Below are 57,391 nucleotides of genomic sequence, written 5' to 3'. Positions count from 1 at the left end.
GGTGAAGACCGCGCCGGCGGCGAGGGCCTTGGCGGGCTTGATCCGCAGCTTGCCGTCGCGGTGCGCGTAGTGCGCGGCCCGGCCGTCGACCAGCACCTTGCCGATCCGGAACGCCCCCAGGTCGAGGGTGAACTCGCGCAGCGGCTCGGGGCCCGCTATGGCGGCGATCCGGGCCGAGGCGGCCAGCCGGTTGGGGCCGGGCCGGTAGTCGAGGGCCAGTTCGTAGCGGTGGGCGCGGTACCGCGGGTCCCCGTTGCGGGGGAAGTAGGGATCGCCGCTCACCGGTGCTGCTCCTCCTCGCCGGGCTGCCAGGCTTCGATCGGGTTGCCGAGCCAGCGGGTGTCGGCGGGGACCGTCTCGGCGCGCATCACCAGGGAGGCCGGGCCGAGGGTGGTGCGTTCGCCGACGGTGCTGCCGGGCAGCACGATCCCGCCCGGGCCCAGGGTGGAACCCGCGCGGAGCTCCACAGTATCCAGCCGCATGATCCGGTCGTGGAAGAGGTGCGTCTGCAGCACGCAGCCCCGGTTGACGCTCACCCCGTCGCCGAGGGTGACCAGGTCGGCCTCGGGCAGCCAGTAGCTCTCGCACCACACGCCGCGCCCGATCCGGGCGCCGATCGACCGCAGCCACAGCGTCATCACGGGCGTGCCGGCCGCCCGGCCGACCAGCCAGGGGACGGCCAGCACCTCGGTGAAGGTGTCGGCCAGCTCGTTGCGCCACACGGCCCCGGACCACAGCGGGTGCTCGACCGCCCGGAACCGGCCCACCAGCAGCCACTTCGCGGCGGCGGACACCACGCAGGCGACGATGCCGGACGCCAGCAGCACCAGCCCCGACAGCAGCGGCTGCCCGACGGCGCACAGCGCGGCGGCCGTCAGCACGGCCAGCGCCGCGGAGGCGAGCACCGGGACGATCCGGGCCAGCTCGGTCAGCCCGCGCGCCCAGCGCAGCCGGGCCGGCGGCTCGTAAGTGAGCGCCAGGTCCGCGGTGTCGGCGGCCCGGGGCAGCTTGACCGGCGGCATGCCCAGGTAGGAGCTGCCGCGCTTGGCCTTCTTCGGCGTCGCCGACAGCACCCCGACCAGCCCCCGGTCCGGAACGGCCCGGCCGGGCGCGGTCATCCCCGAGTTGCCGAGGAACGCCCGCTCGCCGATCTCGGCCCGTCCGATCCGCACCCAGCCGCCGCCCAGCTCGTACGGGGCGATCAGGGTGTCGTCGGCGAGGAACGCCCCGTCGCCGACCGTGGTCAGGCTGGGCAGCGCCAGCACCGTGGACACCTCGGCGCCCCTGCCGACCCGCATGCCCAGCAGCCGCAGCCACACCGGCGTGATCAGCCCGGCGTACAGCGGGAACAGCGTCTCCCGGGCCAGGTCCATCAGCTGGGTGACCGTCCACGCCTGCCAGCCGACCCGGCCGTGCAGCGGGTGGTACCCGGTGCGCAGCCCGCGCGACAGCAGCCGCACCCCAACCAGCACCTTCGCCGCGTAGGCCAGCCCGTACGCCAGCGTGGCGGGGACGAGGGCGATCAGCGCGCCCCGGAGCGCCGCCGCCAGGCCGTCGCCGGGGTGGACGAACTGCGCGGCGATCAGCAGCGCGGGCAGTGCGGAGAGCAGCGGCAGCACGGACAGCACGAACCCGGTGGCACCGTACACGGCCGCCCAGCGGGCGGTGCGCCGCGGGCGCTCCTTGGGCCAGCCGCGCTCCGCCTTGCCGGTCTTCACGGCGGGCGCGCCGGCCCAGCGCTGACCGGTCGGGACGGGCCCGGTGACGCCGGAGCCGGGCGCGACCTCGGCCCGCTTGCCGATCTTCGCGCCGGGCAGCAGCGTCGAACGGGTGCCGACCACCGCGCCCGCGCCGATCCGCAGCGCGCCGATCTCCAGCCGGTCGCCGTCCAGCCAGTAGCCGGACAGGTCCACCTCGTTCTCGATCGCGCAGCCCTTGCCGAGCCGCAGCAGGCCCGTCACCGGCGGCAGCGCGTGCAGGTCCACATCGGCGGCGACCCGGCAGCCCAGCGCCCGCGCGTACCGGACCAGCCACGACCCGGACAGCTGCACCGCCCCCGACGCCTCCGCCAGCCGCTCCGCCGTCCACAGCCGCAGGTGCACACTGCCGCCGCGCGGGTACCGGCCGGGGCCGACCCCGCGCAGCAGCAGCCGGGCGCCGCCGGCGGCGATCGCCAGCCGGCCGGGCGCCGAGTACAGCAGCACCGCGCCGGCCGCCAGCAGCCACCACGGCGCGGACGGGGCCCACGGGTAGTCGCCGACCAGGTGCAGCGCCGTGCCGAGCACGCCCAGCAGCAGCGACCAGCGCAGACCGGTCAGGGTGATCAGCGGCAGCATCAGCAGCAGCTGGAGCAGCTGGGCGCGGCGCGGCACCGGTTCGACGGTGCGCGCCGGGCCCTCGGACTGCGCGGACCGCTCCAGCAGCCGGGCCAGCTTGCGCAGCGTCGGCTGCTGGTAGATGTCGAGCACCGACACGGACGGGTAGCGGCCGCGCAGCAGCGTGGTCAGCTGGGCCGCCGCGAGCGAGCCGCCGCCGATCGCGAAGAAGTCGTCGCCGGCGCCGCGCACCCGGGTGCCGAGGATCTGCACCCACTGCTCGGCCAGCCACGCCTCGGTGCCGTACAGCTGCTCGGCGGGGCCGGACGTCTCCAGGTCGGGCAGCGGCCACGGCAGCGCGTCCCGGTCGACCTTGCCGGACGTCCGGGTCGGCAGGTGCTCGACGGTGGTCAGCAGCGGCACCAGCGCGGCGGGCAGCTCGGCCCGCAGCCGCGCCACCGCCGCGTCGCGGTCGAAGCCGTCCTGGGCCACCAGGTACCCGACCAGCAGCTGGTTGCCGCCCCGGGCCGTCCGCACCGCCGCGGCCGCGCCGGACACCGCGGGCAGCGCCTGCAGCGCCGCGTCCACCTCGCCCAGCTCGATCCGCCGGCCGCCCAGTTTGATCTGCTCGTCGGCCCGCCCGAGGAACACCAGCCCCTCGGCCTCGGCCCGCACCAGGTCGCCGCTGCGGTACGCCCGCTCCCAGCCCAGCGATTCGAGCGGCGCGTACTTCTCCGCGTCCTTCACCGGGTCCAGGTACCGCGCCAGGCCGACCCCGCCGATCACCAGCTGCCCGCTGCCGCCCATCGGCACCGGCGCACCCGCCTCGTCGACGACCGCCAACTCCCAGCCGTCCAGCGGCAGCCCGATCCGGATCGGGGCCCGTCCCGTCAGCAGCGCGCCGCACGCCACCACCGTCGCCTCGGTCGGGCCGTACGTGTTCCACACCTCGCGGCCCTCGGTGACCAGCCGCTCCGCCAGCTCCGGCGGGCACGCCTCGCCGCCGAAGATCAGCAGCCGCACCTCGTTCAGCGCCTCGGCCGGCCACAGCGCGGCCAGCGTCGGCACCGTGGAGATCACCGTGATCTCCTGCTCGGCCAGCCACGGCCCCAGGTCCGCGCCGCTGCGCACCTGCGCCCGCGGCACCGGCACCAGGCAGGCGCCGTGCCGCCACGCCAGCCACATCTCCTCGCACGACGCGTCGAACGCCACCGACAGCCCGGCCATCACCCGGTCCCCGGGCCCGATCGGCTCGTCCTGGAGGAACATCGCCGCCTCGGCGTCCACGAACGCCGCCGCGCTGCGGTGCGTCACCGCCACGCCCTTGGGCCTGCCGGTCGAACCGGACGTGAAGATGATCCACGCGTCGTGCTCCGGGCCCGGCGCCTGCGCCTCGTGACCCGACGGCTTCACCTTCTCCAGCCGCCCGCCCGCCCCGATCACCGCATTGACGTCCGCCTCGCCGAACACCAGCTCCGCGCGCTCGTCCGGGTCCTCGAAGTCCACCGGCACGTACGCGGCCCCCGCCGCGAGCGCCCCCAGGATCGCCACGTACAGCTCGTTCCCGCCCGACGGCACCCGGATCCCGACCCGGTCCCCCAGCCCGACCCCGGCCTCCGCCAACTGCCGCCGCACCCGCTCCACTTCGCCCGTCAGCGCGGCGTAGCTCAAGGTCTGCCGCCCGTCGTCCAACGCGGGCTCCTGCGGGTACGCGGCCGCCGTCGCCGCCAGCACATCCACCAGCGTTCGCGGCGGGGACGCAGGCCGGGCACGGAACAACGCGGTGTCGGAATCGGTGATCACAGCGATACGGTCCTCGTCCTGGGTTCCCCGGCGGTCAACCGAAGGCAACTGAAACGTGACAACCCGGACAAGTCTAGGTGAACGGGGGTGCACGGCCGGGGACAGGGAACCGGAGCGGCGGCGTCACCCCGCCCCCGGCGGGTCCAGCGCGACGAGTTCGACCTCGAAGCCGTCGGAGTTCTCCAGATACGCCGCGTACGTCTGCGCACCTCCCGCGTGCGGATGCCGGTCCGGGAACATCAGGCTCCACCCGTGCCGCGACGCCTCCTCGACCAGCGCGTCCACTCGTCCCGCGTCCTCCACGTGGAACGCCAGATGGTTCAGCCCCGGCCGGCACCTGTCGTGCTCACCGCCCGTCAGAGCGGGCGACTGCTCCACCACCAGGTACGTCGCCCCCAGCCGCCAGCTCCGCCCACTGCCCCACTCCTGGAACCCCGCGTACCCCAGCGCCCCCAACAACCACCCGAACGACGCCTCGGCCCGCCCCAGATCCGGCACCCAGATCTCCACATGGTGCAACATCCCACCCACCGGCCGAACTCCGCCCTGCCCCACCACCGACCCACCCTCCTCCCGGCCCTGCCCGCTGCCCCCGGCATCCTAGGTCGCCCCCGCCCGCGCTCACCGGCCACCGCACCGCTCGATGCCCCCGTCGGTGGCTTTGACTGCGCTGGGGGCTCGGGCACGCATTTGGATGGTGATCAATCTGCGGGTTCCCGTCTCGCAGCGGATCCTGGTCTTGGTGGACCGTTCTTCGTAACGCGAGCACAACTGAAGGATGCGGAGAGGGAGTTCATCGATCCGTACCTGCCGATCGGCGAGTACGACCCGTACCCGGAACGGCTGCGGCGGCAGTTCGAGGGCGTGATCCGGCGGTTCCGGACAGGCGCGCAGTGGCGAGAGGTATCGGGCGCGAGTTCAGGGGCCTGGTCGACCTTGCACAATCGCTTCCGGCAGTAGCGGAACGCGGGCCGAAAGAAGCTCCGGGTCCGCGGGCCGGCCGACCGCCCCGCACCTGCCCCGACGCGGTCGTCGGGCTGCAGTTCGGTGCGCGCACAGCTCGACCGTGTGCTTCTTGACCCCCAAGGCCCACTACGGCCTTCCGATGCCACCGAACTTCCATCCGAAGCCCGCCACACTATGACTCTAAATGCCCGTCAGATTGCCATCTTTGATCGATCTCTGATATTCTGTGCACGGCCTGGCTGGATATGTCGATCAAATCCCCAAGCTGATGCCGTTCGGCAGCTCGATGTCAGTGGCTTGCAGCAGCATGGTCAGCATGGCCCATTATTCGCTGACCGGCCTTGGAGCCCAGCGTTTCGAGCAAATGTCACAAGCCCTTGCCATCGGTGCTCTAGGGGCATCTGTGGAGATCTTCGGCGAGGGGCCTGATGGCGGACGTGAGGCGACCTTCCAGGGGCTGACGAAATTTCCGAACCCTGATACACCGTGGACCGGCCATGGCATCCTTCAAGCGAAGTTCCGTAGTCGGCCTGAGGGCACAGGCAAGGACGCAGACTGGCTGATCAGCCATATCAAGGCGGAGCTGGATTCATGGGGCAACCCTGGGTCCAATCGGGTCCGAAAGGGACGCCTCCCGGATTATCTGTTGATCACCACAAACGTCGTCCTGTCTGCCGTTCCGGGCAGCGGTGGTATCGCCCGCGTAGATGCGGCAGTGCGCGAGCACGTGCGTCAGCTGGACCTCCCGCTCGAGGCGTGGGAGGTCTGGCACTACGACAAGATCTGCCGACTCCTCGACAACAACGAGGATGTGCGTCATGCCTATGCTGACGCGATCCTTCCCGGCGACGTCCTGGCCCGCCTCCACGCGCTGCTTCAGGAGTTGGACGCATCCCGAACACTGTCCCGTTCTGCCAACTACGGACTGCCACGAGAACTGAGGCCCCTGATCGGGCGCGAGGAGGAGATCGGGGACGCACTCGCCGTTCTTCAGGTTCCGAATCCTGCCGAAAGGCGTTCGGTCCTGATCACCGGCGGGCCGGGCATCGGGAAGAGTTCATTGGCCCTGAAGCTGGCGCGCCTGGTTGAGGATGAGCACCCCCATGGGCAGTACCACCTGGATCTGGCCCTTGCTGCCAAGGAGGGGGTCGAGGTCGATCTCGTGTCAATGCTCCTTCAGGTTCTGCGCCCTGCCGGCGATCCGCTCCCAGAGGGACGCAGCCAACGATCCGCACTCCTGCGCGCGATTCTGGCCGACCGCAAGGCCCTCCTGCTGGTGGACGACATCCACTCGGAGGAAACCTTGCTGGAGGTACTGCAGATGGACGGCCCATTCGCATTGGTGTGCACAAGCAGGAATAGGCTAAGTGGCCTCGCTGGGCTACTCCACTGTGTTGAACTCGGCCCCTTGCCTGCCAAACACGGCGAGGCCCTCGTAAAGGGCGTGTCCGGTTGCGCACGCCTGAGCAGCACACAAACGGCTGCTCTCGTCCAAGCCTGCGGCGGACATCCCCTCGCGCTCCAGATTTCGGCTGCCCACCTGGCACGGCGCCCAAAGACTGATGCAGATCGGTTCATCCAGGACATTTCGAACCCCGACCACGGCCTGAGAGTCTTGCGGGCCGGCCAAACCTCTATCGAGCCCGCCATCGAGCGAAGCTTCGCTGCTCTCGGACCGGAGCAGGCACACCTCTTCACAGTGCTCGGGCTCCTGCCGTACATGTCCATCACCGTCGATGTCGCCGCCGCCGCACGTGCCACGGCAGAGGATCTTGCGGATGTCCGCCTCGACGTGGTGGCGGAACTCCTCGATGAGCTATTCGAGCTGAGCCTCATCGAGCAAGTTGACGAAGATCGCTACGTCTTCCACGAGATCTTGCATCGATTCGCCCGTCTCAAGTCGGCCTCGGCCACGCAGGAGCGCCGCGAGACGGCGATTCGGCACGCGTGTCTCATGACTGCCGCCCGGGCAGAGTCGGCCACGGAATCGATTGGTTTCACCGACAAGGACGCCATCGTCCCGGCACCGAGCAACCCAGAGGCCCTGCAGCAACTGAACGCGGACAGGCCAGGTGCGGTGGCGCTTGTCGAACTAGCCCGTGACCACCAGCTCTGGGAACCGCTTGTCACACTCACGGCCGACTACACAGCTGCTTTGTGGCATGGCAGCCACTGGGGCGAAATTCAACGCGTATACGAGTGCGTCCTGGAAGCCGGCACCCAGTCCGACAACCCCGAGTGGGCAGTAAGCGCCCTGAACAACATCGCCCTAACAGCAGCTCACCTCGGTGACAGCCTGCGCGCCGCCGACCTGTACCACCAGGCAGCCCAAACCGCCTTTGATGCCGACGATCCGCACCTGATGCACACTTCGGAGCTGGCAATGGGTTCCCTGCTCATCAATCTCGGGCGCGCCCGAGACGCCATCCCTTATCTGCGTCACGGCCTGCCGTATTGGCGTAGTACCGAATCTCGGGATGTCTTGGCTCAGGCCCTTGGCACACTGGGCCAGGCATACCTCGCCATTGGCCAGGTGCGGCGGGCCGAGCACTATCTGCGCAGTAGCCGCAACCTCTTGAAGACGGGCACCGCTGCGGATTTGTCGAACCGTAGCTCTCTTGGCGCCCTGCTCCGTTCTGGCGGCCGCATGACCGAGGCTGCACAGCAAGCCGTTCAGGACATCGAACGGGCTCGTGCGGTGGGAAGCCGGGCTTGGGAGGCCACGGCCCTGATGGCACTCGCCGAGACACCTCCGCAGGATCGGCCGAAATGTGCTCCTGCAAACCCGCTTGAGGCTGCGCTTGCCATCTACCGGGACACTGGAGACATCCAAGGCCAGGTGCGAGCGCTGCACCGTCTTGGCAGTCAGGCCGCAGAGCGCGCGGAGTTCGACACTGCGACTGCGCACCTCGGCCAATGCGCGGACTTGGCGTCAGGTATCGGCGACTACGGCCACGCCGCCCAATCAGTGGCCTACCTGGCGTCCTTCCGTGGAGGCATCGGTCATCTTGAGGATGCGGAGGCCCTCTTCCGCCAGGCCCTGGACATGGCACGCCTCACCGGCAATCCCGTTTCCACGGCGCAGGTGTTGCAGAAGAATGCCGAGTTCGTATGGCGCACAGGCCGGATCGGTCAAGCCGTCACACTACTGACCGAAGCTTTCGGTCTGCTGGAAGGCACGGAAAACAATCAGGCGAGAGCGCAGGTCAGAGCCGCTCTTGGGGAGGCCCTGGTAGTTTCAGGGCAATGGCAGAAAGGTGCCCGCATGCTGAAGCAGGTCGCCTCCAACACCTCAGACGAGGTCCTCTCACACACCAAGGCCCAAGCGAGCCGGGCGCTTGCCATCCTCTACTCACGTCGCGGCCTTCACACAGAAGCCAAGACCGTGATCACCAGGGCGCTTGATGTGTCCGAACGCGCCGGCGATTCTGGGGCAATTCTGCACACCAGAATGGCACTTGCAAACGTACACGCCCGAGACCAAGAGTGGTCGGAAGCGCTCACCGAGTACCGGAAGGCCCAGGAACTCGCAAAATCACAGAAGGACCTTCACATTCTGATCGTGGCGAAGGCACAGGCAGCCCTGTGTCTCCTGCAGGGGGAAGCCCCGGATCAGGCCGTCGCAGATCTCGACCACCTGCTGCCCCTGGCGCAACAATTGGGACTGCACTCCCTGGAGGCGTCCATCCACGTCAACCTCGGTGCCCACCATGCCGAGTCGGGCGACAACACCTCCGCCCTCGAACGGTTCACTCAGGCCCTGAGCTTGGTCAGGGATCTCGGCGACGAAACTTTGCTGGCCCCCTGTCTGATGAACCTGGCTCAGTGTTACAAAGCTCTCGGCGAGATCGACACCGCCCGGCGTCATGCACGCGAGGCCTTCGGCGCCCACCAGAGCATCGGTGGCTGGACCGAGGCTGGAGAGGCGCTCCTCGAGCTCGCCCGTCTGCACGCCCTCGGCGACCCGGACGCTACTGAGCCTACGATCGATGACCTGCTCGGCACGCAGAAGCTCCAGGACCGCAGAGTTCTGGAATCCATTCGGGCCCGCTTGCAGCCGTCCGACCTACGCCTCCCCTCTCCCAAAGATGGTGATCTTCGGCAAGTGACGGCGGCACCGAACGGGAGGCGCATCAGTATCGCGGTGCCGGTCCAGCGCGAACTGGCTGGTCAGGACAGCACATTGTTGCTTGCCCGGCTCGCCAATTCTCGGCAGACCTGCGAAGCATGCGGGCTACTGATCGACGAAACAGGCGATGCCGAACTTCTACTGCTGCGGCACCCGGAGATCGACCACATGATCGTGCGTCTGGCCCACCCGCATTGCGTTTCCTCCCAGGTACTGCAGCTCAGCGGGAAAGCCCCAAAGGCACCCAAGGAAATCGCCGAGGTCGAGTGCATCCTGTTTACGGGCGATAAGGCAGGCATCATTCTCGACTGCTATGGCGGCCTCGGCTCGGTGAACGGCGGCCCCTTCCAGGACTTGGTTCTGAACGGTCTCCTCGCTGCCGGATTCACCGACCTCCGGACTCTTCTCGACGGGCTGGAGGCCGGTGACGTGCTGGACTTTAGGACCATCCCGCCAGTTCACGACAGCGATGTGCAGGCCCGCCTCGAGGACAACAAGCTCTACGTCACAGGCCTGTCGAGGGGGTTGCTGAGCGGCACTCCACTGAACTTCTTCCCCCACTGGTACCGGGCCGCTCATGAGGGAGCGTTGATCATCGTGGTCGGACGGAACCTCCAGGGGATGGCCGCAGATGACCCGTCCTACCTGTTGCAGGCAATGGAATCCGGCCAGGCTGTTGGCGCCACCGTTCCGCTGACCGTGGCACGCCCACGGAGGAATTCGCCCTGCCCGTGCATGATGCGCACTGGACGCAAGTTCAAGCATTGCTGTGGCGCGACCGCGAGATCGTCGGGGTGATCGGCTGGGACTGCATCCGGGTCCGACCGTTCGGCGAGGGCATCGCCTGCACCTCCGCCGTGCAGTTCGGCGGTGAGAACGGCCCGGGCCTACGGGCGGGCCACTCCGTGTTCCAGGTAGACCGTCTCGGAGCGTATTCGGGCCGCGCAGGCGGCGTGGACGCGGCGGACGAGGCGCGGGATCAGGAGTGCGTCGAGCCGGTCTGTGGCGTGGAAGGCGTACTCGCCGATCTCCATCTGGTCGACGGTGATGTTGTCGAGCTCGTCGGCGGGGAGGACGCCGCCGTCAAAGACGAAGAGGAGCTTGTCGCCCTCGGTTGGGTGGGGTGCCCAGTCGGCGACGAGCAGGTGGCCGATCGGCGGGGCGATGCCGAGTTCCTCCTTGACCTCCCGGGCCGCGCCCTCGCTCGGCGTCTCGCCGGCGTGGAGGTAGCCGCCAGGGATCTCCCAGCCGGGCTTGTACGTCGGCTTCACGAGGAGGACGCGGTCGGCCTCGTCGAAGAAGAGCACGCCGGTGGCGGTACGGGGCTGGGCCACGACCTCGTGGGGCGGGGGGTCGCTCATGGCGACGACTGTAGCCGCCGCCCGTGTCATGCAACGATCCGGACCCACTGGGCAACGCCTGCGAGCAAGTGGTTGGGTTTGCCGCGCTGTTGGCGGACCCAGTTAGTCACTCGCCCCCTTGGCGGCTTCCGCAATGACGCCCCCAGCAGGGCCTCGAACACGCCCTCGGACTGCCGCCGCAGCCGCTCGGAGTACGGGCCGTACTCGCCGATCGGCAGGTACGGCCCGATGAACTCCTTAGCGGCCTTCGCCGCGGCGGGCGGCGCCCGGGGCGCGGACGGAGGGGCGGTTGGCGCGGCGGTTGGCGGAGGTGAGTTGCCAGGGGACCGATATGACCATCACGCCGGGAGTGAAGAGGAGGCGGCTCTTCAGCCAGAGGGCGGACTGGTTGTGCAGCAGGTTCTCCCACCAGCGGCCGACCACGTACTCGGGGATGAACACCGCCACCGCGTCGCCGGGCGAGGCGGCCTTCAGTGCGCGGACGTGGGCGACTACCGGCTTGGTGATCTCCCGGAAGGGGGACGCGAGCACCCGCAGGGGCACGTCCAGGCCGCTGCCGTCCCAGGCTGCCCGCAGGTCGGCCGTCGCCTCCGGCTCGACGTCCACCGTGACGGCCTCGACGGTGTCCGGGCGGAAGGCCTCCGCGTAGCCGAGGGCGCGCAGGGTGGGCTTGTGGAGCTTGGAGACCAGGACCACGGCGTGGACCTGCCGGGGGCGGGAGCTCTCCGCGGCGACGTCCTCGACCGCGAGTTCCGCTGCGACGTGGTCGTAGTGCCGCCGGATGCCGCGCATGGTGAGCCAGAGCAGCAGCGCGGCGACCACGGCCAGCCACGCGCCCTGGGTGAACTTGGTGATCAGGACGATGACCAGCACCAGCGCGGTGGTGACGGCGCCCAGCCCGTTGATCAGCCGGGAGCGCTGCGCGGCGGCTCGCACCGCCGGGTCGCTCTCGGTCGCCAGCGCCCGGTTCCAGTGCCGGACCATGCCGATCTGGGAGAGCGTGAAGGAGGTGAACACGCCGAGGATGTACAGGTGGATCAGGCTGGTGACGTCCGCCTTGTAGAACCAGAGCAGTCCGCCGGCCACCACCGCGAGCGCGATGATGCCGTTGGAGAAGGCCAGCCGGTCGCCGCGGGTGTGCAGCTGCCGGGGCAGGTAGCGGTGCTGGGCGAGGATCGAGGCGAGCAGCGGGAACCCGTTGAACGCGGTGTTCGCGGCCAGGATCAGCACCAGCGCGGTCACGGCCTGGATGAAGTAGAACAGCAGCGTGTCGGAGCCGCCGAAGACCGTCGCGGCGAGCTGTGCGATCACCGTCTGCTGGGTGTACGTGTGGCAGTCGCCGGCCAGGCCGGTCAACTGGCAGGCGTCCTCGACGTAGTGGACGTGCGAGGTGAGCGCGAGCAGCGTGACGCCGGCGAACATCACCACCGCGACGACGCCCATCACGGCCATGGTGGCGGCGGCGTTGCGGGACTTGGGGGCCCGGAACGCGGGCACGCCGTTGGAGATCGCCTCGACGCCGGTGAGCGCGGTGCAGCCGGAGGCGAAGGCGCGCAGGCCGAGCATCAGCAGGCCGAGGCCCTGCAGGGTGTCCTTGCCGTCCACGGCGGCGACGCCGAGGGCTGCCGTGGGGGCCTGCGGATTGTCGCCGAAGGCCAGCCGGATCAGGCCGGTGACGACCATCAGCAGGATGCCGCCGATGAACAGGTAGGTCGGGGCGGCGAACGCCCGGCCGGATTCGCGGACGCCGCGCAGGTTCATCGCGGTCAGCAGCGCCACGAAGCCGACGGCGAGCGCCACCCGGTACTCGGCGAGCGAGCCGAACGCGGAGATGATGTTGTCGACGCCGGACGCCACCGAGACGGCGACCGTCATCACGTAGTCGACCAGCAGCGAGGCGGCCACCACCAGGCCGGAGTTGGCGCCGAGGTTGCGCGAGACCACCTCGTACGAGCCGCCGCCGCTGGGGTAGGCGTGTACCACCTGCCGGTAGGACATCACCACCACGGCCATCAGGGCGATCACGCCGACGGCGACCCACGGGGTGAGGTACAGGAAGGCGGTGCCGCCGACCGTGAGGACGAGCAGGATCTCGCCGGTCGCGTAGGCCACCGAGGAGAGCGGGTCGGAGGCGAAGATCGGCAGCGCGAGCCGCTTGGGCAGCAGCGTCTCGCCGAGCTCCTCGCTGCGCATGGCCCGGCCGATCACGAGGCGCTTGAGCGCCTGGGGGAGGTTGAACACAGCACGGGAGCGTATGCGCCGGTGGCGTTAAGACAAGCAGCCTGTCCGATCACCGGATTTCCCACGTTTCCGCAGGCCAGGGCCGGTGCGAGTGATCGAATCGAAGGCTTTTGGGCCGTCAAGGCTGCCGTTAAGGATTCGTCAATGTCGCTCGACGAGGGCCGCAAACCGGGAGGAAACGGTCACCGCGCGGTCGGCAGCCGGGCCTCGATGGCCGCCAGCGCCGCCCTGATCGCCGCCACGTCGTCCTTGTCGGCCACCTGGTCGCCGCGCTTCAGCTTCACCAGCAGGGTGCCGCCCGGCTCCAGCACGATCAGCGCGGTCTCCTCCACCCCGTCGCCGCCCTGGTGCCGGATCGCCACGTCCAGGTCGGGGACCCGGATGCCCTGCCGGTCGATCTCCCGCAGGTCGTACGCGCCGTCCCGGCCGAGCACCGTCGGCGTCCCGTCCAGCAGCCGGTTGAACCAGTCCCAGCGCATCGCCTGCCGCACCAGCACCCAGTCCGTGAGCAGCAGCACCAGCGCCCCGTACAGGCCGCCGACCAGCGAGTTGTCGTTCCCGATCACCGCGTTCTGCACCACGTTCGACAGCAGCAGCATGACCACCAGGTCGAAGGTGTTCAGCTGCGCCAGCCCGCGCTTGCCGATCACCCGCAGCAGCACCAGCAGCGCCAGGTACACCAGCACGGTGCGCAGCGTCTTCTCGCCGTAGGAGATCCCCGCCTGGAACATGTCGTGCCACATGCCCGCCACCGTAGGCACCGGCGCGATCCACCTCGCCGGGCCCCACGCCCGCACTCCCCCGATCGGCCCACCGGCGGAGGCGGGCGGCCCGCCGCGGCCGGCGGGCCGGTGGCGCCACGCGCGGCGGGTGGCGCTACGCGCGGCGGGTGGCCAGCAGCAGGCCGGTCGAGCAGTCCAGGTAGGTGGTGTGCAGCCGGGGGTCGGTGGTCAGCCGGTCCATCAGCGCCCGGACGGCGTGGGCGTGGTCGGAGGGCCAGGTCGACTGCGGGAGCAGGTCGTCGACCAGGTACTGGCCGCCGGGGGCGAGCAGGCCGAGCACCTGGTCGAGGTGGTGGAACTTGCCGGGCCAGGTGTCCGCGAAGATCAGGTCGAAGTGGCGGCCGGCCAGTGCGTCGATCAGTTCGGCGCCGTCGCCCACCATCAGCTCCAGCCGCCGGTCCGCGCCCAGGTGGGCGGCCGCGACGGCCGCCACCACCGGGTCCTGCTCCACGCTCAGCAGGGTGGCGTCCGGGTCCATCCCGCTCAGCAGCCAGCTGGTGGACGCGCCGGCGCCCGTGCCCAGCTCCAGGATCCGCCCGCCCGGCCGGGCCGCCGCGAGCGTCCGCAGCAGCTGCCCGGTCACCAGGTCGCACGACATCGTGAAGCCGAGCGACGCGCAGCCCTCGACGATCGAGGCGAGCACGGCGGGGTGGGACCCGGTGGTGAGCATCACGGCGCAGCCTTCCGAGAGTGACGGTCCGTCAGCGACCCTGCCACCGTACCGGCGAGGCCCGTCCGCCCTCGATCCGTTCCACTCCTCGGACGGCCGGCGGACGGCCCGGACCGGTCGCCGCTCGGGGCCGCCGCACCCGTCCGAGTGCCGCGCACCGACGGCGCCGCGGGCCTGCCCGACGGGCGTACGCCCGGTGGCGGATCGCGGGCCGCGCCACCAGGGTGACTTGCGGGGGAGCACCGGAACGCCTCACCGGAAAGAGCGAGACATGCCCGAAGTCACCAAACCGTATGCGACCGGCACGCCGTGCTGGGTCGATCTGATGGCGAAGAACCAGCAGGCGGCGCTGGACTTCTACCGCGACCTGCTCGGCTGGCAGGGCAAGCCCGGCCCGGCCGAGTTCGGCGGGTACGCGGTCTGCGAGCTGAACGGCAAGGCCGTCGCCGGGATCGGCCCGGCGATGGCGCCCGAGGGCCAGCCGACGCCGCCCACGGTCTGGACCACGTACCTGGCCACCACCGACGCCCAGGCCACCCAGGACGCGATCGTCGCGGCCGGCGGCACGCTGCTGGCGCCCGTGATGGACGTCGGCAAGCTGGGCCGGATGCTGATCGCCTCCGACCCGCAGGGCGCGGTGTTCGGCGTGTGGCAGGCCGTCGAGTTCGCCGGCGCGCGGGTGGTCAACGAGGCCGGCGCGGTGGTCTGGAACGAGCTGCACACCAGTGACGTCCCGGCGGCCACCGCGTTCTACGGCGAGGCGTTCGGCATCGAGATCAAGCCGATGGAGGGCGCGAAGGACTACTGGGGGCTGCAGGTCGGCGGCCGCGACGTCGGCGGTGTCACCCGCCTCGCCAACGACCCGCCCGGCACCCCGGCGCACTGGCTGACGTACTTCGCGGTCGACGACACCGACTCCACCGTGGACGCGCTGGTGAAGAGCAAGGGAACGGTGCTGGCCCCGGCGTTCGACATGCCGGCCGGCCGGATGGCGGTGGTCGCCGACCCGCAGGGCGCGCCGTTCGCGCTGATCAAGCCGCAGCCGATGTAGGCCGGCCGGCCTGCGCACCGCCCGCCCGGGTCCGCCCGGACGGGCGGTGCGGCGCGTTCAGGGCAGCACCGGCCCGCAGGTGAACAGCAGCGGGAGGACGGGGGCGGCGGCAGTGGTGAGGGCCGCGGCGACGCGCAGCGCGGGGTGCGGGGCGGCGGCGGGGGCGAGCAGGCGGCGGACCCGCAGCAGTGCGGCGGGGCCGCCGGCGGCGAACGCCGCCCGCGGGACCTGGCCGTCGGCCACCCGGTACATGGCGGCGGCCAGCACGGCCCGCGGGTGGCGGCGCACGGCCCGGTCGTCGGCGGCCATCTCCAGCAGCAGCGGGGTCTCCCGCGCGGCGAGGCGGGCCAGCGGGAGGAACGGGAACGCGGCGGCGAACGCGTCCCCGGCGGTGCGGGCCAGGTGGTGGCGGCCGGCGACGTGGGCGCGCTCGTGGGCGAGGACGGCGGCCAGCTGTGCGGGCGTCAGCAGGTCGAGCGCGCCGCGGGTGAGCACGATCCGGGAGCGGCGGCCGGGCAGGCAGTACGCGGCGGGCACGTGGTGGTCGAGGACGTGCGCGCCGAGCTCCGGGTCGCGGGCGGCGACCAGGTCGAGCAGGGCGCGGTGGCGCCGCCGGTGCCGGGCGGTGCGGGCCAGCGCGGCGGTGAACCGGCCGAGCGGCCAGAGTGCGGCCGCGGCGGGCAGCAGCAGCCGCCACCCGCCGCCGAGGGCCTGCCCGGCGGGGTGGTCGACGCCGCACAGGTGCATCAGGCCGGCCAGCCCGAGGTGCAGGTGGCCGCCCGGCACGGCGAGGTGGTGGAGGGCCAGCACCAGGGCGGTGAGGAAGGACAGCGCCAGTCCCTGCCAGAGCGCGACGGCCAGCCGGGGCGCGCGGTGCGTCCAGCGGGCCCGGGCCAGGGGCAGCGGGGCGAGCACGCCGACCAGCACGGCGTAGCCGAGCAGCGCGAGGGCGGCGGTCACCGTCCGCTCCCGGGTGCGCCGCCCGTCCCGCCGGGCTGGTCGCGGTCGACGGAGTCGATGGCGGCGCGCAGCGCGTCGAGTTCGGCCGGGGTGAGCTGCTCGACCAGGTGGACGAGGGCGCCGGCGGGGTTGGGGCTCTCGCCGAGGACGTCGCGCATCAGGGCGGCGCTGTACGCCTCGCGGGTGCAGGCGGGCCGGTAGCTCCAGGCCCGGCCGGACTTCTCGCGGCGCAGCATGCCCTTGCGGTACAGGATGTCGGCGACCGTCATCACGGTGGTGTAGGCGAGCGGCCGGGACCGGTTGAGGTCGTCGACGATCTCGCGGACGGTGGCGGGGCGGCCCCAGGTCCACAGGCGGTCCATGATCTCCGCCTCCAGGTCGCCGAGTCTGCGCACTGCCGTTCCGTCCCCTCGGTCCGCCGTCGTCGGGCTCATCGTAGTGGGCGGGGGCGGCTTGCCGGTCGATCTACTGAACTACTAAGTTGTCTCGTAGTTCTCGCCCGGACGGCGGGTGCCCCGACCCGAGGAGAAGAGACGCAGCGATGGGAACACACCGCCGCCCCCGACCCGCCGGACGCACCAGGACCGCCGTCCTCGGCGCGGCGGCCGGCGCAGCCGTCCTGCTGCCCACCGGATCGGCCTGGGCCGAGCCCGGCACCGCCAGCCTCGACCAGGTCAAGGCGAAGGTCGACAACCTGTACGAGGACGCCGAGGCGGCCACCGAGCAGTACAACAAGGTGAACGAGCGGGCCGGCCAACTCCAGGACCAGGCCGGCAAGTTGCAGGAACGACTGGCCGCCCAGCAGACGAAGATCCTGCAACTCCAGGACTCCCTGGGCGCGTTGGCCGCCGAGCAGTACCGCAGCGGCGGGATCGACCCCAGCATGCAGCTGATGCTCAGCAGCTCCCCCGACGAGTACCTGCAGAAGGCCGGCTTCCAGGAGCTGGCCGGCGGACAGCAGGCCGACGCCCTGCGCAGCGCCCTGCGCCTGCAGCAGTCCATCGACCAGGACCGGGCCGAAACCGCCGCCAAGCTCGACGAGCTGGAGCAGGCCCGCACCACCCTGTCGGCGAAGAAGTCCGAGGTCCAGGGCAAGCTCGCCGAGGCCGGCCAGGTCCTGGCCGGCCTCAAGGCCGCCGACCGGGCCCGCGTCCTCGGCGACAACCAGCAGGCCGCGTCCCGCAGTTCGGCCCGCGGCCAGACCTACACCGGCCCCGCCACCGGCCAGGTCAAGGCGATCCTGGACTTCGCCTACGCCCAACTCGGCAAGCCCTACAAGTGGGGCGCCGCCGGTCCCAACTCCTTCGACTGCTCCGGCCTCACCCAGATGGCCTTCCGGGCCGGCGGCGTCGGCCTCCCCCGGGTCTCCCAGGACCAGTGGAACGCCGGCAAGCGCATCGCCAAGGCCGACATCCAGCCCGGCGACCTGCTCTTCTACTACAACGACCTGCACCACGTCGGCATCTACATCGGCAACGGCAAGCTCCTGCACGCCCCCCGCACCGGCAAGAACGTCGAGATCGTCGACATGGACGTCATGCCGTACATGGGCGCCGTCCGCCCCTGACCGCCGCGCCACCGCGGACCCCGGCGGGCGACGCTCCCGGCGGGCGACGCTCCCGGCGGGCGACGCTCCCGGCGGGCGGCGCTCTCTGCGGGCGGGCTCCGAACGGCTCCCGGCAGCCGGGCTCCCCTTTCCGGCCGGGGCGCAGTAGAAAGGGGGCATGGGCAGACAGCTGGGCCTCGTGCTCTACGTGCTGGCGATGGTGGGTCTGATCGTCGGGCTGGACGTCGCGTTCTTCCGCGGCCACTTCTGGCCCCGGCTGATGCTGAACGTCGGCATCGTGCTGGTGTTCCTCGCGTGCTACCTGCGGTTCCTCAAACACTCATGAGCCGGAATCGCCCGACTCCGTGACGGGCAGGCACTCGGCGAGCAGGGCGAGCATGTCGCGCCAGGCGCGGTCGGCCTGGCGGGGGTGGTGGCCGACGCCGGGGACGACGACGGCGTCGCCGATGGGGTGGTGGAAGGCGTGCTGGGCGCCGCCGTAGACGGTCAGGCGCCAGTCGACGCCGGCGGCCTGCAGTTCGGCGGTGAACTCCTCGCGCCGGGCGACGGACATGATCGGGTCCTCGGAGCCGACGCCGGCCCAGACCGGGCAGGGGATGTTCGCGGCCTCGCCGGGGCGGCCGACGGTGACGGCGTTGAGGGTGCCGATGGCGCGCAGCGGGACTCCGGCGCGGCCGAGTTCGAGGGCGATGGCGCCACCGGTGCCGTAGCCGATGGCAGCGATCCGGTCGGGGTCGGTGCGCGGCTCGGCGCGCAGCACGTCGAGCGCGGCACGGCCGATCTCCCGCATCCGCCCGGGGTCGGCGAGCAGCGGGAGGGCACGGTCCAACATCTCCTGCGGGTCGGTGAACCAGCGGCCGCCGTTGATGTCGAACAGCAGTGCCACGTAGCCGAGTTCGGCGAGGGCGTCGGCCAGGCCGCGCTGGAAGTCGCTGATGCCGGGGCCCTCGGGGCCGATCAGGACGGCGGGCCGGCGGCCGGTGCCGGCGGGCAGCGCGAGGTGGCCGACCATGGTCAGGCCGTCGGCGGGGTAGCGGACCGTGCGAGTGGTGACCGTTGTCATGCATCCGGACTGTACGGAGCGCCGGACCCGCTCGGTACGTTCTTAGCTGCGGGCAGAGCGGGCAGAGCGGGCCGAGCAGGCCGAGCAGGCCGAGCAGGCCGAGCAGGCCGAGCGGGCCCGGGCCGGGTGGAAGGGGCAGGCGGATGCGGTTGCGGGATGTCGGGCCGGGCGACGTGGCGGCGTACGTCCGGATGCGGTGCGACCCGGCGATGATGGCCGAGTTGGGCGGGCCGCAACCGGTCGCCCGCATGGCGGAGAAGGTCCGGCTCGACGTGGAGCGGACGGCGGCGGACGACTGGTGGGTCCGGATGATCGTCCCGGACGGGGCCGGGCCGGGGGCGGTCGCGGGGACGGTGACACTGTGGCCGCACGAGCTGGACGGCGCGCCGATCTCCGAGATCGGGTGGATGGTGCTGCCGGAGTTCCAGGGGCGCGGGCTGGCCAAGCGGGCCGTCCGCGAGGTGCTCGAAGCGGCCGGCGCGGACGGGCGCTGGGGCCGGGTGCACGCCTTCCCGGGGGCTTCGAACGGGGCGTCGAACGGGATCTGCCGTGCGCTCGGGTTCGAGCTGCTCGGCGAGCGCGAGGTGGAGTTCGCGGGGCGGGTGCTGCGGACCCGCCACTGGGTGGTCGAGCCGTGATGAGCGGATCCGCTGCCTGAACGGCGGGTTGGTGGCCCGGCCCGGCCGCGGGAGACGGTCGGCCGGGACGGGCCGGTCAGCGGGGCCGCGCCGTCACCGCTCGTGGCGGGTGCGCGGCTGCGGGGTGCGGGCGGACGGGCGCACGCTGCCCCCGACCGGACCGAGCGGGCGGCGCGGTGCGGGGATGGCCGGCGGGCGGGACTTCTGGAACATGCGGGGATCCTCGTTCTCGGTCGGCGGCCCACCCGTGGGACGGGGCAGGTCGGATGCGATCAGGATGCGGCACCCGCTCGGCCGCATCCGGACGGCGCAACGGGAAGCCACCCGAACGGGCCAGAGCGGCCCGGCCGCAGGGCCGCTCGGACGGCTGTGCCAGGATCGGGCAGCAGGCCGTGCCGGCAGGGACGCCGGTGGCCGGATCGGAGAGGGACCCGTGGGAACCGTCGTCGCCCCCAAGCCGCTGCTGCTCCAGGACGGCCGGCCGGCCGCCGCCGGCTGGTCGCTGGACCCGTCGCTGCGGCATCTCAACCACGGCTCGTTCGGGGCGGTTCCGCTGGCCGCGCAGCGCGCCCAGCAGGACCTGCGGGAGGAGATGGAGCGCGCCCCGGTGGTGTGGTTCCCCGCGCTCCCCCGCCGGGTCGCCCGGGCGCGCGCCGCGATCGCCGAATTCCTGCGCGTCCCGGTCGAGTTCACCGCGCTGGTGCCGAACGCCAGTGCGGGCGCGAGCGCCGTATACAACAGCCTGCCGCACCTGCCCGGCGGGGAGGTGCTGGTCACCGACCACGGGTACGGGGCGGTCACCATGGGCGCGGCCCGGCTGGCCCGGCGCTGGGGCGGTTCGGTCCGCACCGTGCACGTGCCGCTGGCGGCGGGCCCCGAGGAGACCGCCGCGGCCGTGCTGGAGGGGCTCGGCGACCGGACGGCGCTGATCGTGCTGGACCAGATCACCTCCGCCACCGCGCGCCGCCTCCCGATCGACCTGATCGGCCCGGCGGCCCGTGAGCGCGGCGTCCCGCTGCTGGTGGACGCCGCGCACGTCCCCGGCCTGACCGAGGACCCGCGGGCCGGCATGGACTGCGACGCCTGGGTCGGCAACCTGCACAAGTTCGGCTGCGCGCCGCGCGGCACCGCGGCGCTCGTCGCCCGGGGCGAACTCCGGCACGCCCTCTACCCGTTGATCGACTCCTGGGGCGCGGAGGAGCCGTTCCCGGAGCGCTTCGACACCCAGGGCACGGTGGACGCGACCAGCTACCTGGCCGCGCCGACCGCGCTCGACTTCGTCGGGCGGCAGTGGGGTTGGCCGCAGGCCCGCCAGTACATGAGGGAACTCGCCGACTACGCCCAGGAGTTGATCGGCGAGGCGTTCACCGCGGCCACCGGCGAACCGGCCGCGGCCGAGGTCGGCATGCCGGTCGACGCGCTGCGCCTGGTCAAGCTGCCGACCGGCCTGGGGCGCACCCGGCTGGAGGCGGACGCCCTGCGGGACCGGATGGCGACGGAGTTCGGCGTCGAGACGGCGTTCACCAGCTTCGGCGGAACGGGCTACTTCCGACTGTCCACGCATGTGTACAACACGGCCGCGGACTACGAGTACTTCGCCGAGAACTGCGTTCCGATGCTGTGCGACTGGGCCGCGAAGGCCCGTCAGGAGGCTTAGCCCGATGGGGAGTCACCGCAGAGTGGCACCGGATGAGCGGCGGGTGCAGCTGGACCTGCCGGTGGACCTGGCCGAGTGGCTGCAGAACTTCGCGGAACTCTCCCACCGGACGGCGACGGACGTGGTGCGCACCCTGCTGGAGGCGGAGCGCCGGCGGGTGACGGCGAACTGGGAGCGCCCGCAGTGATCCCCGTCTCCACCGGCCTTGACTAGGCCGGGAGTTCGTAGTCGACGTGGATGTGGTGGGTGCCGTCCTCGTCGATGGTGATGCCGCCGGCGCCGGTGATGCCGGCCAGCGCCGCGGTGCCGCTGCCGGGGACGATCACGAAGTAGTCGCCCTCCCGGCCGACGCCCAGCGTGGTGGCGGAGTGCGCGAAGTTGAACGTCCCCTCGGCGTCGTGCAGTCGGCCTTCGAAGGACTCCATGGCGAGGTACGTCCCGACGCCCGCCGCGTGGTCGAACGCGGCGGTGAACAGGGTGGTGGACCGCCCTGCGATCTCGCCCTGGAACTCCTTGCGCATGGTGGCGACACCGACGCCCACGGCCGTCTTGATGTCGCCCTCCGGAACGGGCACGGGGGTGTACTCGGGGACGGTGAAGGTACCTGATGCTCGCATAGGCGCGATGCTAGCGGCCGCCACCGACAACTGCCAGGCTCTCAGGGCGCGGTGGCCGCCCACTGCGGGTACGCGGCCGGCCCGGTGCGGCGTCGGCGGGCGGCGATCACGCCGAGGATCGCGGAGACCACCACGAGCAGCACGCCCAGTACCCCCGTCGCGCCGACGGCCACCAGCGCCCGGACGGTGCTGGGCACGTCGCGCGCCTCGACCGTGTCGAGCGGGACGGCGCCCCACGCCCGGGAGTCGAGCGAGTTCGCCCGGTGGTCCCCCATCACGAACATCTGCCCGTCCGGGACGGTGGTGTCGAAGCAGCGGAAGCCGTTGACCTCCCCGCCCTCCAGGTACGGCTCGGCGAGCGGTGCGCCGTTCAACTGGACCGGCCGGCCGCCGCACTGGGAGACCCGGTCGCCGCCGAGGGCGATCACCCGCTTCAGGTGGCTGCTGACCGGCTCGCCCGGTGCGGGGGACGAGCGGAACACCACGACATCGCCGCGCCGGACCTTCCCCGGCTCGACGGCGGTCAGCACGAGGGCCTGGCCGGGCCGGTAGGTGGGCTCCATGTCGCCGCTCCGGATCGCGACCGACTGCGGGCCGAGCACCATCGCGTACCCGAACGCGCCGACCACCAGCAGCACGCCGACGATCCCCAGGATCAGTGCCGCCCTGCCGAGCCTGCCCCATCGCCGCACGTCCGCACCCGCCCCCGCCTCGAACGCCCGCACGGTCCGCGCGGGCGCTCGGGAGTGTAGCGGGCAGACCGGACCGCCGGCCCGGCCGCCCGTGGCCGACATCGCCGACCGGGTCCGCCTCCGCCCGGCCGGGCATCCCCACCCCGTTGACCAGCCGGGAACCGGCCAGCAGGAGTTCGGTGTCCTCGTCGACGGCGGCGGGCATTCGGCGGATCGCTCCGGCCGTCCGCTCGGCGGCCCAATTGTCCAGCTCCGAGCGGCGCTTCTCGACGTCGCGGTCGAGCAGGCGGTGGCTGTGCGGGGGCAGCGCGGCCGACCAGCGCGGTTCCACGGGCAGGTCCGCCCGGGTCCACACGCCGAGTGCGGTCCCGACGCCGCGCAGGCCGGCGAGCAGGGCGACCAGTTCCCGTCCGGCCTCGGCGGCCCGGTCGGGACGGACGCCCAGCGCCGAGGCGAGTTCGTCGGCGGTCGGGCCGGCGGCCCCCGCAGTGAGGAAGGCCGGCGGGACCCAGGCCGACGGGGCGCTGAACACCGTGTTCCGCCCGGGTGTCACGGCTGCCCGGGCCCAACGGGTGGTCAGGTCGTTGACGGCGCGGACGGTGCGGGACGGGATCGGCACGGGCGCGGCTCCTCGGGCGACGACGGAGCCCGGAGCATAGGCGGGCGCGCCCTCCCGTTGCGACCGGTTATCCGGCGGCGGTCTCCGCCTCCAGCCAGGCCAGGTAGCCGGGCGCCCCGGCGACGATCGGCACGGCGATCGCCTCCGGGGTGTCGTATGTGTGCAACTCGCCGATCCGGTCGATGAGTTGCGTCGCGAGCGGGGCGGTGGTCTTGAGGTCGATCCGCCACTCGGCGGCGTCCTGGACCTCGCCGTCCCACCAGTACACGGAGTGGACGGGACGGACCTGGGCGCAGGCGGCGAGGCGTTCGCGGACCAGGGCGACGGCGAGGGCGCGGGCGGCGTCCTCGCCGTCGTGGGTGGTGGTGACCACCAGGTGCTGGGGCTCGGTCATGGACCGAGCCTACGGGGGCCGGGAGGGAGGCACTGGGTTGCTTCGGGCTGCTGCCGCCGGTGTCCGACGGTGGTGCGCCATGGCGGCTCGGGCACCCCGCGCACGGGCCGCCATGGCGCTCGACGGTGGCGGCCGCACCCCCGGTTTTCCCCTCCCGGGTGTGGGGCCGTCCCGCCGCTTCGGGTGGCTGTCGTCGCTGACCGCCCTCGTGGGGGTGGAGCGGTCAGCGACGGGACCAGAGGGCCGGGACGTTCGGGGGCTCCCAGCCGGCGAAGGCGGTGTGCGCCTGGATGCACACGTACGTGACGCCGTTGTAGGTGACCTGGTCGCCGACCTTGTAGCTGGTGCCGGCCTGCCAGGTGGTGGTGCCGCCGGGCGAGGAGCTCGCGCTCGGGCTCGGTGAGTTGCCGGTCGGGCTGGTGCTCGGCTTGGGCGTCCCGTTGACGTTGAGCACGAAGTCGAAGCTGGCCTGGCTGCCGTTGCCGACCTGGCGGACCGTCATCACCAGCGCCGGGTCGAAGATGCTGTCGGTGGCGTTGCGCGGCTCGTTCGGGAAGTACAGCTGCGTGGTCAGGATCGACTGCCCGGGGGCCTGCACCTTGACGTGGATGTGCCGGGTGCGGCCGGGGTAGAGGCCCGGGATGATCGTGCCCAGCGAGTACGCCCCGTTGGCGTCGCTGAACTGGTGGCCGCGGAAGGTGTACCCGGAGTTGTCGTAGTTGCCGTTGACGTCGGCCTGCCAGAAGTCCAGCAGCGCACCGGCGATGGGGACGCAGTTGCGGCCGAACACGTAGCCGCTGACGGTCAGCGGGGTGCCTTGGGTGCCCGGGGTGACCAGGTTGGTGCGCAGCGGGGAGCCCGGCTTGAAGTAGGGGCCCTCGATCTGCGCGCCGGTGGGCGCGTCGCCGTCGTGGCAATCGGGGGTGAGCGGGGCCGTGTTGCCGCCGGCGGCGGCGGTGTCACGGGCCAGGGCGGTGCCACCGCCGATCAGCACCGGCACGGCGCCGGCCAGTGCGGCGGCCTTCAGCAGACTCTTGCGGCTGATCTGCCGGTCGCCCAGGGGGTTGTGGGGGGTGGACATGGCTCTCCGTTCGGCTGCTTCTTCGGACGACGCCGCCCGCCCGGATTCCCATGGCTGGGACATGACACCTGGAGAGGTCGGGTGTCCCCGCGCGGCGGCGCTGTGGGGTGCCTCAGACGCTAGGCCCTGCCGGGCGGGCCGTCGATGGACGGGTGCCGCCGGACGTGGTGCATTCCTCAGCCGAGCTTTTACCCGCCGTTGACGCTGCCATGGGCCGCCGTCCACTCCGCCCGTCAGCCGGCGTGCTCGCGGAACTCCCCCGGCGTGCGGCCGACTTCGCGCCGGAAGAACCGACAGAAGTAGGCCGGGTCGGAGAAGCCCGCCGCCACCGCGACCTGGCGGATCGTCATGTCCGTGGTGGCGAGCAGGCGTTTGGCCTCCAGGGTCTGCTGCTCGCGGATCAGCCGGGCCGGGGTGCGGCCGGTGGCGTCCTTCACCACCTCGTGCAAGTACCCGGCGGAGACGCCGAGTTCGCGGGCCAGCGCGAGCACCGAGCGGTCGGTGCGGTCGGCCTCGGCGATCAGCCGGGCGAACCGGTCCGCCAGCGGGTGCACGGGCGCCCGCGGCGCGACCGCCCCGTCCGCGCCCTCCCGCTGCCGGGCCACCCGCAGCGCCCGCACCAGCAGCACGTGCAGCAGCGCCTGCAGCACGCCCAGCCGGCCGTCCAGGCCGGCCCGGTACTCGGCGGTCAACTCCGCGATCAGCCGGGAGAGTTCACCGTGCCCCTGACGCGTCGGCCGGGGCGCGGTGGCGCCGCCCAGCGCGCGCAGCAGGGCCAGGTCCTCCGGGTGGCGGTGCAGGAAGTCCTCGTTGAACAGCAGCACCCAGCCGTCGAGTTGGCGCGCCTCCACCCAGTGGTGCACCTGTCCGGGCAGCACCACGTACAGCACCGGCGGCTCGATCCGGTACTCCGCGAGATCGACGACGTGCGTCCCACTCCCCTTGGTCACGTACACCAGCTCGTAGAACGAGTGCCGATGCGGGAAGTCGGCCCGGGAGAGCGGCCCGATGGAGTCGAAGCTGCCGGCGGCGAACGGCACCAACCCGGGATCCGGGACGTCCAGGTCGTGCAGTTCCAGGCCGGCGGGCGGTCGGAGCGTCATCGCGCCAGTGTGCGCGGACACCCCTCGAACCGTCCAGTGGTCCAGACCAGGGAGGGTGGTGGTGGCACCCCGACCCCGGTAGGGAAAAGTCGACCATCAGGTCTCGACCTGGCCCCGCTGACGTCGGCCGGTCCGCCGACTGGAATGGACGGGTGTTCACCTCCCTCCGTCAACTCGCGCTCCGTCACCGCTGGTTGTGGCCAGCCGGCTGGCTGCTCTGCGCAGTCTGGGCAGGCGTCTTCCCGCTGGTGTCCCCGCTCGGGCCGCACCGCGACTGGGGCGTCGCCGCCGCGGCCGGCTACCTGCTGGCCGCCGTCGCCGCCGCGCCCTGGTGGCGCCGCGACACTCGCATGCTCTCCGCCGCCCTGGCCCTGGTCACCGCCGGCCTGCTCCCGCTGGCCCTGGCCCTGCGGACGGGCGCGGGCCAGAGCGAGGTCACGGTGATCGGCCGCGCCGGCACGGAACTGCTCACCCACGGCTCCCCCTACCTCGACTCCCCCGCCTCGGTCCTCGACCTGACCCCCTACCTCCCCGCCATGGCCGCCTTCGGCCTCCCCCACGCCCTGCTCGGCCCGAACACCCCTCTCGGCGACCCACGCCTGTGGTGCGCGGCGGCCTTCCTGGCAACGACGGGCGCCACCTGGCACCTGCTGCGCCGGGGCGGGGCCCGCCAAATCCCCTCCGCGCTCCACGCCCGACCCCCGCTTGCCCGCCCGTCGCTGCCGCAGGCCACGCGGGCAACAGCCGGACCCGCGCCGCTGCGCCGCACTCGACTCCCCTCCACCCGAACCCCGCTGCCCCCCACGGCCGCCGCACCGGAGGCCTCGCCGACGGCGGCGTCACCGCAAGCCACAAGAACGACCCTCAGACCCACCCGCCCGCACCTCGCCCGACCCGCACTCGCCCCCGACACGGCAACACCGCCGGCCTCACCCGACAACCACCACCACACTCGACTCCCCTCCACCCGAACCCCGCTGCCCCCCACGGCCGCCGCACCGGAGGCCTCGCCGACGGCGGCGTCACCGCAAGCCACAGGAACGACCCTCAGACCCACCCGCCCGCACCTCGCCCGACCCGCACTCGCCCCCGACACGGCAACACCGCCGGCCTCACCCGACAACCATCGCCGCACTCGCCGCACTCGCCGACCGGGCCCGCGGCGCCCGCGCACCTCCCTCCGCGATCGACTCCCCTCCATGCGAACGCGAACGCCGTTGTCCCCCGGGGCCGTCGCGCTGGTGGCCTCGCCGGTGGTGGCGCTTCCGCTCGCGGTGAGCGGGGTCGATCTGCCGATGACCGGGCTGCTCTGCCTGGCGCTCGCCCTCGCGGCGCAGCGGCGGGCGGGTGGGGCCGGGCTGGCGCTGGCGGCGGCGTGCGCGTTGAAGTGGACGGCCTGGCCGGCCGTTCCGGTGGCGGTGGCGCTGCTGGCCGCGGTGGCGGGGCGGCGGGCGGCGTGGCGTTGCGCTGGGGTCACCGTGACGGGGGCGACCGCGCTGATGGCTCCGTGGCTGGTGCTCGCACCCGGGCCGATGGTGCGTCAGGTGTTCGCGTTCCCGCTCGGTCTCGGCGAGTGGCGGACGCCCGCCGCGAGCCCGCTGCCGGGTCGACTGCTCGCCCACCTCGGCACCGGTGGCTGGTGGTCGGCGCTCGCCCTGCTGCTGCTCGGCGGCGGCGCGGTGGCGGTGTCCCTGGTCCGCCGCCCGCCGACGGACGCGGTCGCGGCGGCCGACCGCCTGGCGGTCGGGCTGGCCCTGGCGTTCCTGCTCGCACCGGCCGGACGCTACGGCTACCTGGCGCTGCCGCTCTTCCTCGCCGTCTTCACCCGTCTCGCCTCGCCCCGGACGCCGAGTCCCCGCCGCCCAGCGGCTGCGGCAGCCGCCGCGGCCGCCTCGGCCGCCCTGCCGTCCGCAACCCGTCGACCCCGCGCGTCCGCCGCAGCGCCGGCCGACCCTCCGGTCCTCGTCTCCGCGCCTTGAGCCGCAGCCAGGACCTCTGCGCCATCGACCCCCCGTCGTCCCCGATCCCCTGCGAGGCACCCGTGTCCACCACGCTGATCGTCACCAACGACTTCCCGCCCCGGCAGGGCGGCATCGAGACCTTCGTCCACGAGATGGCCGTCCGGGTCCCCGGGAACGACGTGGTCGTCTACACCTCCGCCGAGCCCGGCGCGGAGGCCTACGACGCGACGCTCCCGTTCCCGGTGGTCCGTGACCGGTCGCGGATGCTGCTGCCGACGGGGCGGGTGACTCGACGGGCGGTCGAGCTGGCCCGGGCGCACGGGTGCGACCGGGTGTGGTTCGGGGCGGCGGCGCCGCTCGCCGCGATGGCCCCGGCGTTGCGACGCGGCGGCGTGCAGCGGCTGGTGGCCACCACGCACGGGCACGAGATCTGGTGGGCCCGGACGCCGGGGGCCCGCAGCCTGCTGCGCCGGATCGGCACCCACTGCGACGTCGTCACGTACCTCGGCGAGTACACCCGCCGGCGGATCGCCCCCGCACTGGGCCCGGACGCGAGCCTGTCGCGGCTGGTGCCGGGGGTCGACCCGGCGCTCTTCCGCCCCTCGCCCGCCGCCCGTCGCGCCGTCCGCGCGCAGTTCGGCCTCGGGGACGCGCCCGTGGTGCTGTGCGTGGCCCGACTGGTGCCGCGCAAGGGCCAGGACGCGCTGATCCGCGCGCTGCCCGCGATCCGCCGGCGGGTTCCGGGCGCCACCCTGCTGCTGGTCGGCCAAGGCCCGGACGAGACCCGGCTGCGACGTCTGGCGGAGAGTCACGCGCCCGGCGCCGTCGTCTTCGCCGGCGGCCACCGGCACGCCGACACCGCCCCGTTCTACGCGGCGGCGGACGTCTTCGCGATGCCGTGCCGGACCCGCCGCGCGGGCCTGGAGGCGGAGGGCCTCGGCATCGTCTTCCTGGAGGCCTCGGCCACCGAACTCCCGGTCGTCGCGGGCGACTCTGGCGGCGCCCCGGACGCCGTCCTGCCCGGCCGCACCGGCGCCGTGGTGGCCGGCCGCGACCTCCCCGCGCTCGCCGACGCCGTCGCACGCTTCCTCGAAGACCCGTCCCGTGCAGGCGGGTTCGGCCGCACGTGGGTCCAGCAGCAGTGGTCGTGGGACGCCACCGCAGACCGGCTGAACGCCCTCCTCGCAGGGGAGGCGCAGCCGGTGCGGGCCTGACCTCCGCCGATCGAAATCGTCGGGACGAATTGGCCGAAAGCGTCGACCGGACTGGACAACCGCCCCGGGAAGCACGAACGGCCGTGCCGGGCGGAACCGGTACGGCCGTTCCTGACGAGACGCCAGTTCGCCGATCAGCGGGCGAAGAAGCTGTTCATGGTGCCGAAGTCGAGCGAGTCGCCCAGCTCCTCGTAGGTGCCCTTGGTCAGCGCCTCGACGGCCGCGCGCCGGGCGACCGTGTACGCCGACTGCGCGACGGCGGTGCCGAGGCTGACCCGGCGCACACCCGCCGCCTCGAACTCGGCGACGGACGGGGCGCCCGGCCAGGCCATCACGTTGACCGGCAGGTCGGTCGCCTTCACCAGAACCGCCAGGGCGTCCAGGTCGACCAGGCCGGGCACGAAGAGGCTGTCCGCACCGGCCTCCGCGTAGACGGCGGCGCGGGCGATCACCTCGTCCAGCCGGCCCTCGGGCTCGCCGATGCCGAACAGGAACACGTCGGTGCGCACGTTGACCACCAGCTCGGGCAGCCCGGCCGCCTCGGCCGCGGCGCGGGCCGCGCGCAGGCGCGCCGCCTGCTCCTGCACGTCGAACAGCGGCCCGCCGGGCGCGACCGAGTCCTCGAGGTTCACGCCCACCGCGCCGGCCTCGACCGCGGCCTCGACGGTCTTGGCGACGTCCTCCGGGGTCGGGCCGTAGCCGCCCTCGACGTCGGCCGTCACCGGGAGGTCCACCGCGGCGGCGATCCGCCGGACCTGCTCGATCATCTCCTCCCGGGTCAGACCGTGTCCGTCCGTCCGACCTCGCGACCAGGCCACGCCGCCGCTCGTCGTGGCAATGGCCTTCGCCCCGGCCGCCGCGATCACGGCCGCACTGCCCGCGTCCCATGCGTTGGGCAGGACCAGGACCCCTTCCGAGTGCAGCGCCCGCAACGACTCCGCCTTGGCCTGCTGCGCCTTCTCCACCACGCGAATCTCTCCTCAGTGCAACTGCTCTGACGCGGCGTCACATGATCGACCGCGTAGGAGAGTCATAGCAGCGCGGCCCGCCGCGGGCCCGTCTTCCGGCCAGATTCGGTCATGACCTCGTCGGCTGCGGGCCGGCGCCGTCCGGCGCTTCCGCGGTGCTGTTGCGATAGGCGAGGACCGCCAGGACCCGGCGGTTGCCCTCGGTGGGGTCGAGGTCGAGCTTCATGAAGATGTTGCCCGCGTGCTTGACCACCGACGCCTCGGTGACGGTGAGGCGGTGGGCGATGGTCTGGTTGTTGAAGCCCTCGGCCATCAGGGCGAGCACTTCGTGCTCCCGGGGCGTGAGGCGGCGCAGCGGGTCGTCGGCAGTGCGGTGGGCGAGCAGGATGCGGACCACCTCGGGGTCGATGACGGTCCGGCCGGAGGCGACGCGTTCGAGGGCGTCGGTGAAGTCGGCGACGTCCATCACCCGGTCCTTGAGCAGGTAGCCGAGGCCGCCCCGGTCGGCGGTGGCCGCTCCGAGCAGGCGCGTCGCGTAGGCGGTGGCGACGTACTGGGAGAGCACCAGGACGGGCAGGCCGGGGTGCTGTTCGCGCAGGTACAGCGCGGCACGCAGGCCCTCGTCGCGGTGCTCGGGGGGCATCCGGACGTCGGTGACGACCACGTCGGGGCGGTCCTCGTCGACGGCCCGGATCAGCTGTTCGGCGTCGCCGACGGAGGCGGTGACGCGGTGGCCGAGCCGGGTGAGCAGTTCGGCGAGGCCGGCCCGGAGCAGCACGGCGTCCTCGGCGATCACGATCCGGAGCACGGCACCTCCAGGTGCAGGCGGGTCGGCCCACCGGCGGGGCTGGTCACGGTCAGACGTCCTTTCAGGATCGCCACCCGGTCGGCCAGGCCCTGCAGGCCGGCGCCGGTGGCGGGGTCGGCGCCGCCGCGCCCGTTGTCGGTGACGGACAGCACCAGCGTGTCGCCGTCCAGCGCGCCGCGGACGGCGATCTCGTCGGCGCCGCTGTGCTTGGCGGCGTTGGTGAGGGCCTCGGTGACGGTGAAGTACGCGGCGCTCTCCACCGGCCCGGGCAGCCGTCGCGGCAGCTCCAGGTCGACCAGTACCGGCACCGGGTGACGGAGCGCCAACTCGGCGACCGCGGCGGGCAGTCCGTGGTCGGTGAGGACCTGCGGGTGGATGCCGCGCACCAGGGCGCGGAGCTGGTCGAGGGCGAGCCGCGCCTCGCCGCGGGCCCGGGTGACGAGTGCGGCGGCCGGGCCGTCCTGGCCGCGCAGTTCGAGTTCGGCCAGGCCCAGCGTCATGCCGAGGGCGACGAGCTGCTGCTGCGCGCCGTCGTGCAGGTCGCGTTCGATGCGGCGCCGTTCGGCCTCGAAGGCGTCCGCCAACCGGGCCCGGGAGCGGGTGAGTTCGACCACCTGCGCACCGAGGTCCTGTTCCCGTACGGTGAGCAGCAGCCGCGCCAGCCGGACCTGCGCGCCGGCCAGCAGCGCGCCGCTGTACGCCGCGACCACCAGGCCGAGCAGGCCGACGGCGCTCGCGGCGAGCCCGTCCGCCGGCCCCGAGACCGCCTGTCCGGGCACCAGCATCACGGTGTCCGGGCTCACCGCCCAGATGAACACCGGCGCCGCCACCAGCATCAGGCAGAAGCCGATGCCCGCCGCGAACACCAGGCCGACCGCGCTGAACAGGGTCGACAGCACGGCGGCGTACCCGAGTTCGCGCCAGGTCGCCCGCTCGCGCAGCCGGGTGCGGAGCCAGCGCCGGGCCGCCGTCCGGTGCGGATCGGCGAGTCGGACCGGCTCGACCAGGCGCAGCCGGTGGCGTTCCAGCGCCCCGACCGGCACCCCGAGCACGGCCGTCCCGGCCAGCACCACCAGCCCGACGCCGACCGCCGACAGCGCGACGCCCAGCGCCAGCCCGACGGCCAGCGCCAACAGGACCAGGACGCCCTGCACCGCCCCGCTCAGCAGCAGGGCCCAGGCCCGCCACGGCCAGCCGGACACCAGGAACCGCAGGGGCCGCCGCCGCACCGCCGCCCACACCGCGACGTCCATCCGCGCGCCTCCCCGTTGCCGATCGCGCCCGACTCTACCCAGCCGGGCCGGGCGGGCCCTCAGACGACGAGCAGGGCGCCGCAGGTCTCGGTGAGGGTGGCACGGGCGTCCGCCGGGATGTCGTGGTCGGTGATGAAGCAGTCGAGGTCGGTGAGGGCCGCGAAGCTGCTGAGGCCGACGATGCCCCACTTGGTGTGGTCGGCGACGGCGACGGTGCGGTGGGCGGAGGCGATCAGGGCGCGGTTGGTCTGGGCCTCGGCGAGGTTGGGGGTGGTGAGGCCGGCGTGTTCGCTGACGCCGTGGGCGCCGATGATCAGCAGGTCGACGTGCAGGGAGCGGATCGCCTGGTCGGCGAGCGGGCCGACCAGCGCGGCGGAGCGGGTGGGGGCGCCGCCGGTGAGCAGCAGGTCGGGGCCGTCCTCGCCGGGGTGGGTGCGCAGCAGTTCGGCGACGGGGAGGGAGTTGGTGACGACGGTCAGGCCGGGGACGTCGAGCAGGCGGGCGGCGACGGCGTAGGTGGTGGTGCCCGCCGAGATCGCGACCACGCTGCCGGGCTGGACCTGCGCGGCGGCGGCCTCGGCGAGCGCGGCCTTGGTGTCGGTCTCCAGGCCGGACTTGGCCTCGAAGGCGGGCTCCTCGGCGGCGGCGGTGCGGGCGACGGCCCCGCCGTGGACCTTGCGGACGGCGCCGGTGCGGGCGAGGGCGTCCAGGTCGCGGCGGACGGTCATGTCGGAGACCCCGAGCCGGTCGACCAGTTCGGCGACCTTGACGGCTCCGTGGCGGCGCACCTGGTCGAGGATCAGCGCCCGCCGCTGGGCGGCGAGCAGTACGCCGTCGGTCACTCGGTCCTCCACCGGGGTGTCTGGGGAGCCGTCAGCATAGTCGACCGACCGAACGCTGTTCGGCTCTGGTGCTGTGTGTTTGAATGTGTTGAGTATCCGTGAAGGATCTTCCCATGTCGTGATCGCCCGCTGGAGTAGCCCGATGACCACCGACGCCGCCGACGCCTTCGCCGCCGCCTACGGTGACGCCCCCGACGGCGTGTGGGCCGCGCCCGGCCGGATCAATGTGATCGGCGAACACACCGACTACAACCAGGGCTTCGTGCTGCCGGCGGCACTCCCGCACACCACCCGGGTCGCGGCCCGCCGCCGCGCCGACGGCCGGATCCGGCTGATCAGCGCGCAGGGCGACGGGAAGGTCACCGAGCTGGCCCTCGACGGGCTCGCGCCGGGCGCGGTCCCGGGCTGGGCCGCCTACCCGGCGGGCGTGTTCTGGGCGCTGGCGCAGGCCGGCCACCCGGTGGGCGGCGCGGACCTGGCGTTCACCTCGGACGTGCCGACCGGCGCGGGCCTGTCCTCCTCGGCGGCGCTGGAGTGCGCCACCGCGATCGCCCTGGACGAGCTGTACGGGCTCGGCCTGGACGCCCCGACCCGAGCGCTGCTCGCCCAGCGCGCCGAGAACGACTTCGTCGGCGTGCCGTGCGGCGCGCTCGACCAGATGGCGTCCAGCTGCTGCGTCGCCGGCCACGCCTTCTTCCTGGACACCCGGACGCTGACCGGCCGCCAGGTGCCGCTCGACCTGCCCGCCGTGGGCCTGTCGCTGCTGGTGATCGACACCCGGGTCAAGCACGACCTGGGCGACGGCGCGTACGCTGCGCTGCGGGCGGGCTGCGAGCGGGCCGCCGACCTGCTCGGGGTGCGGGCGCTGCGCGACATCGGCGTCGCGGAGCTGGCGGCGGCCGAGGAGAAGCTGCCGGCCGAACTGCGGCCGCTGCTGCGGCACGTGGTGACGGAGGACCAGCGGGTGCTGGACACCGTCCGGCTGCTGGACGCGGGCGAGCCGCGGGCGCTCGGCCCGGTGCTGACCGCCGGGCACGCCTCGCTGCGCGACGACTACCGGGTGTCCTGCCCGGAGACCGACCTGGCGGTGTCGGCGGCGAACGCGGCCGGCGCGCTGGGCGCCCGGATGATGGGCGGCGGCTTCGGCGGCTCGGTGCTGGCGCTGGTCGACACCGACCGGCTGGCGGCCGTCGAGCAGGCCGTGCGCGCCGCGTTCGCGGCGGCCGGGTTCGGCGCGCCGCTGGTCTTCCCGGCCGTCCCCTCGCCGGGCGCGCACCGCATCGCGTAGGCACGGACAGCACGCCGGCACGGACGAAGCCCCGCCCGGGAACTTCCCTTCCCCGGGCGGGGCTTCGCACTGCCGCGGCCGAGCCGCCGGAGCTCTACAGCTCGCGCAGCGTGCGGGCGGCGGTCTCGGGGCGGATGTCGTTCATGAACGCGCCCATGCCGGACTCGGTGCCGGCCAGGTACTTGAGCTTGCCGGCCGTCCGCCGGATGGTGAACAGCTCCAGGTGCAGGGCGAGTTCGGCCTCGGCGGGGCGCGGCGCCTGGTGCCAGGCGGCGATGTAGGGGGCCGGCTCGGGGAACAGCCGGTCGAAGCGGCGCAGCAGGTCGAGGTAGATCCGCGGGAACTCGGCGCGGGCCTGCTCGTCGAGCCCGGTGAGGTCGGCGACCCGCCGGTTGGGGTACAGGTGCACCTCGTACGGCCAGCGGGCGGCGAACGGGACGAACGCCGTCCAGTGCGCGCCGGCCAGCACCACCCGGGAGTCCGGGTCGCCGAGGGTGGCGCGTTCGGCGGCGAGGACGTCGTCGTACAGGTTGCGGCCGGTGGCCCGCCGGTGCTCGGCGACCTTGGCGAGGGCCTGCGCGGTGCGCGGGGTGGTGAACGGCAGGGCGTAGATCTGGCCGTGCGGGTGGCCGAGGGTGACGCCGATGTCGGCGCCGCGGTTCTCGAAGCAGTACACCTGCCGGACGTCGGGGCGGGCGTGCAGTTCGGCGGTGCGGTCGGTCCAGGCGTCCAGCACCAGGCGGGCCTGCTGCTCCGTCAGGTCGCCGAAGGAGGCGCCGTGGTCCGGGGTGAAGCACACCACCTCGCACCGGCCGGTGCCGGGGGCGAGCGTGTACGGGCCCTCCGACCAGGGCGCGACGTGGTCGGCGGAGGAGCCGGCCAGCGACGGGAAGCGGTTCTCGAACACCGCCACCTGGTAGTCCGCGGCGGGCACTTCGCTGAGCCGGCCGTCCCGCGACGGGCACAGCGGGCACTCGTCGGCCGGTGGGTGGTAGGTGCGGCCCTGCCGGTGCGCGGCGATGGTGACCGCGTCGCCGGTGAACGGGTCGACCCGGACCTCGGAGACGCTGGCCGCCGGGCTCAGCTGGCGGGCGTCGAGCGCGTCGCGCACGGCGGGCTCGGCGTCGTAGTAGATCAGTTCCCGGCCGTCGGCCAGCTTGGTCACCGTCTTGTGCACGGCGGCGCTCCCTCGATGTTCGACCATCACATCAAACATTTTCGAACATGAAGCACCGCAATGCAACAACCGGGAGTGCAGAACGCCCGGGGACGTGAACCGGATCACGTCCCCGGGCGTTCTGTACTGCGTCTTCTTCGGTGCTACTTCTTCTTCGGCGCCGGCTTGTCCTTGATCCGCTGGGCTTCCTTGCGGACCTCGGCCTGGATGGTGCGCTCGCGCTGCAGCCAGTCCGGGTTCTCGTCGCGGAGGGCGTTGATCTGCTCGGTGGTGAGGGCCTCGCTGACGCCGGCCCGGTTCAGGCCGGTGACGGAGATGCCGAGGCGGGAGGCGACCACCTGGCGCGGGTGCGGGCCGTTGCGGCGCAGGTCGGCGAGCCACTGCGGCGGGGTGGCCTGCATGGCGTTGAGCTCGTCGCGGGTGACGACGCCCGCCTGGAACTCGGCGAGGGTCGCCGCCAGGTAGATCCCCAGCTTCTTTGCCGCGGTCGCGGGCTTCATGGTCTGGGAGCTCTTGGGCTTGGGCGTAGTCATGCGACAAGGGTATAGGGAGTGCGCACCTGCCCAGGTCACGGTGGGTAGCCTGGGGGGTGTGACCGAGATCGAGCAGCCCTCCGCCCCCTTCCGCCTGGTGTACGTGCCCGGGGTGACCCCGACCAAGTGGCTGCGGGTGTGGGGTGAGCGGCTGCCCGACGTTCCGCTGGAACTGGTGCAGTCCACCCCCGTGGACGGGCACGCCCTGCTGCTGTCGGGCGGCGCGGACGCCGGCCTGGTGCGGCTGCCGGTGGACCGGACGGTGCTGAGCGCGATCCCGCTGTACACCGAGACCACCGTGGTGGTGTTCCCGAAGGACCACTGGCTGGCCGCCGCCGAGGAGGTCGGTGTCGCGGACCTCGCCGAGGAGATCGTCTTCCACCCGCAGGACGACGTGCTGGAGTGGCCGGACGGCCTCCCGGGCCGCCCCGCCTTCGAGCGGCCGGCCACCACCGGCGACGCGATCGAGCTGGTCGCCGCCAACGTCGGCGTACTGGCCGTCCCGCAGTCGCTGGCCCGGCTGCACCACCGGCGCGACCTGACCTACCGCACCCTCTCCGACGTCCCGCAGTCGCAGATCGCGCTGGCCTGGCCGGAGGAGGCGACCACCGACCTGGTCGAGGAGTTCATCGGCATCGTCCGCGGCCGCACCGCGAACAGCTCCCGCGGCCGGGCCGCCGCCGAGCCGGCGAAGAAGCAGCCCGCCGCGAAGAAGGCCTCCGCCAAGGCCGCCAAGTCCCAGTCCCAGCCGGGCGCCCGGCAGCACAAGCCGCGCCCGGGCCAGCGCGCCGCCGCCACCCGCCAGGGCCAGGCCAAGAAGGGTCGCAAGCGCTGACGGCCGCGAGCGTCGGCCCGGCCGAGGGCGCACGCAGCGGGCACGGACGGGCGGCCGTCACGCCCCGGGAGCACGGTCCCGGGCCGGGCCGCGACCCGGAGCACGTTCCCGGGTGCGGTTCGTCCTGCGCGCGGACGGATTGACGGTCCGTCACATGGTCCTCTTGGAGGGCGCCGAGAAGAGTTCCGGCGCCTACCCAGGGGGCTTTCCCGTGAACGAACACGCACCGCAGCACCACCGTCCGAACCGCCTCCGCGGTCGCCGCCGCGGGGTGGCGGCGACCGTGACCGCCGTGGCCGCCGCCGTGGCCGCCGCCGTGGTGGCCGGCGTCCTGGTACCGGTCGCGGCCACCGCCGCACCGCGGCCGGACGCCGTGCAGCAGCGCCTCGACGCCCTGGTCCAGAAGGACGGCGCGCCCGCCGCCCTCGCCACCGTCAAGGGCCGCGACGGCCGCAGCCGCACCTACACCGCCGGGGTCGGCGACGCGGCCACCCGGGCCAAGGTCCCGGTCGACGGGCAGGTCCGGATCGGCAGCGACACCAAGACGTTCACCGCCGTCGTGGTCCTGCAGCTGGTCGCCGAGGGCAAGGTCGGCCTGGACGCGAGCGTGGACACCTACCTGCCCGGCCTGGTGCGCGGCGACGGCATCGACGGCCGGAACATCACGGTCCGCCAGCTGCTCCAGCACACCAGCGGCCTGCCCGACTACATGAACCCCGCGGGCGTGCTCGCCGACCCCGCGCGGTACGTCGAGCCGCGCGAGCTCCTCGACGCCGCACTGGCCAAGAAGGCCCACTTCGCGCCCGGCGCCCAGTGGGAGTACATCAACACCAACTACCTGCTGGCGGGCATGATCGTCCAGAAGGTCACCGGGCGCCCGATCGGCGAGGAGATCACCAAGCGCGTCGTCGACCGGATCGGCCTGCGCCACACCTACTTCCCCGTCCCCGGGGACATGACGATCCGCGAGGCCCACCCCAAGGGCTACCAGCGCGCCGCGGACGGCTCGCTGCGCGACTACACCGAGCTGGACCCGTCCTGGGGCTGGGCGGCCGGCGCGATGATCTCCACCAACACCGACGTCACCCGGTTCTACGACGCGCTGCTCGGCGGCCGCCTGCTGCCCGCGGCCCAGCTCGCCCAGATGCGCGCCACCGTCCCCGCCGAGGAGCTCGGCGCCGGGGTCCGCTACGGCCTCGGCCTGGTGAGCCGCCCGCTCTCCTGCGGCGGGCTCTCCTGGGGTCACGGCGGGGCGATCCCGGGCTACGAGAACGCCGGCGGCACCACCGACGACGGCCGTTCCGCGAACATCACCGTGACCGCGTTCCCGGGCAACGACGACACCGTCACGCACCTGGACCAGGCAGTGGACGAGGCGCTCTGCCGCTGACGTCCCCCGGGTGGCCGTGCCGGTCCCCGGCGCCGGCCACCCTCCTTCCTCCCAGCAATGGAGTCCCGATGAACGAGCACACCCCGCGGCGCTCGGCGCGCCGCAGCCGCACCGTGCGGTACGCCACGGCCGCCGCCGGGCTCGCGCTGACCGCCCTCGCCCCGACCGCCGCCTCCGCCGCACCGCGCCCGGACGTCGTGCAGCAGCGCCTCGACGCGCTGGTGAAGGAGGACGGGATGCCCGCCGCCCTCGCCGCCGTCAAGGGCCGCGACGGCCGCAGCCGCACCTACACCGCCGGCGTCGGCGACCTGGCCACCGGGGCCGAGGTCCCGGTCGACGGACAGATCCGGGCCGGCAGCAACACCAAGCCGTTCACCGCCGTCGTCGTCCTGCAACTGGTCGCCGAGGGCAGGGTCGGCCTGGACGCGAGCGTGGACACCTACCTGCCCGGTCTCCTGCGCGGCGACGGCATCGACGGCCGGAACATCACGGTCCGCCAGCTGCTCCAGCACACCAGCGGCCTGCCCGACTACCTGGACGCCCCCGCGCTGGCCGACTTCGTCCCCATCCAGTACCGCTACTTCGAGCCGCGCGAACTCCTCGACGGGGCACTGGCCCAGAAGGCGCTGTTCGCCCCCGGGACCGACTGGATGTACAGCAACACCAACTACCTGGTGGCCGGCCTGCTGATCCAGAAGGTCACCGGCCGCCCCTACGGCGAGGAGGTCACCAAGCGCGTCATCGACCGGATCGGCCTGCGCCACACCTACGTCCCGGCCACCGGGGAGACCGCCCTCCGCGAGCCGCATCCGCACGCCTACCTGGCCGCCGACCCGGGCGCGCCGCGGATCGACTACACCGAGATGGACACCTCGATGGCCTGGTCCGCGGGGGCGGTGGTGTCCACCGACACCGACCTCAACGCCTTCTACAGCGCGCTCCTGACGGGCCGTCTGCTGCCCGCCGCCCAGCTCGCCCAGATGCGCACCACCGTCCCCACCGAGCTGCTGGGCCCCGGCGTCCGCTACGGCCTGGGGATCCAGAGCCGGCCGCTGTCCTGCGGCGGCCTGGTCTGGGGCCACGGCGGCACCGGCGCGGCCCACCGGAACCGGGGCGGCGTCACGGAGGACGGCCGGGCCGTCAGCATCACCGTCACCACCGTCCCGGACGCGGCCACCACCCGGCGCATGACCGAAGCGGTCGACGCGGCCCTCTGCCGCTGACCTCCGCCCGACGCACCGTCGGCCCGGTTTCCGTTCGTGTTCCCGCAGGTGGCGCGGTATGGCCCCCATGATGGTCGGCGGGCATCCTTGCCGTACCGACCGAGGAGAGAAGCCACCATGGTGCACGCACGGGCCGGGCAGCCGGCGCAGCCGCAGGACCTGATCGACGTCGCCTGCCTGGTGACGGCCTACTACACGCTGCATCCGGACCCGGCGGTGGCCGGTGAGCGGGTGGCGTTCGGGACGTCCGGCCACCGGGGCTCCTCGGTGCGGACAGCGTTCAACGAGGACCACATCGCGGCGACGGCGCAGGCGATCTGCGACTACCGGGCCGAGCAGGGCACCACGGGGCCGCTGTTCCTCGGCATCGACACCCACGCGCTGTCCGAGCCGGCCCGGGCGACCACGCTGGAGGTGCTGGCGGCGAACGGCGTCACGGTGCTGCTCGACACCGCGGACGGCTACACCCCGACGCCCGCCGTCTCGCACGCCGTCCTCGCCCACAACCGCACCCTTCCGGCGGCGCTCGCGGACGGCATCGTGGTGACGCCCTCGCACAACCCGCCCGCCGACGGCGGGTTCAAGTACAACCCGCCGCACGGCGGGCCCGCGGACTCGGCGGCCACCGGCTGGATCGAGCGCCGCGCCAACGAGTTGCTGGCCGGCGGGTCGAAGGAGGTCCGCCGGATCCCGTACGCGCGGGCGCTGGCGGCCGACACCACCGGCCGGTACGACTTCCTGGGCGCGTACGTGGACGACCTGCCGGCCGTCGTCGATCTCGCCGCGGTGCGCGAGGCGGGGGTGCGGATCGGCGCGGACCCGCTGGGCGGGGCGTCCGTCGCGTACTGGGGTCGGATCGCCGAGACGCACCGGCTGGACCTGACGGTGGTCAACCCGCTGACCGATCCGACCTGGCGGTTCATGACGCTGGACTGGGACGGGAAGATCCGGATGGACTGCTCCTCCCCGTACGCGATGGCCTCGCTGATCGACCGGCGGAACGACTTCACGCTGGCCACCGGGAACGACGCGGACGCCGACCGGCACGGCATCGTGACGCCCGACGGCGGGCTGATGAACCCCAACCACTTCCTGTCGGTGGCCATCGACCACCTGTTCCGGCACCGCGAGGGCTGGCCGGCGGCGGCCGCGGTCGGCAAGACCCTGGTGTCCTCGTCGATGATCGACCGGGTGGCGGGCGCGCTCGGCCGGGAGCTGCTCGAAGTCCCGGTCGGCTTCAAGTGGTTCGTGGACGGCCTGCTGAACGGGACGGTGGCGTTCGGCGGCGAGGAGTCCGCCGGGGCGTCGTTCCTGCGCCGCGACGGCTCGCCGTGGACCACCGACAAGGACGGCATCCTGCTGGCCCTGCTGGCCTCCGAGATCACCGCCGTCACCGGCCGCACCCCCTCCGAGCACTACCGCGACCTGACGGCCCGGCACGGCGACCCGGTCTACGCCCGGGTGGACGCCCCCGCCGACCGCGACCAGAAGGCCGCGCTGGCCGCGCTCGACGCCTCCCGGGTCACCGCCGACGCGCTGGCCGGCGAGCCGATCACCGCTGTCCTGACCCACGCCCCGGGCAACGGCGCGGCGATCGGCGGCCTGAAGGTCTGCACCGAGAACGCCTGGTTCGCGGCCCGCCCGTCCGGCACCGAGGACGTGTACAAGATCTACGCGGAGAGCTTCCGCGGCGCCGAGCACCTGGCGCAGGTCCAGGACGAGGCCCGCGCCCTGGTCGGCGAGGTGCTGGCGAAGGCCTGACGCACCCACGGCCCGCCGGGAGTGTTCCCGGCGGGCCGTGGGCGGGCCGGTGCGGCGTCAGTGCTGGCGGCGCAGGTGGGTGCGCAGGTCGTCGAGGACCTCGGCGGCCTGCGGTTCGCCGATCTCGCGGCACCAGGCGATGGCGGCCTCCAGCCGGGTCAGCGCGTCCTGGGTGCGGTCGAGGCGGTTGCCCTCGATCAGGGCGGCGTAGCGGATGGACTCGGCGCGGGCCAGGTTGCCCTCGGGGCCGAGGGCGCCGAACGCGGCGATCGCCAACTCCATCTCGGCGAGCGCCTCCTCGGGGCGCCCGAGGCCGACCAGGGTGCGGCCGCGGGTGTCGTGCAGGGTGCCGTCGGGGCTGCCGCTGCCGAGTTCCAGGCCCTCGCGCCGGGCGTGCTCCACCACCTCGGCGGCCTCGTCGAGCCGGGCGAGGGCCTCGTCCCGGGCGTCGGGGCCGCGCGTGTCGGCGGTGACCCGGGCGAGGCGCAGCAGCATGTCGAAGGCGGCGTCGGCGTGCGGCGCGGCGCGGTGGCTGTCCAGGGCGCGCTGCCGGGCCAGGTCGGCGGCGGGCCACTGGCCGGCGCGGGCCAGCGCCACGGCGGCCTCGCAGGCGACCGCGGTGTGCACCTGGCCGTCCTCCCAGCCCGCGGCGAGGTCGGCGACGTGCAGGAACTCCTCGGCGGCGGCCCGGTGTTCGTCGAGCTCGCGCAGGGTGCGGGCGAGGTCGAGCCGGATCTGCGCCTGCTCGCGGACGTCGAGCGCGGCGAAGCCCGGTTCCAGTCGGACGGCCTCCAGGACGGCGGCGGCGTCGGCGAACCGGCCGGTCTCGGCCAGCGTCTGGCCGAGGCGGCCGCGGGCGGAGGCGGCCTCGTCGGCCTCCCCGGCGTGGTCGAAGCGGGCGGCGGCCTCGGTGAACGCGCGGGCGGCGGACTCGTGTTCGCCGCGGGCGAGGTGGACCCGGGCCAGCAGCATCTGCACCCGGGCGGGGACGGCGCTGCGGTCGCCGTACTGGGCGGCGACCTTCAGCCCGCGCTGGGCGAGCTCCTCGGCGCGGCCGAACTCCTCCTGTTGCAGGGCGAATTCGCCCTGCCAGCCGTGGACGGCGACCAGCTTCCAGGGGATCTCGGCGGCCTCGATCCGGCGTTCGGCCCGCTCGATCAGCTCGACGGCGGCCTCCTTGCGGCCGGTCAGGAAGTGGGCGCGGGCGAGGAGTTGGTGCGCGTTGACCTCGGTCGGCGCGTCGTCCTGCCGGACAGCCTCCTCGCACAGGCGGGCGATGGCGGCCTCGGTGCGGGTGAGGTCGCGCCCATCGAGGTCGTCGCCGAGGCGCCGGTGGTTCTCCGGCACGTCCTGGCGGATGGCGAACACGGCCTTGGCGTGCAGCACGGTGAGCAAGGCGTCGCCGGCCCGGGGGGCCTCGGCCTCGACCAGCTCGCGGACCTGCTGCTCGTACGCGTCGAGTTCCGCCGTCGGACCGGTGACGGCGTCGGTCTCGCCGTCGGTCTCGCCGCCGGTGTCGGCGTCGGTGTCGGTGTCGGCGTCGGCGTCCTGCTCGGGCAGGACCAGGGCCAGCGCGCGGCAGCCGATCGCCTGGGCGACCCGGCCGACCTGCTGGTAGAGCTCGGCGGCCTCGGTCAGGTGGGCGGCCAGTTCGCGGTCGGGCAGGCCGTCGCGGCGGGCCCGCTGTTCGGCGAGTTCGGCGCGCAGCAGGTCGAGCGGCCCGAGCTCGGGGTCGTCGGGGTGCCGGTAGCCGTCGGCGGTGGCGAGGGCCTCGATGCGCCGCCACAGGGCGACCGCCTCGGGATGCCGCAGGTCGTGCAACTCGCGGGCGCGGACCACCAGTTCGGCGACGCTCTCGGATCCGGCCGGAGCGGCGGGCTGCGCTGCCGCCGCCGGGGCGGGTGCGGGGGTGGCGGCGCGCAGGCCGAGGGCGAGCGGTTCGGCGAACAGCGGGGTACGGGCCAGGCGTTCGCGGCGGGCGTCGCCGACGGCGGTGGTGCCGCCCCGCTCGTCGAAGCGGGCGGCGAGCGCGTCGCCCTCGGTGCGCAGTTCGGCGAGCAGGGCGTCGACGGTCCAGCTGGCGCCGGGCGGGCCGGCCACCGGGAGGTCGCCGTGGCCGGTGGCGGCGAGGCGGGCGAGCAACTGCTGGGCGCCGGTGAGGAAGTGCAGGCGGGCGAGCGGGTCACCGTGCTGCCCGAACAGGTCGCGGTTGTCGGCGAGGATCTCCAGGCCGCGCGGTTCGTTGCCGGTGAGCGCGCAGAACTCGAGGTGCAGACCGATCTCCTCGGCGGCCCGGGAGCGGCCGCGGGCCCACCGGTAGCCGGTGAGGTGGAACGAGCGGGCGTCGTCGACCCGGCCGGACCGCAGCAGCGGCAGCAGCGCGTGGGCACGGCTGACGTGCGGCTCCTCGGCGCACGAGTGCCTGCCGTCGAACACCGACTGCCAGACGCCGAGCGCCCGCCGGTCGTCGCCGAGGCGGACGAAGTGCCGGGCCTGGGCGCGCAGTTCGCACGCCTGGCAGTCGCTGAACGAGGAGCGGCGCCGGCCGGCCCACAGGTCGAAGGCCTGCTCGACGTCCTGGCCGGTGAGCGCGGCGAGGTGGTACTGCTCGCCGTAGTAGGGCTGGAGGTCGTGGCCGGCCGTGCGGTAGTACTCGCGCAGTTCGCCGTGCCAGCGGCGGACCGCCTCCAGCGGCACGTCGGGGACGCTGCGCAGGGCGTGCGCGACCCACTTGTAGCGCCAGTCGGTGGCGCGCTGCGCCCAGCCGTCGAAGGCGTCGGGGTGCTTCTTGCGCAGGGTGACGATCCGGGCGAACACCACCGGGAGCTTGCGCCGTTCGGCGTCGTTCTCGTACGCCTCCATCAGGTCGAGGAGGGCGTAGGCGAGCAGCTCGGGTTCGTCGAACTGCTCGGCGGCGTCGACGAGTTCCTCGGCGGTGACGGTGCGCTGCCGGCCGTGCGGCTGTTCGTCGTTGGCGCGCAGCGCGGCGCGGACGGCGTCGATGGTGTCGAGCATCACGGCTCCCGGTGCGGCGTGGTGGGCTCGTGGCCGAGCATGGCGTGGTCGAGCAGGGCGAGGAACGAGCGGTTGAGCAGCGCGGATTCGCTGGCCTTGAGCGGGCGCCGGGTGAGCAGCAGGGCCTGGCCGTACAGCGCTTCCACGGTGGTGGTGGCGAGTTCGGGGTGCCGGATCGCGGCCGCGCGCCGGACGAGCGGGTTGAGGTGGTTCAGGACGAGCTGGGCGCGCGGCGCGGAGCTGCCCAGCGAGCCGAGGATGTCGGCCCACAACCCGTCGGCCTGGTCGGCGAGTTGGGTGCGGGTGCGCTCGTGCCGGGCTTCCCGGTCATCGAGCAGCAGGGCGGGGGCGCTGCTGGGGTGGAAGGTGCGCAGCGCGACGTCGCAGTCGAACCGGCCGAGGACTTCGCGGGCGGCGGCGAGGAACGCGGCGGCGGCGAGTTCGGTGGCCGGGTCGACGTTGTCGAGGTGCGCGGTGACGGTGGCCGGGTCGAGGTCGGCGACGGTGGTGCCGGTGCGGATCTCGGGCAGCCGGTGCACCAGGTCGCGGTCGTAGGTGTAGCCGCCGTTGACCACGCCGAGGCCGGCCGCGCCGGCGATCGGGGCGACCTGGCGGAACTCCTCGACGGTGCGGGTGACCAGGATGACGGGGTGGGCGCGGGCGAACTCGTCGAGGGTGACGTTGCCGTCGGTGGTCTCGAACGGCAGCCAGGGCAGCAGCATCCTCAGCAGCTGGTCGTCGTGCCGGGCCAGCGACTTGACGGCCAGGTGGTGGACGGCGAGGAAGCGGTGCAGCAGCCCCGGGTCGCTGGCGGACAGGCCGGTCAGCCAGTCGCGGATCCGCAGCCCGAGCGCCTCGCGGACGGCGGCGAGGGTCTCGTCGGCGTACAGCGCCTCGCGGGAGGCGGTGGGGCGCAGCCGTTCCGCGTCGACCACGCAGCGCACGAAGAACGCCCATTCGGGGAGCAGTTCGTCGGCCTGGTCGGAGAGCAGCATGCCCTTGAGGTGGACCCGGTGCCCGGCGCGGCGGGACGGCGGGACGGCTTCCGGCAGCACGTAGGCGACGCCGCTGAGGCCGACCAGCGGCAGGTCGAGGTCGATGGTGTCGAGCGGGGTGAAGTCGAAGGTTTCACGGCAGTGCGTGGTGAGCGCCTCGCGGCGGGCGGCCGGGTTGTCGTACCGGCGGGCCCACGGCGCGGGCGTCTGGTTGATCTGCGTGCTGCGGCCGGCCGCGTCGACCACCGTCACCCGGTGGCGCAGCAGGCTGCCGTAGTGCCGGGCGAGTTCGGTGACCCGCCCGGTGGAGGTCCACTCCTCGGCGTCGGCGCGCGGGGTGAGGGTGACGGTGGTGCCGGGCTCGCGGCGGGCGGCGGCGGGCAGCGTGGTGATGGTGTACCGGCCGTCGGAGCGGCCGCGCCACTCGATCACCGGGGCGTCGGGGGTGCGGGCGGAGCGGGTGCGGACGGTGATCTCGTCGGCGACCACGAAGCAGGCCAGCAGGCCGATGCCGAACTGGCCGATGAACTCGGCGCGGGCGTCGGCCAGTTGGCCGGCGTCCAGGGCGCCGTCCGGGGTGCGCTTGGAGCTGCGGCCGATGGTGGCGAGGAAGGTGTGCACGTCGGCCTCGGTGAGGCCGACGCCGGTGTCGGAGACCGAGAACTCGTCGCCGGCGGTGACGGTGATCGCGGCCGGTGCGGCCGGATCCAGCTGCTGCCGGGCGGTGATCGCGTCGACCGCGTTCTGCAGCAGTTCGCGCAGGTAGACCCGCGGGCTGGAGTACAGGTGGTGGGAGAGCAGGTCGACCAGTCCGCGCAGGTCCACCTGGAAGGTGTGCGCGCTGGAGTCGTTCGGGGTCACCGGGCGGGTCCTTCGCTTCGGGGTTCGGTGCGGGTCACTTGGCGGCGGCGGCGCTGCGGGTGAAGGCGGCGACCGGGTCGCCGAGGTACGCCCACGGGGACTTGGTGACGCGGCCGTCGAGCTCGGTGAACACCCGGCTCGCGGCCCGGTTCTCGCCGCACAGCGCGAACGCCATGGCGAAGGCGTTGTGCGCGCCGATCCAGGTCCGGTCGCGGGCGAAGTCCGGGTGCCAGATGGAGCGTTCGGCGGCCTCGTGCAGCGAGTGGGCGACGCCGGCGCTGCGCATGTAGCGGCCGTCCTCGCCGTTGTCGAGGTCCAGCCAGTGTTCGAGGTGGGCGTACGCGACGAGCTCGCCGAGCCGGCTGCCCTCGGGGGCGGCGAGCATCGAGGTGCGGGCGAAGGAGTGCATCTGCTCGTGCGAGCCGCCCCACTTGGCGCACTTCTGCTGCAGCCGCTGCCGGTAGGACGACGGGTGGTGCGGGAGGCGGCGGACGGCGGCCTCGAAGCGTCGGGTCGCGATCTCCTCGGGGACGGACACGCCGCGCCCGGTGATCTGCAGGAAGTACCAGGGGCCGAGCCAGTCCGGCTCCCGCTCGGCGACCTCGAACAGCTGCTCCTCGGCGCGTTCCAGCCGTGCTCCGAACACCTGCCACTGGTCGGCGCCGACGTACTTGGCGCGGGCTCCGCTGCGCGCCTCCCAGCCCCAGACCAGCTGCCGGGCGCCGGAGACCAGCAGCGCGAGGGTGTCCTCGGGGTCCTGCTCGACGGCGCGGCCGGTCCACTCCTCGCTGCCGGGCAGGTCGGTGACGACGTCGATCATGGTGACCAGGTCGGCCTGGTCGCGGGCCTGCGCCAGGACGGCCCGGACACCCGGCCAGTCGCCGGCCGCGCCGCGCTCCCGCAGCCGCGTCAGCTCCGGGTCGCCGTAGGCCGGGTCGAGCACCGGCCCGACCTTGGCCCGCCGCCGTGTCAGCCTGTCGAACAGCCCCATCCCCATGGTCCCCTTGTGCCGAGCCGATCTGCGGGGGCCGCCGCACGGCCGCCCCGGACGGAGATTCCTATCACGTCCGTGCGACAGGTGTGCGAATCATTTCGCGGGCCGGTCACCGGGGCGGCCGGGGGCGGTTCAGCCCCGGCCGCTGATCCGGTCGGCGAGGCCGGCCAGCGGGGAGGTGGCGTCGTGCTCGTGCCGGTCGGCGTGCCGGTAGGCGGCGTACAGCCCGTGCACGCCGAGCCAGCGCAGCGGTTCGGGCTCCCAGCGGCGGACCCGGTGCCCGACCCAGGGCAGCTCGGTGAGTTCGGTCCGCTCCCCCGTGCCGAGGTGGCGCAGCGTCAGGTCGCGCAGGGTGCGGCCGGCCAGGTTGGAGGTGGCGACGCCACTGCCGACGTAGCCGCCCGCGAAGCCGAGCCCGGTGGCGGGGTCGAGGTCGACGGCGGCGCACCAGTCGCGGGGCACGCCGAGCACGCCGGACCAGGCGTGGTCGATCCGGGCGTCGGCCGCGGCGGGGAACATCTTCCGCAGGATCTCCCGGAGTTGGGCCACCGTGCCGTCGGGGGTGGCGCCGTCCTGGTCGATCCGCGACCCGTACCGGTACGGGTAGCCGCGACCGCCGAGCGCGATCCGGTCGTCGGCGGTGCGCTGCGCGTACATGTAGGCGTGCGCCTCGTCGCCGAGCACCTCTCGGCCCTCCCAGCCGATCGCGTCCCACACCTCGGCGGGCAGCGGTTCGGTGGCGATCATCGAGGAGTTCATCGGCAGCCAACTGCGCTTCTGACCGGCCAGGTTGGCGGTGAAGCCCTCGGTGCAGCGGAGCACCGCCCGGGCCTTGACGCTGCCGTGTGCGGTACCGACCCGTCCGGGGGCGATCGTGGTGACGGGCGTCGACTCGTGGATCCGCACCCCCGACCGCTCGGCTGCCGCGGCCAGCCCGACCACCAGCTTGGCCGGGTGCACCCGCGCCCCGTTCGGCGTCCAGGTCGCCCCCAACACGCCCGGCACGTACAGCCGTTCGGCGGCCTGCTCGGCGCTCAGCAGGTGCACCTCGTCCGCGCCGAACGCCTGCTCGTGCGCGAACCTGTCCTTCAGCCGCGACAGTTGGGCGGGCGTCCGGGCGAGCTCAAGCACTCCGCCGCGGTGCGCGTCGCAGTCGATGCCCTCGGCCTCGGCCGCCCGCAGGGCCTCCGACACCGTGTCGTTCATGGCGAGTTGGAGCCGCCGCGCGGCGTCCTCCCCGTGCAGCCGGGCGTAGCGTCCCCGCCCGGCGATGCCGTTGTACAGCCACCCGCCGTTGCGCCCCGAGGCCCCGTACCCGCAGAACTCGCTCTCCAGCAGCACGACTTCGAGCTCGGGCGCGGCCTGCTTCAGGTAGTAGGCGGTCCACAGTCCGGTGTATCCGCCGCCCACCACGCAGACGTCGGCCTCGATGTCGCCCGCCAGCGCCGGCCGCCGCTCGGGCAGCCCGGTGGCCGCGTACCAGAAGGAGATGCCGCCGTTGACGGTGGTCATGTGCTGTCCTGCTTCCGCCGGTGTGGAGAGCTCGATGCGTGCTGGGACGGTAGTCGGGCCACCACGGGCCCGGCAACGGACACCGTGTCAGGCCGCCTGCCCGCGGGCTGACACGGTGTCCGGGTCACCGAGGGCCTGTCTTCAACCCCCGCCTGCCCCACGCCCCCTGGCCCGCACGCTCGCCGCGGGGCGGCGGCACGGGCTGAAGACAGGCCCTACCTGGGCCGCCTCACTCGGCGGCGAAGACCTCCTGCCCGCCGACGTAGGTGCGCAGCACCCGGGTGTCGGCGATCTCCTCGGCGGGGGCGGCGAACGGGTCGCGGTCGAGCACGACCAGGTCGGCGAGGTGGCCGGGGCGCAGGATGCCCGTGTCGTCGAGGCGGTTGAGGTGGGCGGTGCCGGCGGTGTAGGCGGCGAGCGCGGTGGCCAGGTCGAGGCGCTGCTCGGGGAGGAAGACCGGGGTGGCCGGGTCGGCGCCGGGTTCGCGGCGGTTGACGGCGACGTGCAGGCCCTCGATCGGGACGGGGCTGGAGACCGGCCAGTCGCTGCCCGCGGCGAGGGTGGCGCCGGCCCGCAGCAGGTCGCCGAACGGGTACTGCCAGGCGGCGCGTTCGGGGCCGAGGAACGGGATGGTGAGCTCGTCCATCTGCGGTTCGTGGGCGGCCCACAGCGGCTGGATGTTGGCGATCGCGCCGAGCGCGGCGAACCGCGGCACGTCCTCGGGGTGGACGAGTTGCAGGTGGGCGAGGTGGTGGCGGTTGCCGCGGCGGCCGTTGGCGGCGAGCGCGGCCTCGACGGCGTCCAGCGCCTCGCGGACGGCGCGGTCGCCGAGGGCGTGGAAGTGCACCTGGAAGTCGAGCGCGTCCAGGGCGGTGACGTGCTCGCGCAGCGCGAGCGGGTCGACGAAGCTGAGGCCGCTGTTGCCGGTGGCGCAGCCGCAGCCGTCCAGGTAGGGGCTGGTGAGGGCGGCGGTGAAGTTCTCCGCGATGCCGTCCTGCATGATCTTGACCGCGCCCGCCCGGAACCGTCCGTGGCTCAACTTCTCCCGGCGGGCGACGAGTTCGGGGATCTGCTCGGCGCCGCGCTCGCGGTCCCACCAGAGCGCGCCGACCACCCGGGCGGTCAGCGTGCCGTCCTGCGCGGCGGTCAGGTAGGCGTCGGACGGGTCGGGGTTGCCGCCGAACTCGCCGAGCAGGGCGTCCTGCCAGGCGGTGATGCCGAGCGAGTGCAGCATCCGCTGGGCGTCGAGCAGGCCGGCCAGCCGGTCGGCGAGGGTGGCGGCGGGGGCGTGCTTGCCGACCAGGCCGACGGCGCCCTCCTGGAGCATGCCGCTGGGGGTGCCGTCGGGCTCGCGCTCGATCCGGCCGTCGGCGGGGTCGGGGGTGTCGCGGGTGAGCCCGGCGGCCTCCAGGGCGCGGGTGTTGGCCCAGGCGCCGTGGTGGTCGCGGTTGGCGAGCAGCACCGGCCGGTCGGGCACCACCCGGTCGAGCAGCTGCCGGGTGGGCAGGCCGCCGTCGAAGCTCTCCAGCGACCAGCCGCCGCCGGTGATCCACTCCTTCTCGGGGTGGGCGGCGGCGTACTCGCCGACCAGCCGCAGGTAGTCGTCCACGCCGACGGTGCCGGTGAGGTCGCAGGAGGCCATCTCCATGCCGCCGTAGACGGCGTGCACGTGCGCGTCCTGGAAGCCGGCGATCAGCAACTTGCCGTGCAGGTCGACGACTTCGGTGCCGGGACCGACCAGCTCCCGGACCTCGTCGTGGCCGACGGCGGTGATCCGCCCGCCGGTGACGGCCAGCGCGGTGGCCCGGGTTCGGGCGGCGTCCCCGGTGTGGATCGGGCCTCCGGTGAAGACCAGGTCGGCACGGGTCATGGTGGAACCTCGAACTTTCTTTGCGATCAGACGGATTGGGCGCCGTCGAAGTACGGCGAGCGGCGGCCCCAGCGCGACCAGGCGCCGGCCAGCAGTCCGGAGCCGATCATCAGGACCGGCACCGAGAGTTCGAACCAGCCGTTGTCGGCGGCGAGTTCGAAGTGGTCGGTGGAGGAGTAGAAGGTCCAGGCGAGGTAGCCGCCGACCAGCAGCAGCACCACGCCGCCGAGCAGCGGCGCGACCACCGCCGTCAGCCCCTCCCTGAGGTTCTCGCGCATCAGGTGCCGGAAGCGCACGGCGGAGGCGATCGCCACCAGCGCGTAGTACAGCGCCACCACGATGCCGATGGCGTTGACGGTCGCCGAGATCAGCTCGGTGACGGTCGGGATGACCAGCGAGACCGCGGCCAGCGCCAGCGCGATGCCGGTGATCAGCCAGGTCCCGGTGGCCGGGGTGCGGTGGCGCGGGTGCAGCCGGGTCCACACCGGGCCGAGGGTGCCGTCGCGGCCCATCGCGTAGGTGCCGCGCGCGGTCGGGATCACCGCGGCCTGCAGCGAGGCCGCCGCGGAGAACATCAGCGCCACCAACGGCAGTGCGGCCAGCGGCTGGTGGGCGAGCCGCTCGGCGAAGTACGCCAGCCCGACCGCCCCGTTGTCGGCCAACTCGTCGATCGGCAGCACCCGCTGGAACGCGGTGCCGGCGAACAGGAACAGGCCGAGCATCAGCAGCAGCGACAGGAACCCGCCGCGGGAGGCGTCCTTCGGGTCGTGCACCTCCTCGCCGACGCTGAACACCGACTCGAAGCCCCAGTAGCAGAACACCGCCAGCACCATGCCCTGGGCGAGCGCGCTGAGCGACGGGATCTCGAACGGGTTGTACCAGGACAGGCTGAACGGCTGGTCGCCGGCGAACAGGCCGTACCCGCAGAACGCGATCAGCACCGCGTACTCGAAGATCAGCAGCCACTTCTGCAGCGCCGCCGCCAGGTCCAGTCCGCGTACCGCGACCACGGTGGCGGTCAGCAGCACCAGCATGCCGATCAGTGTGCACTGGACGCTGGAGTCGGGGTCCAGCGCCACGCCCGGCAGCTCGTGCAGCCCGGCCTTCCCGACCAGCTGGATGATCGCCGAGCCGGTGACGGTCGTGGTGTAGGCCATGAAGACGATCGTGGTGACGATGTTCACCCAGCCGGTCAGGAAGCCCAGCCACGGGCTGAGCGTCCGGCCCACCCAGCGGTACGAGCTGCCCGCGTCCGGCTCGACCCGGTTGAGCCGGCCGTAGCCGCAGGCGATGCCCAGCACCGGCAGGAACGCCAGCAGCATGATCGCCGGCAGGTGCAGTCCGACCACGCCCGCCATCAGGCCCAGGCCGATGCCGATCGAGGTGGTGGCCGCGGTGCTGGACGCGGCGATCACCACCACCGCGCCGACGCCGAGCGACTTGCGCATCGCCTCGGGAGCAGCGCCGTCGGGGACGGGGCCGCTGTCCTTGATCGTCGTCACCAAGGGATCACCGCCGATTCTCTCGTGGGGGAACGCCCGTACGACGGGCGCGAGTTGGGGGGTGCGCCGGCAGCGACAGCAGCGGGCGCAGGCACTGCGAGGACGGGCCGCGGGGCGAGCGGCGCGCCGGGGTGGGGGCACCGGCGAAAGGGCCGGTGGCACGCCATGAAACCCGTGAGCCGCTTCACACGTCAATGCTGTTGTCATAAGCTCGGGCCATGACCGAACGAGCCACGGACCGAGCCGGGGACCGAGCCGCCGACCTCGCCTCCGACCGGGTCGTCCCCGAGGTCGCGCGCCGCCGCCGTCGCCCCACCAAGCAGGGCACCGTGCTCTCCCAACAGGTCATCGTCGACACGGCGCTGCGATTGGTCGGCCAGCACGGCGCGCAGGCGTTCAGCGTCCGCCGCCTCGGCGCGGCGCTCGGCGCGGACCCGAGCGCGATCTACCGCTACTTCCACAGCACGGACGACCTGCTCCTCGCCGTCGCCGACGAACTCATCGGCCTCGGCCTGCGCGGCTGGCAGCCCACCGGCGACTGGCGCGCCGACCTGCGCGAGGTCGGCCTGCGGATCCACACCCACTCGCTGGCCCACCCGCAGGCCGCCGTCCTCGCCGCGTACCGCACCACCGGCCGCGCCAACGAGATCCGCGCCATCGAGACCATGCTCGGCATCCTGCGGGATGCCGGCTTCCCCGACCCGGACGCCGTCAGCCTCTACCACGCCTTCATCGACCAGGCCCTCGGCTTCGCCGTCCTCGACTCCGCGGCCCTCGCCCTCCCCGCCCCCGCCCAGCACGCCGACCTCGCCGTCTGGGACACCGCCTACCGCACCCTCTCCCCCGACACCCACCCGCACATCGCCGCCACCACCCACCTGCTCGCCGCCGACATGCGCCGCAGCGCCTACCCCCTCGCCCTCGACCTCCTCCTCACCGCCGTCGCCGCCCGTCTACCCGCCCCGGAGTGATCACCGCCGTGTCCAGAATCCCCTCCCCCGACCCCGATTTCGCCGTCACCGCGATATACGTCCTCCCCGACGACGCCTGGCACCTGGAGCTCGACCACCTCCCCAGCGGCGGCATCACCGTGCTGGCCGGGATCGTTCCCGACGAGGACCCGGAGCGGGAACCGTCGGTGTGGGTCGGAGGCATCGACCCGTGCATCCACATCCCGGTGCCGGTGCTGCGCTGGTTCCTGGAGCTCGTCGACGAGCAGATCGCCGACTCCCGGGCCTGGATGCAGCTGCGCCCCGAACTCGTGGCCATGATCAAGGAGTTGATCGACGAGTACCGCGGCGCCATCGACGACGACGAGTACGCCGTCCTGCTGCCGCGCCTGCGGGCCGAGCTGCCCCCGGCCGATGTCGCCGAGGTGGTCCGGACCGCATTCCGCCGGGAGTACGACCTCGACTGACCGCCCGGCGCGCCGCCGCCGGCCCGGGCGGTGGCGGGCCGTAAGGTCGGGGCGGGTTTCCGGGACTCGAAGGGCGGCGGCGATGCGGATCTGGATCACCTCGGTGTTCGTCGAGGACCAGGAGAAGGCGCTGCGCTTCTACACCGAGGTGCTCGGCTTCGTGAAGAAGCACGACGTCCCGCTCGGCGGCGGGGCCCGGTGGCTGACGGTGGTGTCGGCGGAGCAGCCGACGGGCACCGAGCTGCTGCTCGAACCGTCCGGGCACCCGGCCGTCCCGCCGTACCAGGCGGCGCTGGTCGCGGACGGCATCCCGGCGGTGTCGTTCTCGGTGGACGACGTGCAGGCCGAGTACGAGCGGCTGCACGCCCTCGGGGTGGAGTTCACCCAGGAACCGACCCGGATGGGGCCGGTGACGATGGCGGTGTTCGACGACACTTGCGGCAATCTGGTGCAGATCGTCCGCCCCGCGCTCTGATCGGGGCGGGCCGCGCCACGCCCCATCCCTTCGACGACGCACGTTCGGTTGTCGACCGCTCTCCGGTCATGAGGAACGGCGGGCTGGAGTTGGTCCATACCTCTCGCCCGCTTGCCCCTTTCACAGGGGAGCCAAGTCGGCCCGTGGACCGCGCCCGCTCGACCCCGTCGACGGCCCGCGGCAGGCCTTCGCCCACGGCCTGCGCGAACTCCGGGAATCCGCCGGCAACCCCACCTACCGGTCCCCGGCCCGCATCGCCGGCTTCAGCGCCACCACTCTGAGCGACGCCGCCGCCGGCCTGCGCCGCCCCAGTCCGGAAGTCACGCTCGCTTTCGTCGGCGCCTGCCGGGGCGACGAGGACGACTGGCGTCGCCGCCGGCACCGGCTGGAGGCGAGCTCACGGACGCCCGACGCAGCACCGACGACGGCGAACTCGCCACCGCCGCACGGGAGTCCACCGATCCACCGGCCGAGGCCCCGACCGCCCCGGTCGACTCCTTACCGTCCGAGACGCTCACCGCGGTCGCTCTCGACCTCGCGCAGCCGCCCCCGCCGCGGCCGTGGCGGGGCAGGTTCGCACTGGCCGCTCGACGCCCACCGCTTCGTCCGCCTCTACGAGCACGGCGCGGGCGAGGTCCGCGAAGGCAGTCCGGCGGCCGGCCCGGCCGCCCTCGACCAGGCGCAGGCCCTGTGGCGGGGCCCGGCCCTCGCCGACATCGCCTGCGCCGTCCTGCACCACGAGGAGCCATTCGCCGCTGCGAACTCCGGCTCGACGTCCGCGAATTGCGCGTCGAGACGCTGCTCCGCCCGGGGCGCACCGGCACCGCGGTCGCCGAGCTCCGAAAGCTGACGGCCCGCCACCCCGAGCGGGAGCGCTTCTGGGCACTGCTGATGACCGCCCTCTCCCGTTCCGGCCGCCCCTCCGAGGCCCTCGCCGTCCACCATCGCGTCTGGTGCCACCTGGCCGAGGCCATCGGCGTCGAGCCCGGCCCCGAACTGCGCGAGCTGCACCGCCGGATCCTGCACGGCAACACGACGGCGCTCAGCTGGGTCGCATGCTGACGCCCGCCCGGCCGGGGCACCACCCGGAGGTGCTCCTTCATCGTCACCGGAGCCCAAGGGCTCAACTGAGCGATGGCATCGTCTGAATGATGGCTCGTCAGTTCGCGAACTGGGCCAGGATCCGCTCGGTGACCAGATCGGGGGCGTCCATCGGCAGTGAGTGCCCAGCGCCGGGGACGACCTCCACCCGGGCGGTGGGCAGGAGGCCGGAGATCCGGACGGCGACCGCGGCGGAGTCGTGCAGGGCGCTGCGGGCACCCAGCAGGAACCGGGCGGGCAGGTCGATCCGGCGCAGCTCCTCGTCGGTGAGCACCGGCGGGACGGGCAGAGCCCGCCGGAAGCCCATCGCGGCGCGGGTGAGTTTCATCAACTCGTCCTCCAGCACGGCGCTGTTGCCCACCGCCCGGGCCAGCCGGGGGCGCAGCGCGCGGGGTGCGGACGCGGCGAGGCCGCCGGCGATCAGCCAGGCGTAGAAGCGGAAGCCGAAGCCGTTGAACCCGGCCGGGTCGAGCAGCGTCATGACGCCGACCCGGCCGGGGTGGTGCAGCCGGTGCTGGAGTGCGACCCAGCCGCCGTACGAGCAGCCGACCAGGTGCACGTCGGCGAGGTCGAGCGCGGCGAGGACGTCCTCCAGCCAGGCGGCAGCGTCCGCGCCGTCGGCGATCGGCGCGGTCTGCACGCTGGCACCGGGCTCACCGACCGGGTCGAGGGCGAACACCTCGTGGTGCTGGGCGAGTTGGTCCAGCTGGTGGTGCCACATCAGGGCGTTGCCGCCGGACGCGGGGAGCAGCACGATCGGCCGACCCTGCGGGATACCGGTGCACTGGACGCGGGTGGTGCCGAAAGCGGTGGGGACGTCCTGCGCGGTGCGCGGGCCGGGCCAGAGGGTGGCCAGGGCGTGGTCGTAGGCGGCACGGAAACGGTCGGCGGCCTGGGCGTTCCTGAACTCGCTCATTCGCATGATACATGTGTATCACGGCATGATACGGGTGTACCAGGGAGGCCGGATCATGAACACGAAGGTCGAGCACGAGGAGCGCCGACGGCAGATCGCCGAGGCACTGCTGCGGATCGCCGACACCCAAGGGCTGCAGTCCGCGAGCATGCGGGCGGTCGCCGCCGAGGCCGGCGTCTCACTGCGCCTGGTCCAGTACTACTTCGAGACCAAGGAAGGCCTGCTGCTGGACGCACTGGCCCGCCTCGGCGCCCAGCTGCAGGACCGGATGGCCCGCTGGATCACCGCCGCCGGCAGCCCGCCCACCCCACGCGCCCTGGTCACCGCCGTGCTGGCCTGCATCCTGCCCACCGACGCGGAGAGCCGGCGCATCGCCCGCACCTACACCGCGTACTACGCCCTGGTGCTGAACGACCCCGCGGCCCTGGAAAAGCACGGCACCGGCCAGGCCGACGTCCTGGAGTCCTTCCTCGCCAAGCAACTGCGCGCCGCCCAGCAGGACGGCACCCTCTCCCCCGCCCGCGACCCGGAGATCACCGCCGCCGGCCTCGCCGCCATGGTCAACGGCCTCGGCCAGAGCGTCCTCGGGGGCCAACGCGACGGCGAGACGGCCCTGGCGATCCTCACCCACCATCTCGACGAGCTCTTCACGTCCAGCAGTTGACGCTCCGTCACTTGATCGTCGGTCGACACCAGCCACGTGACCGCTCCGTCGGCCGCACCCTGCGAGGACCCGCTGTGGCGCGCCAACTGTCGCCCCTCCTGCGCAAGCGCGCGAGCGGCGGCGGTCCCGGGCGCGAGCGCAGGCAACACCTCGACGAGCTGTCCACACCCACCGGTTGACGACACCTTCCGTCGTCCAGCCACGCCACCGCTCCGCCGTCCACGACCCGCCAGGACCGGCTGCGCCTCACCAACCGCCACCCCTCCGGCACCGTGCAGGCGGCGACGGACTCGGCCACAAGCGCAGCCAACACACCTACCCGGCGGATTCCCACACAACGCGAGAACCGACTCACCACCTCAACAAGCAGCTCACACACATCGATTGACGGCCCATCGCCACGCCCTCAGCCGTCCAACCACACCACCACACCGCCATCCACGACCCGCCAGGACCGGCTGCGCCTCACCAACCGCCACCCCTCCGGCACCGTGCAGGCGGCGACGGACCCGGCCACAAGCTCAGCCAGCACACCTACCCGGCGGAGTCCTACGCAACGCGAGAACCGAACTCACCACCTCAACAAGCGGATCACACAAGCCGATTGACGACCCGTCGCCTCACCCTCAGTCGTCCAACCACGCCACCACACCGCCGTCCAGGACCCGCCAGGACCGGCTGCGCCTCACCAACCCCCCCGGCACCGTGCAGGCGGTGACGGACCCGGCCACAAGCTCAGCCAGCACACCTACCCGGCGGAGTCCTACGCAACGCGAGAACCGAACTCACCACCTCAACAAGCGGATCACGCAAATCGATTGACGACCCATCGCCTCACCCTCAGCCGTCCAACCACGCCACCACACCGCCATCCACGACCCGCCAGGACCGGCTGTGCCCCGCCGACCGCCACCCCTCGGGCGCCGTGCGGGCGGCGGCGATCCAGGCCGCCAGTGCGGGCAGTGCCTCGGTGCGCAGGGCCTGTCGGGCGGCGGCCCGCTGGGCCGACGGGAGGGGCGCGACCTGGATCCGGCAGGTCTCCCACCAGGTCGGATGGATGCCGCCTCCGTAGTTGCCGCGGATCTGCGGCACCCACTCGACCGTCAG

Annotated in this window: 49 protein-coding genes and 2 pseudogenes (2 of these 51 only partly in view); 21 read left to right on the top strand and 30 right to left on the bottom strand. The window is 73.3% G+C overall.

Annotation, left to right across the window (positions count from 1 at the left end):
• The 3 genes from CG736_RS20865 to CG736_RS20855 all read right to left on the bottom strand — a co-directional run.
• A protein-coding gene (locus CG736_RS20865; RefSeq protein WP_100587716.1) for a M1 family metallopeptidase crosses the window boundary here: on the bottom strand, positions 1-282 show its start. 1,041 nt of this gene lie to the left of the window's left edge; only the first 282 of its 1,323 coding nucleotides appear in the window; its start codon is at positions 280-282; its stop codon lies beyond the left edge, outside the window.
• Positions 279-4,118: a Pls/PosA family non-ribosomal peptide synthetase gene (locus tag CG736_RS20860; protein ID WP_100587715.1), complete on the bottom strand. Its 3,840-nt coding sequence runs from the start codon at positions 4,116-4,118 to the stop codon at positions 279-281. Before CG736_RS20860 ends, CG736_RS20865 begins: the two co-directional genes overlap by 4 nt.
• Before the next feature lie 123 nt (positions 4,119-4,241).
• On the bottom strand, positions 4,242-4,640 hold the full coding sequence (locus CG736_RS20855) for a VOC family protein (protein ID WP_100587893.1): 399 nt from the start codon (positions 4,638-4,640) through the stop codon (positions 4,242-4,244).
• Between the two features lie 249 nt (positions 4,641-4,889).
• On the opposite strand from CG736_RS20855, the pseudogene CG736_RS36380 reads away from it, so the two are divergent.
• Positions 4,890-5,072 (top strand): annotated as a pseudogene (locus CG736_RS36380) (transposase); the annotation flags it as partial.
• Between the two features lie 328 nt (positions 5,073-5,400).
• Positions 5,401-10,011 carry an ATP-binding protein gene (locus CG736_RS20845; protein WP_157815672.1) on the top strand — a complete coding sequence of 1,537 codons (4,611 nt, stop codon included), beginning with the start codon at positions 5,401-5,403 and terminating at the stop codon, positions 10,009-10,011.
• An 89-nt stretch (positions 10,012-10,100) separates the two neighbouring features.
• On the opposite strand, the gene CG736_RS20840 is transcribed toward CG736_RS20845, so the two are convergent.
• The 4 genes from CG736_RS20840 to CG736_RS20825 all read right to left on the bottom strand — a co-directional run bounded on the left by CG736_RS20840 (position 10,101) and on the right by CG736_RS20825 (position 14,267).
• The gene (locus tag CG736_RS20840) at positions 10,101-10,574 is read right to left on the bottom strand and encodes an NUDIX hydrolase (protein WP_100587712.1); all 474 of its coding nucleotides are present in this window, start codon (positions 10,572-10,574) and stop codon (positions 10,101-10,103) included.
• 237 nt (positions 10,575-10,811) lie between these two features.
• On the bottom strand, positions 10,812-12,815 hold the full coding sequence (locus tag CG736_RS20835) for an APC family permease (protein ID WP_369880230.1): 2,004 nt from the start codon (positions 12,813-12,815) through the stop codon (positions 10,812-10,814).
• A gap of 182 nt (positions 12,816-12,997) precedes the next feature.
• A complete protein-coding gene (locus CG736_RS20830; RefSeq protein WP_100587711.1) occupies positions 12,998-13,558 on the bottom strand; it encodes a DUF421 domain-containing protein in 561 nt (186 codons plus the stop codon).
• A gap of 133 nt (positions 13,559-13,691) precedes the next feature.
• Entirely contained in the window at positions 13,692-14,267 is a 576-nt protein-coding gene (locus CG736_RS20825; RefSeq protein ID WP_100587891.1) for an O-methyltransferase, read from the bottom strand.
• A gap of 271 nt (positions 14,268-14,538) precedes the next feature.
• Here CG736_RS20825 and CG736_RS20820 point away from each other — a divergent pair, with 271 nt between their 5' ends.
• Entirely contained in the window at positions 14,539-15,318 is a 780-nt protein-coding gene (locus CG736_RS20820) for a VOC family protein (RefSeq protein ID WP_100587710.1), read from the top strand.
• A gap of 57 nt (positions 15,319-15,375) precedes the next feature.
• On the opposite strand, the gene CG736_RS20815 is transcribed toward CG736_RS20820, so the two are convergent.
• Together CG736_RS20815 and CG736_RS20810 are read right to left on the bottom strand one after the other, a co-directional pair.
• Entirely contained in the window at positions 15,376-16,278 is a 903-nt protein-coding gene (locus tag CG736_RS20815) for a M56 family metallopeptidase (RefSeq protein ID WP_100587709.1), read from the bottom strand.
• A complete protein-coding gene (locus CG736_RS20810; protein WP_043910860.1) occupies positions 16,275-16,673 on the bottom strand; it encodes a BlaI/MecI/CopY family transcriptional regulator in 399 nt (132 codons plus the stop codon). Before CG736_RS20810 ends, CG736_RS20815 begins: the two co-directional genes overlap by 4 nt.
• 146 nt (positions 16,674-16,819) lie before the next feature.
• Here CG736_RS20810 and CG736_RS20805 point away from each other — a divergent pair, with 146 nt between their 5' ends.
• Both CG736_RS20805 and CG736_RS37140 read left to right on the top strand, forming a co-directional pair.
• Positions 16,820-17,845 (top strand): C40 family peptidase, encoded by a 1,026-nt coding sequence (locus tag CG736_RS20805; protein ID WP_100587708.1) that lies wholly within the window; start codon positions 16,820-16,822, stop codon positions 17,843-17,845.
• Positions 17,846-18,002: 157 nt separating this feature from the next.
• Positions 18,003-18,170, top strand: coding sequence for a hypothetical protein (locus CG736_RS37140; protein WP_189274525.1), 168 nt, complete (start codon positions 18,003-18,005; stop codon positions 18,168-18,170).
• Here CG736_RS37140 and CG736_RS20800 read toward each other — a convergent pair.
• The gene (locus tag CG736_RS20800) at positions 18,165-18,908 is read right to left on the bottom strand and encodes a dienelactone hydrolase family protein (protein WP_100587707.1); all 744 of its coding nucleotides are present in this window, start codon (positions 18,906-18,908) and stop codon (positions 18,165-18,167) included. The two genes, CG736_RS37140 and CG736_RS20800, sit on opposite strands and share 6 nt — an antisense overlap.
• A gap of 143 nt (positions 18,909-19,051) precedes the next feature.
• Between CG736_RS20800 and CG736_RS20795 the strand changes: the two genes are divergently transcribed.
• From CG736_RS20795 to CG736_RS36375, 3 genes are all read left to right on the top strand, one after another.
• Positions 19,052-19,546 (top strand): GNAT family N-acetyltransferase, encoded by a 495-nt coding sequence (locus CG736_RS20795; protein ID WP_100587706.1) that lies wholly within the window; start codon positions 19,052-19,054, stop codon positions 19,544-19,546.
• Between the two features lie 433 nt (positions 19,547-19,979).
• Positions 19,980-21,203, top strand: a complete 1,224-nt coding sequence (locus tag CG736_RS20790) for an aminotransferase class V-fold PLP-dependent enzyme (RefSeq protein WP_232734093.1) — start codon at positions 19,980-19,982, stop codon at positions 21,201-21,203.
• Positions 21,204-21,225: 22 nt separating this feature from the next.
• A complete protein-coding gene (locus CG736_RS36375; protein WP_157815671.1) occupies positions 21,226-21,390 on the top strand; it encodes a hypothetical protein in 165 nt (54 codons plus the stop codon).
• Positions 21,391-21,412: 22 nt separating this feature from the next.
• Here the strand turns inward: CG736_RS36375 and CG736_RS20785 are convergent, their stop codons facing one another.
• The 6 genes and pseudogenes from CG736_RS20785 to CG736_RS20760 form a co-directional block, all read right to left on the bottom strand.
• A complete protein-coding gene (locus CG736_RS20785; protein ID WP_100587704.1) occupies positions 21,413-21,820 on the bottom strand; it encodes a DUF3224 domain-containing protein in 408 nt (135 codons plus the stop codon).
• Between the two features lie 41 nt (positions 21,821-21,861).
• Positions 21,862-22,512: a signal peptidase I gene (lepB, locus tag CG736_RS20780; protein WP_157815670.1), complete on the bottom strand. Its 651-nt coding sequence runs from the start codon at positions 22,510-22,512 to the stop codon at positions 21,862-21,864.
• A 172-nt stretch (positions 22,513-22,684) separates the two neighbouring features.
• Positions 22,685-23,065: pseudogene (locus tag CG736_RS36370) on the bottom strand (serpin family protein); the annotation flags it as partial.
• Between the two features lie 133 nt (positions 23,066-23,198).
• A complete protein-coding gene (gene cutA, locus CG736_RS20770; RefSeq protein ID WP_100587701.1) occupies positions 23,199-23,525 on the bottom strand; it encodes a divalent-cation tolerance protein CutA in 327 nt (108 codons plus the stop codon).
• A gap of 223 nt (positions 23,526-23,748) precedes the next feature.
• Complete coding sequence (locus tag CG736_RS20765; protein ID WP_100587700.1) at positions 23,749-24,606, bottom strand: carbohydrate-binding protein; 858 nt, start codon at positions 24,604-24,606, stop codon at positions 23,749-23,751.
• Between the two features lie 233 nt (positions 24,607-24,839).
• Positions 24,840-25,709 (bottom strand): helix-turn-helix domain-containing protein, encoded by an 870-nt coding sequence (locus CG736_RS20760; RefSeq protein ID WP_198520564.1) that lies wholly within the window; start codon positions 25,707-25,709, stop codon positions 24,840-24,842.
• A 152-nt stretch (positions 25,710-25,861) separates the two neighbouring features.
• Between CG736_RS20760 and CG736_RS38655 the strand changes: the two genes are divergently transcribed.
• A complete protein-coding gene (locus CG736_RS38655) occupies positions 25,862-27,688 on the top strand; it encodes a glycosyltransferase 87 family protein (RefSeq protein ID WP_304528214.1) in 1,827 nt (608 codons plus the stop codon).
• Positions 27,689-27,750: 62 nt separating this feature from the next.
• Positions 27,751-28,884 (top strand): glycosyltransferase family 4 protein, encoded by a 1,134-nt coding sequence (locus tag CG736_RS20745; RefSeq protein ID WP_100587697.1) that lies wholly within the window; start codon positions 27,751-27,753, stop codon positions 28,882-28,884.
• A gap of 134 nt (positions 28,885-29,018) precedes the next feature.
• Here the strand turns inward: CG736_RS20745 and CG736_RS20740 are convergent, their stop codons facing one another.
• The 4 genes from CG736_RS20740 to CG736_RS20725 form a co-directional block, all read right to left on the bottom strand.
• The gene (locus tag CG736_RS20740) at positions 29,019-29,852 is read right to left on the bottom strand and encodes an isocitrate lyase/phosphoenolpyruvate mutase family protein (protein ID WP_369880228.1); all 834 of its coding nucleotides are present in this window, start codon (positions 29,850-29,852) and stop codon (positions 29,019-29,021) included.
• 109 nt (positions 29,853-29,961) lie between these two features.
• Positions 29,962-30,660, bottom strand: coding sequence for a response regulator transcription factor (locus CG736_RS20735; RefSeq protein ID WP_100587696.1), 699 nt, complete (start codon positions 30,658-30,660; stop codon positions 29,962-29,964).
• Positions 30,645-31,913, bottom strand: a complete 1,269-nt coding sequence (locus tag CG736_RS20730) for a sensor domain-containing protein (RefSeq protein ID WP_100587695.1) — start codon at positions 31,911-31,913, stop codon at positions 30,645-30,647. The genes CG736_RS20735 and CG736_RS20730 overlap by 16 nt, the downstream gene beginning before the upstream one ends.
• A 59-nt stretch (positions 31,914-31,972) precedes the next feature.
• Positions 31,973-32,755, bottom strand: a complete 783-nt coding sequence (locus CG736_RS20725) for a DeoR/GlpR family DNA-binding transcription regulator (protein ID WP_043910838.1) — start codon at positions 32,753-32,755, stop codon at positions 31,973-31,975.
• Between the two features lie 142 nt (positions 32,756-32,897).
• Between CG736_RS20725 and galK the strand changes: the two genes are divergently transcribed.
• Positions 32,898-34,043, top strand: a complete 1,146-nt coding sequence (galK, locus tag CG736_RS20720) for a galactokinase (protein ID WP_100587694.1) — start codon at positions 32,898-32,900, stop codon at positions 34,041-34,043.
• 94 nt (positions 34,044-34,137) lie between these two features.
• On the opposite strand, the gene galT is transcribed toward galK, so the two are convergent.
• Entirely contained in the window at positions 34,138-35,220 is a 1,083-nt protein-coding gene (galT, locus tag CG736_RS20715) for a galactose-1-phosphate uridylyltransferase (protein ID WP_100587693.1), read from the bottom strand.
• Between the two features lie 143 nt (positions 35,221-35,363).
• Positions 35,364-35,753 (bottom strand): DUF5997 family protein, encoded by a 390-nt coding sequence (locus CG736_RS20710; RefSeq protein WP_100587692.1) that lies wholly within the window; start codon positions 35,751-35,753, stop codon positions 35,364-35,366.
• Positions 35,754-35,811: 58 nt separating this feature from the next.
• On the opposite strand from CG736_RS20710, the gene CG736_RS20705 reads away from it, so the two are divergent.
• From CG736_RS20705 to pgm, 4 genes are all read left to right on the top strand, one after another.
• Entirely contained in the window at positions 35,812-36,588 is a 777-nt protein-coding gene (locus CG736_RS20705; protein ID WP_100587691.1) for a LysR family substrate-binding domain-containing protein, read from the top strand.
• Between the two features lie 283 nt (positions 36,589-36,871).
• Entirely contained in the window at positions 36,872-37,978 is a 1,107-nt protein-coding gene (locus CG736_RS20700; protein WP_369880227.1) for a serine hydrolase domain-containing protein, read from the top strand.
• A 68-nt stretch (positions 37,979-38,046) separates the two neighbouring features.
• Positions 38,047-39,201, top strand: a complete 1,155-nt coding sequence (locus tag CG736_RS20695) for a serine hydrolase (protein WP_100587690.1) — start codon at positions 38,047-38,049, stop codon at positions 39,199-39,201.
• A 117-nt stretch (positions 39,202-39,318) separates the two neighbouring features.
• Positions 39,319-40,962: a phosphoglucomutase (alpha-D-glucose-1,6-bisphosphate-dependent) gene (gene pgm, locus CG736_RS20690; RefSeq protein ID WP_100587689.1), complete on the top strand. Its 1,644-nt coding sequence runs from the start codon at positions 39,319-39,321 to the stop codon at positions 40,960-40,962.
• A gap of 57 nt (positions 40,963-41,019) precedes the next feature.
• Here the strand turns inward: pgm and CG736_RS20685 are convergent, their stop codons facing one another.
• From CG736_RS20685 to CG736_RS20660, 6 genes are all read right to left on the bottom strand, one after another.
• Positions 41,020-43,977 (bottom strand): hypothetical protein, encoded by a 2,958-nt coding sequence (locus CG736_RS20685; RefSeq protein WP_100587688.1) that lies wholly within the window; start codon positions 43,975-43,977, stop codon positions 41,020-41,022.
• The gene (locus CG736_RS20680) at positions 43,977-45,833 is read right to left on the bottom strand and encodes an HSP90 family protein (protein ID WP_100587687.1); all 1,857 of its coding nucleotides are present in this window, start codon (positions 45,831-45,833) and stop codon (positions 43,977-43,979) included. The genes CG736_RS20685 and CG736_RS20680 overlap by 1 nt, the downstream gene beginning before the upstream one ends.
• A gap of 34 nt (positions 45,834-45,867) precedes the next feature.
• Complete coding sequence (locus CG736_RS20675) at positions 45,868-46,824, bottom strand: hypothetical protein (protein ID WP_100587686.1); 957 nt, start codon at positions 46,822-46,824, stop codon at positions 45,868-45,870.
• Positions 46,825-46,959: 135 nt separating this feature from the next.
• Positions 46,960-48,339 carry an FAD-binding oxidoreductase gene (locus CG736_RS20670; protein ID WP_100587685.1) on the bottom strand — a complete coding sequence of 460 codons (1,380 nt, stop codon included), beginning with the start codon at positions 48,337-48,339 and terminating at the stop codon, positions 46,960-46,962.
• A gap of 229 nt (positions 48,340-48,568) precedes the next feature.
• Positions 48,569-50,209 (bottom strand): amidohydrolase, encoded by a 1,641-nt coding sequence (locus CG736_RS20665; RefSeq protein ID WP_100587684.1) that lies wholly within the window; start codon positions 50,207-50,209, stop codon positions 48,569-48,571.
• Positions 50,210-50,235: 26 nt separating this feature from the next.
• On the bottom strand, positions 50,236-51,657 hold the full coding sequence (locus tag CG736_RS20660) for an APC family permease (RefSeq protein WP_198520573.1): 1,422 nt from the start codon (positions 51,655-51,657) through the stop codon (positions 50,236-50,238).
• Positions 51,658-51,929: 272 nt separating this feature from the next.
• On the opposite strand from CG736_RS20660, the gene CG736_RS20655 reads away from it, so the two are divergent.
• From CG736_RS20655 to CG736_RS38415, 5 genes are all read left to right on the top strand, one after another.
• On the top strand, positions 51,930-52,682 hold the full coding sequence (locus CG736_RS20655) for a TetR/AcrR family transcriptional regulator (protein WP_100587682.1): 753 nt from the start codon (positions 51,930-51,932) through the stop codon (positions 52,680-52,682).
• 8 nt (positions 52,683-52,690) lie between these two features.
• Positions 52,691-53,128 carry a hypothetical protein gene (locus tag CG736_RS20650; protein ID WP_232734091.1) on the top strand — a complete coding sequence of 146 codons (438 nt, stop codon included), beginning with the start codon at positions 52,691-52,693 and terminating at the stop codon, positions 53,126-53,128.
• Between the two features lie 82 nt (positions 53,129-53,210).
• Entirely contained in the window at positions 53,211-53,603 is a 393-nt protein-coding gene (locus CG736_RS20645) for a VOC family protein (protein ID WP_043910817.1), read from the top strand.
• On the top strand, positions 53,572-54,453 hold the full coding sequence (locus CG736_RS38985) for a BTAD domain-containing putative transcriptional regulator (protein ID WP_369880238.1): 882 nt from the start codon (positions 53,572-53,574) through the stop codon (positions 54,451-54,453). Before CG736_RS20645 ends, CG736_RS38985 begins: the two co-directional genes overlap by 32 nt.
• On the top strand, positions 54,351-54,665 hold the full coding sequence (locus CG736_RS38415) for an AfsR/SARP family transcriptional regulator (RefSeq protein ID WP_369880236.1): 315 nt from the start codon (positions 54,351-54,353) through the stop codon (positions 54,663-54,665). Before CG736_RS38985 ends, CG736_RS38415 begins: the two co-directional genes overlap by 103 nt.
• Before the next feature lie 97 nt (positions 54,666-54,762).
• Here the strand turns inward: CG736_RS38415 and CG736_RS20630 are convergent, their stop codons facing one another.
• Positions 54,763-55,620 carry an alpha/beta fold hydrolase gene (locus CG736_RS20630; RefSeq protein ID WP_232734090.1) on the bottom strand — a complete coding sequence of 286 codons (858 nt, stop codon included), beginning with the start codon at positions 55,618-55,620 and terminating at the stop codon, positions 54,763-54,765.
• 55 nt (positions 55,621-55,675) lie between these two features.
• Between CG736_RS20630 and CG736_RS20625 the strand changes: the two genes are divergently transcribed.
• Complete coding sequence (locus CG736_RS20625; protein WP_100587679.1) at positions 55,676-56,284, top strand: TetR/AcrR family transcriptional regulator; 609 nt, start codon at positions 55,676-55,678, stop codon at positions 56,282-56,284.
• Positions 56,285-57,124: 840 nt separating this feature from the next.
• Here the strand turns inward: CG736_RS20625 and CG736_RS20620 are convergent.
• Positions 57,125-57,391, bottom strand: the 3' portion of a protein-coding gene (locus CG736_RS20620; RefSeq protein ID WP_100587678.1) for a hypothetical protein. Its footprint extends 141 nt past the window's final position; the window shows 267 of its 408 coding nt (coding positions 142-408); its start codon lies beyond the right edge, outside the window; it ends in the stop codon at positions 57,125-57,127.

The organism is Kitasatospora sp. CB02891, from assembly GCF_002803145.1.
Lineage (GTDB): Bacteria > Actinomycetota > Actinomycetes > Streptomycetales > Streptomycetaceae > Kitasatospora > Kitasatospora griseola.
This window is presented reverse-complemented; position numbering and strand designations above follow the sequence as displayed.

What these genes read in the sequence shown, in the direction of transcription:
- CG736_RS20655 (WP_100587682.1), top strand. Translation starts at nt 51,930, where the DNA reads ATGACCGAACGAGCCACGGACCGAGCCGGGGACCGAGCCGCCGACCTC.
- CG736_RS20800 (WP_100587707.1), bottom strand. Translation starts at nt 18,908, where the DNA reads ATGACAACGGTCACCACTCGCACGGTCCGCTACCCCGCCGACGGCCTG.
- CG736_RS20825 (WP_100587891.1), bottom strand. Translation starts at nt 14,267, where the DNA reads ATGCTCACCACCGGGTCCCACCCCGCCGTGCTCGCCTCGATCGTCGAG.
- CG736_RS20785 (WP_100587704.1), bottom strand. Translation starts at nt 21,820, where the DNA reads ATGCGAGCATCAGGTACCTTCACCGTCCCCGAGTACACCCCCGTGCCC.
- CG736_RS20630 (WP_232734090.1), bottom strand. Translation starts at nt 55,620, where the DNA reads ATGAGCGAGTTCAGGAACGCCCAGGCCGCCGACCGTTTCCGTGCCGCC.
- CG736_RS20665 (WP_100587684.1), bottom strand. Translation starts at nt 50,209, where the DNA reads ATGACCCGTGCCGACCTGGTCTTCACCGGAGGCCCGATCCACACCGGG.
- CG736_RS20840 (WP_100587712.1), bottom strand. Translation starts at nt 10,574, where the DNA reads ATGAGCGACCCCCCGCCCCACGAGGTCGTGGCCCAGCCCCGTACCGCC.
- cutA (WP_100587701.1), bottom strand. Translation starts at nt 23,525, where the DNA reads ATGACCGAGCCCCAGCACCTGGTGGTCACCACCACCCACGACGGCGAG.
- CG736_RS20670 (WP_100587685.1), bottom strand. Translation starts at nt 48,339, where the DNA reads ATGACCACCGTCAACGGCGGCATCTCCTTCTGGTACGCGGCCACCGGG.
- pgm (WP_100587689.1), top strand. Translation starts at nt 39,319, where the DNA reads ATGGTGCACGCACGGGCCGGGCAGCCGGCGCAGCCGCAGGACCTGATC.
- CG736_RS20730 (WP_100587695.1), bottom strand. Translation starts at nt 31,913, where the DNA reads ATGGACGTCGCGGTGTGGGCGGCGGTGCGGCGGCGGCCCCTGCGGTTC.
- CG736_RS20645 (WP_043910817.1), top strand. Translation starts at nt 53,211, where the DNA reads ATGCGGATCTGGATCACCTCGGTGTTCGTCGAGGACCAGGAGAAGGCG.
- CG736_RS20625 (WP_100587679.1), top strand. Translation starts at nt 55,676, where the DNA reads ATGAACACGAAGGTCGAGCACGAGGAGCGCCGACGGCAGATCGCCGAG.
- CG736_RS20820 (WP_100587710.1), top strand. Translation starts at nt 14,539, where the DNA reads ATGCCCGAAGTCACCAAACCGTATGCGACCGGCACGCCGTGCTGGGTC.
- CG736_RS20685 (WP_100587688.1), bottom strand. Translation starts at nt 43,977, where the DNA reads ATGCTCGACACCATCGACGCCGTCCGCGCCGCGCTGCGCGCCAACGAC.
- CG736_RS20805 (WP_100587708.1), top strand. Translation starts at nt 16,820, where the DNA reads ATGGGAACACACCGCCGCCCCCGACCCGCCGGACGCACCAGGACCGCC.
- CG736_RS20855 (WP_100587893.1), bottom strand. Translation starts at nt 4,640, where the DNA reads ATGTTGCACCATGTGGAGATCTGGGTGCCGGATCTGGGGCGGGCCGAG.
- CG736_RS20660 (WP_198520573.1), bottom strand. Translation starts at nt 51,657, where the DNA reads ATGCGCAAGTCGCTCGGCGTCGGCGCGGTGGTGGTGATCGCCGCGTCC.
- CG736_RS20830 (WP_100587711.1), bottom strand. Translation starts at nt 13,558, where the DNA reads ATGTGGCACGACATGTTCCAGGCGGGGATCTCCTACGGCGAGAAGACG.
- CG736_RS20675 (WP_100587686.1), bottom strand. Translation starts at nt 46,824, where the DNA reads ATGGGGCTGTTCGACAGGCTGACACGGCGGCGGGCCAAGGTCGGGCCG.
- CG736_RS20760 (WP_198520564.1), bottom strand. Translation starts at nt 25,709, where the DNA reads ATGACGCTCCGACCGCCCGCCGGCCTGGAACTGCACGACCTGGACGTC.
- CG736_RS20845 (WP_157815672.1), top strand. Translation starts at nt 5,401, where the DNA reads ATGGCCCATTATTCGCTGACCGGCCTTGGAGCCCAGCGTTTCGAGCAA.
- CG736_RS20710 (WP_100587692.1), bottom strand. Translation starts at nt 35,753, where the DNA reads ATGACTACGCCCAAGCCCAAGAGCTCCCAGACCATGAAGCCCGCGACC.
- galK (WP_100587694.1), top strand. Translation starts at nt 32,898, where the DNA reads ATGACCACCGACGCCGCCGACGCCTTCGCCGCCGCCTACGGTGACGCC.
- CG736_RS20765 (WP_100587700.1), bottom strand. Translation starts at nt 24,606, where the DNA reads ATGTCCACCCCCCACAACCCCCTGGGCGACCGGCAGATCAGCCGCAAG.
- CG736_RS20795 (WP_100587706.1), top strand. Translation starts at nt 19,052, where the DNA reads ATGCGGTTGCGGGATGTCGGGCCGGGCGACGTGGCGGCGTACGTCCGG.
- CG736_RS20695 (WP_100587690.1), top strand. Translation starts at nt 38,047, where the DNA reads ATGAACGAGCACACCCCGCGGCGCTCGGCGCGCCGCAGCCGCACCGTG.
- CG736_RS37140 (WP_189274525.1), top strand. Translation starts at nt 18,003, where the DNA reads ATGGGCAGACAGCTGGGCCTCGTGCTCTACGTGCTGGCGATGGTGGGT.